Raw genomic sequence first — 57671 nt, 5'->3', positions numbered from 1 at the left:
CTTTATCCGAAAATCGGTATTCGTCCCACCATCGACGGCCGCTGGGGCGGCGTGCGGGAAAGCCTGGAAGTTCAAACCATGACCATGGCGAAGAATGCCAAGGCTCTGATCGAAGAGAACCTGCGTTACCCGGACGGCACTCCCGTCCAGTGCGTGATCGCGGACTCCACCATCGGCGGCGGCGCCGAAGCAGCCGCCTGCGCCGATAAATTCACCACCGAAAACGTGGTGGCCACCCTCACTGTGACCCCCTGCTGGTGCTACGGCAGCGAGACCTTTGATATGGACCCCCGCACCATCAAGGCGGTCTGGGGTTTCAATGGCACCGAGCGCCCCGGCGCGGTGTATTTGGCCGCGGTGCTGGCCGCTCATGCCCAGAAGGGTCTGCCTGCCTTCTCCATCTACGGCCATGATGTACAGGATGCCACCGATACCAGTGTTCCTGCCGATGTGGCCGAGAAGATCCTGCGGTTTGCCCGCTGTGCGGTGGCCGTGGGCTGGATGAAGAACAAGGCTTACGTGAACCTGGGCGGCGTGGCCATGGGCATCGCCGGCAGCTACTGCGACGCTTCCATGTTCCAGAAGTATCTGGGCATCCGGGCCGAGTGGGTGGATATGACCGAGATCATCCGCCGCATCACTCTGGAGATCTACGATCACGAGGAATACGACCGGGCGCTGGCCTGGGTGAAGGCCAACTGCAAGGAAGGCTTTGACTGCAACGCGGGCAAGAACCTGCCCGAGGTCATCACCAAATCCAAGGTGGTTCCCGCCGACAAGGACTGGGAGTTCGTGACCAAGATGACCATGGTCATGCGGGACATTCTGTACGGCAATCCCAAGCTGGCCGAGATGGGCTGGCATGAAGAAGCGCTGGGCAAGAATGCGGTGGCCGGCGGCTTCCAGGGCCAGCGCAACTGGACCGACTGGCTGCCCAATGCGGACTTCTCCGAGGCAATCATGGCCTCCACCTTCGACTGGAACGGTCCCAAGCAGCCCACTCCCTTTGCCACCGAGAACGACACCCTGAACGGCGTGGCCATGATGCTGGGCACTCTGGTCACCGGCACCGCCCCCTGCTTCCATGACGTGCGCACCTACTGGAGCCCGGAGGCCTGCGAGAGGGTCACCGGCCACAAGCCCGAGGGTGTGGCCAAGGATGGTTTTATCCACCTGATTAACTCCGGTGCCACCGCACTGGACGGCTCCGGCGCTGCCACCAACGAAAAGGGCGAGCATGTGATGAAGCCCTTCTGGCAGATGACTGAGCAGGATATGACCGCCTGCCTGGAGGCCACCGACTGGTGCCGTGCCAACTATGAGTACTTCCGGGGCGGCGGATTCTCCAGCCACTTCCGCTGTGCTGCCGAGATGCCCGTCACCCTGCTGCGGGTCAATATCGTGGAGGGCGTGGGCCCTGTGCTGCAGCTGGCCGAGGGCTGGACCGCCAACCTGCCGGACGATGTGCACACCCCCATCGACCTGCGCACCGACCGCACCTGGCCCACCACCTGGTTCGTGCCCCGTCTCACCGGCAAGGGCGCGTTCACCGATGTGTACAGTGTGATGGCCAACTGGGGTGCAAACCACGGCGTGACCGTTTACGGTCACGTGGGCGCGGACCTGATCACCCTGGCCTCCATGCTGCGCATTCCCGTGGCGCTGCACAACCTGCCGGAGGAGAAGGTCTACCGGCCCCATTCCTGGGCCGCCTTTGGCACCAAGGACACCGAGGCCGCGGACTTCGCCGCCTGCAAGCACTACGGCCCGCTGTACCGATAATCCATATATACATATATATAATAGTAAAAAAGCCGGGGCAGACTCTGCCCCGGCTCCTTGTGCCGGTACGGCCGCATTGAATAAAAAAAGGAGGAATCCTATGAAACACCGCCATGAATTTGAAGACTGGGCACGCCCTCACGAAGGCGTTATGCCCAATCGGGCGTACTATATTCCCTTTGCTCCGAATCAGGACCCGGTGCAGGCGATGCGAGAAACCTCGGAGCGTTTCGTTCTGCTGAACGGCACCTGGCAGATGCAGCTGTACGACAAGATCAGCGCTGTGCCGGAGGAGTTCTGCCAGCCGGATTTTGATGCCAGCGGTTATCCGCAGATGCCGGTGCCTTCCTGCTGGCAGACCCAGGGCCTGGACCAGAACCAGTACAGCAATGTGCGCTACCCCATTCCGTTCGACCCTCCCTTTGTGCCCCATCAGAATCCCTGCGGGGCTTACCGTACCCATTTCACGGTGGATGCGGCCATGCTCAGCCAGCAGGTCTGCCTGAACTTTGAAGGCGTGGACAGCTTCTTTTATGTGTGGGTGAATGGCCACCGGGTCGGTTACAGCCAGGTGAGCCACTCCACCAGTGAGTTTGATGTGACCCCCTATCTGGTGGAGGGCGAAAATCTGCTGGCGGTGCTGGTGATGAAATGGAGCCTGGGCACCTATCTGGAATGCCAGGACAAGTTCCGCATGTCCGGCATCTTCCGGGATGTGTACCTGCTGGTGCGTCCCCGGCAGCATATCCGGGACTTCGGCGTGCGTACCTGGGGCCGGGAGAATTACACCCGTGCGGTGATCCAGGTGGGCGTGGAATGGAACGGAGGCGAAGGGGAGCTGGAGTGGGAGCTGTATGACCCGCAGGGCAGCCTCGTCTGCCGGGGCGAAGCGGCCACCGAGTTCACCATCCATCTGGAAGAGCCCCACTTCTGGACGGCCGAAACGCCGGAGCTGTATCAGCTGCTGCTGCGCACCGAAGAGGAGGTCATCTGCCAGCCGGTGGGCGTGCGGGACATCACCACAAAGGGCCGACAGGTGCTGCTGAACGGCAAGCCGCTGCGCTTGAAGGGTGTAAACCGGCACGATTCCGACCCGGTGACCGGCTTCACCATCAGCTACGAGCAGGCCCTCAGGGATCTGGCTCTGATGAAGCAGCATAACGTGAACGCCATCCGCAGCAGCCATTACCCCAATGCGCCCTGGTTCGTGCAGATGTGCGACCGCTATGGCTTTTACATGATCGACGAAGCGGACATCGAGTGCCATGGCGTAACCGAGCTGTTCGGCGGCGGCGACGAGACCACCTTTGGCCTGATCGCTCAGTGGAAGGAGTTCGAGCCGCTGATTCTGGACCGGGTACAGCGCTGCATCATCCGGGATAAAAACAGCCCGGCGGTGATCATCTGGTCGCTGGGCAACGAGTCCGGCCACGGGCCCGGATTCGAGAAGGCAGGCATCTGGGGCAGGGATTATGACCCCACCCGCCTGATGCATTACGAGGGCTCCTGGCATCAGACCGGCGGCCATATCAACGACACCAGCATGTTCGACCTTTACAGCCGGATGTACAATGAGCCCGCCTTTGTGCGCGAATGGCTGGCAAACCCGGCCAACACCAAACCCTTCCTGCTGGTGGAGTACTGCCATGCCATGGGCAACGGCCCCGGCGATCTGGAGGACTATGAGAAGCTGTTCCTGGAAGAGTCCGGTGTGCTGGGCGGCTTCGTGTGGGAATGGTGTGACCATGCGGTGGACGGCGGTGTCACGGCAGATGGCCGCCGTAAATTCCTCTATGGCGGCGACAGCGGCGAATTCCCCCACGACATCAACTTCTGCGTGGACGGCCTGGTCTCGCCGGATCGGATTCCCCATACCGGCCTGAAAGAGATGAAAAACGTCTGGCGGCCGGTGCGTGCTTGCCTGTGCGATGGCGAGATCCAGCTGCGAAGCACCCTGGATTTTGCCGATGTGAGCCAGCTGGCGGAATATTGCTGGGAGCTGCAGCTGGACGGCGTGGTAGTGGAGCAGGGCAGAGGAGAGCTGCCTGCCATTCCCGCCCGTCAGACCGCCTGCATGCCGTTGCCCTGCGCGCTGCCTCAGCAGCCCGGCCGGGTGGATCTGCGGCTGGTGTACCTGGCCCGCATCAATGCGGATTTCGTGAAGGCGGGCGATGAGCTGGGCTTCGATCAGATCACCCTGCGTCAGGCCGAGAAGCAGGAGCTTTGCTTGCAGCCTGCCGCGCTGGCTGTGGAGGAGAACGACGAGGAGATTCGGGTGAGCGGCAAAAACTTTGCCTATGTGCTGGACCGCTTCACCGGCTGCTTCAAGAGCCTTGTGTGGAACGGAACCGAACGACTGGCCGGACCCATGGGCTTCAATGTATGGCGCGCCCCCACCGATAACGACCGCAAGATTCGCCGGGTTTGGGAACAGGCTGGCTATGATCGTACGCAGGTACGGGTCGCCAGCTGCCAGGTTCTTGCGGAAGAGGGTACGGCCATTCGCTGCGAACTGGTGCTCGCCGCCTCCATCCGTCAGGCCTTCCTGCGCTGCACTGCCCTTTGGCGGATCGGGGCCGACGGAACCATTGCCCTGGAGCTGGAAGGTAAACGGGATGAAGTATTCCCCTTCCTGCCCCGGTTTGGCCTGCGCATGATGTTGCCGGCCGGTTTCGAGCAGCTGGACTACACTGGCTACGGCCCGCAGGAAAGCTATCTGGACAAAAAGAATGCCTGCTGGTTCGGCCATTTTGCGGGCACAGTCAGCGACGAGTATGTGGACTATATCAAGCCCCAGGAACATGGTAGCCACATGGGCTGTGAGCAGATGCGGCTGCGCTGCGCTGACGCGGCGCTGTGGGCTGCCGGGAATCAGCCCTTCAGCTTCCGGGCGTCCCATTATCCCCAGGAGCTGCTGACCTCCACCGCCCATAACTTTGAACTGAAAAAGAGCGATGAAGTGGAGCTGTGCCTGGACTACAAGAACAGCGGTATCGGCTCCAACAGCTGCGGCCCGGTGCTGGCCGACGAATATGCCCTGAAGGAAACCGAATTCCGTATGCGGCTGTTCTTTGGATTTGCACCTGTGACCGCTGAATAAAATGCAAAGGGCTGTTGCAGAACGAAAATATGGTAACAGCCTCTTTCCTTCCTCCTAATACAAAGCCGCCCTCCGGACCAATGATCCGGAGGGCGGCTTTGTTATAAGAAAATGGTAGGTATGAGGTATGCTTGTTACTTGCTCCGGGGATTACCCGGGCCGCAGAACGGCACAGGCAGCGTCTGAGGGGCAGAGCGTTGCCTGTGCGCGGATTCTGCGGCCGGGAAAACCAGCGCTCGTTTCTGCGGGAGCAGGACTCAGCTGAGGAAGTCCTCGTTCAGCTTCACGCCGAAGTCCCGGGCGATGGCGCGCAGGTTGTCGTCCTCGATGGTCTGACGAATCAGACCGCCGCCCATGGACAGCACCTTCACATAGATCTCGGCACTCTTCTCGATGGTGTGAGCCAGGCCGAAGGTGGTGTCGTAGTCCGGGCCGGAGGCGAACAGGCCGTGCTGTGCCCAAACGGCGGCCTGATAGCTCTTCATCTTCTCGCTGGTGGCCATGGCGATGTCAGCGCCGCCGGGAACCATCCAGGGGCAGACGCCCACGCCCTCGGGGAAGACCACGGGGCACTCGGTGGCGGACTGCCACAGAGCACGGCTGAAATCCCGGTCGGTCAGGGGCAGGATGTAGGTCAGAGCGATCACGTTGGTGGCATGGCAGTGGTAGATGACACGGTTGGCGCCATCGGTGGCAGCCTTGCGCACGCTGTGATTCATAAAATGGCTGGGGAACTCACTGGTGGGCTTGGCACCCTCGGCCAGACCCCAAACGATGCGCCAGCTGTCGCCGGTTTCGTTGATCTCCACGATGCCGATGCTGTGGATGGGGTCGGGCTCCACGTTCCGGAAGTATTTGCCGGAGCCGGTGGTGATGAAGTATTCGCCGGCCAGGTTTTCGGCCTGAACGCCCATGTTCACCCACTCACGGGGAGTCTCGTCAAAGAAGGGACGGCAGGCGGCCACGTCCTCTTCGGTCATGCGGTAGGTCAGGTTGCCGCCGTTGCGCTCGTGCCAGCCCTGCAGCCAGCCGTCGTTGCACATACGGATAAAGCCTTTTACACAGCTGATCTCATAAATATCCACTTAAAATCTTCCTTTCTTTTCTTAACACCGCTTTTGCGGAATGACTCAACGGGTGATAACATCCACCGGCACGTTGAAGATCTCGGCGACCTTCAGGATGGTGTCGATGTGACGGCCGGAGGCGGCAGCCATGTGATGGGTGGGGCCGGCCTCGCTCCAGCGGTTCACGAACTCGCGGGCGCCGCAGGTGAAGCGGGTGCGCATGTTGGTGTCGCCGAAGGTGAAGATGGGGCCTTCCTCGTTCACGCCCTCAGCCACAACGAACTTGAAGTGGCCGTCCTTGTCCTGGGTGATGCCCAGATAGGTCACGGGGCCCAGATGGGGGTAGAACTGGGTCAGGTAGCCGCCGCCGGTCTTGCCGTGGAAGACGGGAACGATCTTCATGGTGGGCTTCTTGACGGAGATGGCCGCGTCGCCGGAGCCGGAATGACCGATGATGCAGATGTCCTTGTCGAAGTCGATGGAGTACATCTCGGACAGCTGGCCCTGGCCGGAAATGGTCTTCAGGATGGACATGGCCATGGAAACCTTGATATCGCCCTCAACGGCGCAGGCAACGCCCTGCTTGATGAGCATGGAGAAGGCGGGGATCAGCATGGAGTCCAGCACGCCAGCCTTGCCCTGGGCAAAGCCGTCGTAGTGGGAGGCGATGAAGGCGATCTTCTCGTCCTTGACCCACTGCTCGAAGGCCACCACGTAGCGAGCCATCTCCCAAACCTTTTCCACAGTGCCGCCGCCCTCGATGTCGAAGGTGTCCAGAATCTCCTGGGCCTTGGCGCGGATGACGGCCTCGTCGGTGATGTTGTCGGCAATGGCCCACATCTTCTCCCAGTCGAACTGCTTGGTGTACAGCCACATCCGATGGTAGAGGTTGGTCTCGTCGATGTACAGGTCCATCATGCCGGGGTAGGGACGGCCGATCTGGGCCAGGTTGGTGTCCCGGAAGCGGCGGCGTACCTGGGCAGCCTTGCACCAGTCGTTGATCTCAGCCTCAACAACCGGGTCGCCGCCCTCCACAACGCCGGTGATGACCGCATGGCGCTTGCCGGCACGCTCCAGGTCGGCAACCATCTCGCCCACAGCGCCGCAGGCGTACAGCTCGCCCAGCCACTTGGCGGTGTCGGTGTTCTCGTAGTCGGGAGCGCGCAGCTTCTGCACGTTCACCAGAACCACCGGAACATCCAGATCCCGCACGGCGGGCAGCATGTTGTAGGAGGTGGCGTAGGTCAGCAGCTGCAGGATCACCAGATCCACATCGGCGGCGCGGAACTTGTCGCCGGCGGCCTGGCTCAGCTCCTTGGTGGTGACGATGCCGCCGTCCACCAGCTCCACTGTGTCGGGGATCATGGTTTTGAACTGCTCATACTGAGCCTGGAACTCGGGCACCAGGCTGGGGAACTGGGGCAGGTAAGCACCCAGGGCGATGGCGAACACGCCAACGCGGGCTTTGGTTTCCACTAACATGCTCATTGGGGAAGAACCTCCTTGATATCAAAACTTTCACGGATACAACTGCGGGCCGCGGCCAAATCGGCGAATTCGCCGCCGCGGATCATCTGAATCACCAGGTTGCCGATGGCTGTGCCTTCCACGGGACCGGCCCACACCGGCAGACCGGTCACAGAGGCGGTCATGCGGTTGAGGTAATTGTCCTGGCAGCCGCCGCCCACAATGTGGATGGTGGTGTATTCCTTGCCGGTCAGGCGGGAAAGCCCGGCAATGGCGTTTTTGTAGCACAGCGTCAGGCTGCGGTAGACGCACTGCATCAGCTGGCCCACGGTGGTGGGAACCGGCTGACCGCTGCATTCGCAGGCCTTCTGCACGGCGGCGATCATGCTGTCCGGTGCCAGGAAGGCGTCGTCGTTGGCATCCACGATGCTCTCAAAATCGGCCGCGCCCTCCGCGCTGGCGATCAGATCGGGGAAGGTCCACTGGCGCTCCCCTGCGGCAACGTCCAGCGTCCACTCGGCCCGGGTTTTGCCTTCCACATAGTCCACGCCGTTCAGCTCCCGGCGGATGGACTGGATCATCCACAGACCCATGATGTTTTTCAGGTAACGGTAACGGTACCAGGCGCCGCCCTCGTTGGTGAAGTTCTGCAGGCGGCTGGCTTCACTGGTGATGGGCTCGGGGTTTTCCACGCCCAGCAGGCTCCAGGTGCCGCTGGACAGGTACACTGCGTTGTCATCCTCGGCGGGTACCGCCAGGAAGGCGGAGCCGGTGTCGTGGGTGGCAGGCAGTACCACGGTGGTCTGGAAGCCGACGGCCTCGGCAATGTCCGGCCGCAGCTGGCCCACCGTTTCGCCCGGCATGGAAAGCGGGCCGAACAGGTGGTCGGGCAGACCAAGCCGCTCCAGCAGCTCCCGGTCCCATTCCTTCGCGGCGGCGTTGACCAGGCCGGTGCTGGTGGCGTTGGTGTACTCCTGCTTCTTCACGCCGGTCAGCAGGTAGTTGAAGTAGTCGGGAATCATCAGCAGACTCTGTGCAGCCTGCAGCTGCTCAGGATGCTCCTGTTGGAGGGCCACAAGCTGATAGATGGTGTTGAAACTCTGCTTCTGAATTCCGGTGTGGGCATACAGTTCTCCGGCGGGGATTTTGGCCTCCACCAGCCGGTCCATGCCGTCGGTGCGGCTGTCCCGATAGGCGACTGCGTCGCTGATGCGGTCGCCGCTTTCGCCCAGCAGCACAAAATCCACCGCCCAGGTGTCGATGCCTACGGAAGCGGGGATTTTGCCCAGAGCTTTGCAGACCTTCAGGCCGTCCAGAATGCCCTGCCAAAGATGCTGAACATCCCAGCAGTCGTGACCGTCGCGGCGAACCTGGCGGTTTTCAAAGCGGTGGATCTCCTCCAGGAGCATCCGTCCGTTTTCCACATGTCCCAGGATGTGCCGGCCGCTGGATGCGCCGATGTCGATGGCCAGATAATAGGGTGCCATGGGAAGTCTCCTTTCTGTGTTTCTTTGCTTTTATTTTATTCGTTCTGCCGGGCGGAAAAAAGGACCGCTTTTGAATAAAACAGGGACCTTATTTGCAGCTTTCGACCGGTTGTGATATGCTAGAGAAAAAGAGGAGGGATCGCCATGGACGAGCGCCTTTTGCGCCAGCTGAAAGAGATCACCGAGGAGGAGCGGGCTATCCTGGCCGGGCAGCAGGGCATTCAGCGGGAACGCTATACCTCGGGCCGGGATTTTGTGGTGGACAGCGAGAAGATGCTGGAGAAGGGCAAGCTGATCGAGATCCGCCCGCATACCCGGTTTGTGCATTTTCCCCGCCACCGGCACAATTACGTGGAGGTGCTGTATATGTGCAGCGGCTCCACCACCCATATCCTGAACGGCACCCAGCGAATGGAGCTTCACACCGGCGATCTGCTGTTTCTGAACCAGGCGGTCTACCACGAGATCCTTCCGGCCTCGGAGGAGGATGTGGGGGTGAACTTCATCATCCTGCCCCAGTTTTTTGACCGAAGCTTCCGGATGCTGGAGCAGGAAAACGTGCTGCGGGATTTTTTGGTTTCCACACTGTCTGAGACATCCACCTTTGCGGGCTGGCTGCACATTGCGGCGGGGGATATCCTGCCGGTGGAAAACCTGCTGGAAAATATGATCTGGACCCTGCTGGAAAAAAAGCCCGGGGCGAATCTGCTGAATCAGACCACCATGGGGCTGCTGCTTCAGAACTTGACGCTGTTTGCGGAAAACATCAACCGTATTTTGCCGGAAAGCCGGGATGAAAACGCGATTTTTTCCACCCTGCAATACATCGAGACCTCCTATCGGGACGGCACGCTGGAGGAGATCGCCGCCCGCCTCCACATGCCGGATTATGCGCTGAGCCGGCTGCTGAAGCATCACACCGGTGCCAATTTCAAGCAGCTGCTCCAGCAGCGCAAGCTGCAGCAGGCCGCCTATCTGCTGTCCAATACCGGCATGTCCACCGATGCGGTGATGGCGGCGGTTGGGTATGAAAACAGCAGCTATTTCTACCGGAAGTTCCGGGAAAAATACACCTGCTCCCCGGCACAGTTCCGTGACCGGCCACCCCAGGCATGAAAAGTGAGTGAGCCCCGTTTTTTTGGCAAGTTTGCTGAAAAAACGGGGCTTATTGTATTGGGCGTGAAATTTTTTACACAATATAAAGTGGAAACTTCGCAAATTCCCCAATCTTGCAAATCCTCAAAATTTTGGCTATGATAAAAAATGGCATAACACGGAAAGAAAGGATGGCACAAGGTGGTACGAATTGCATTAGTGGAAGACGATCTGCAATACCGCACACAGCTCCATGAATACATCATGCAGTATGCCTCGCGCACAGGGGAACCGATCAGCGTAACGGAATTTTCGGACGGCGATGAAATCGCATTGCATTACAAGGCGGACTACGACATCATCCTGATGGACATCGAAATGACATTTATGGATGGCATGACGGCCGCGGAGGAGATCCGGCAAAAGGACCGGGATGTGGTGATTATCTTCATCACCAATTCGCCGCAATACGCCATTAAGGGGTATGCGGTGGATGCGTTGGATTACATACTGAAGCCGGTGAGTTATTTTGCTTTTTCGCAGCGGCTGGAACGCGCGCTTTCCCGTATGCGCCGCCGGGAGGAAAAGTATTTTACGGTTACCACCCGGGACGGAACGCATCGTGTTGCATTTTCGCATTTGTACTATGTGGAATCCAGCGGTCACAATCTGCTGTACCACACTGCGGAGGGCGTCCTTCAAAGCAGCGGGTCCATGCGCGAGGCTGAAAGTCAGTTCGCCGGTGAACACTTTGCCCGCTGCAATCAGTGCTATCTGGTCAATTTGCAGCACACGGAGGCTGTGGTGGAGGACGAGGTGATCGTTCACGGGGAACGGCTTCGGTTCAGCCGTTCCCGCAAGAAGGCCTTTCTCAGCGAGCTGAATGCTTATTTTGCGGGGGAGAGCAAATGATCTGGACAGACGAAATCCTTTCCTGGGACATTCCCCGCATCTGCACCGCCTCGGCCGACTGGCTTGCCTGCATGATTTATCTGGCGCATATGCGGCATCGCTTTTCCGGCATGCGCTTCTGGTTTGCAGGTGCCGCCGGTCTGGCGGTTTTATCGGGTTATATGGTGCTCACCGATGGCTTTGACGGAGCGCTTTTCAACCTGTTTTATGCAGGCTCGGCAGCGCTGATGCTGCTGCTTTTTCTGCTTTTGTGCCGGGAACCTTTCTGGAAGCTGGTTTACTATTGCGCCCGAGCGTTTTTGTGCGCGGGCTTTGCCAGCTCGCTGATGTGGCAGTTGTACATCTGGTCCGCGTTTGAGTGTCCGGTTATGCGCAATATCCCTGCAATGATTCTGTTCTGGGCGCTGCTCTATGCCCTGACCTTCGGCCTTGTGTGGCGGCTGGAGATGCACGGCCAGCAGGATAACGGCCTGGACCCGGGGGCGCGGGTGAGCCTGACGGTGGCATTTATGACCTTTGTGTTCTATGTGCTCAGCAGCATCAGCTATGCCCCCTTTGACACTCCCTTCGGCGGCGGCAATCGAATGGATGTGTATAATTTTAGAACCCTGATTTACTTTTCCGGCATGGCGCTGCTGTACGGCTACCACCGGCAGCTGTGGGACCTGCAGGAAAAGCGGGAGATGGACGCTTTGCAGGATCTTTTGCATCTGCAATATGAAACCTACAAGCGTAGCCAGGAGAGCATTGATCTGGTCAACCGGAAGTACCATGACCTGAAGCACCAGATCGCCCTGCTGCGCAGTCAGGGCAACGAGGGACGCAACAGCGTGCTGGACCAGATGGAAAGCGAGATTCAGTCCTATGAGGCACTCAACATCACCGGAAACAAGGTGCTGGACACCGTGCTCACCAGCAAAAGCCTGCATTGCCAGTCTCAGGGCATTCAGATGACCTGTGTGGCAGACGGAGGCGCTCTGAATTTTATGAGCGCCATGGACATCAGCTCGCTGTTCGGCAATGCGCTGGATAACGCCATTGAGAGCGTCAGCAAGATCAGCAGCCCGGAAAAGCGGCTCATCCATGTGGTAATATCGCAGAAAAAGAGCTTTCTCTGTATCAAGATCGAAAACTGTTACGAGGGGCAGCTGCATTTTTCCGGCGGAAGGCCGCAAACCACCAAGCGGGACACCCGATATCATGGCTTTGGCCTGAAAAGCATTGAGGCTACTGCCGCAAAATACGGCGGTACGGTTCACATAAACGCAGAAAACGGCTGGTTCGAGCTGCAGGTAATGATTCCATTGACCGGCAAAAACAGCGGTTCTTGATTTTGAAATTCCATAAAAGCAAAGGCGCGTGGTCGAAACCACGCGCTTTTTCTTTGCCGTTTGTGCGACTCTCACAAACAATCTTTACATTGTGCAGGGAATTTGCACAATTCAATTTGCAAACTTTGCGTAAAATCGCGCCAATTTTGAAAAAAACATGCACAGAAACTGCTTTTGCGGTAGAGTATCTATCGTCAACAGAAGAACACCGCCTGATCCCATCGCTCCGCCTGCCGCGAACAGGCTCGGGCTGCCGTACACGCTTTTTGCGGACGAAAGCTATGGCAGACCGTCCGGCGGAGCAGTTCATCCCCGCACAAAGCTGGGGGCCGTGCATCAGCGTTCCGGTGTTTCAAAAAGGAGGAGGTAAAACGCTATGCTGGAAATTCGGCACTTCACGGTAGAAAATCTGCCGGATGGATGTGTAACCGACGCCGAACAGCCCCGTTTTGCCTGGGCGCTGGAGAGCGACGGGCAGGACGTATCCATGGAGCAGGCAACACTGAAGGTGAACGGCTGGAGCACCACCACCAAAGAGCAGGTGGCGGTGCCCTACAAGGGCAAACGGCTCAAACCCTTTACCTGCTACAGCGCCTGCCTGACCGTAACGGATAATCGTGGCCAGCAGGCCAATGCGGAGGCTGCATTTGAGACCGGCCGCATGGACACCCCCTGGGATGCGGACTGGATCACCGATGGCAGCTACAAATTTACCGAAAAAAAGGTTTCTCCCCGGCCCATGACCTTCCGCAAGTGTATCGCACTGGAAAAGAAGGTGGCAAAGGCCCGGATCTATGCCACCGCCATGGGCATTTACGAACTGACCCTGAACGGGGAAAAGGTGGGCGCCGATTACTTCGCGCCCGGCTTCACCTCCTATAAAACCCACCTTCAATATCAAACCTACGATGTGACGGACAAGCTGCAAAGCAGCAACGAGCTGCTGGCAGAGGTGGCCGGCGGCTGGGCGGTTGGCTCCTTCGTGTTCACCCGGCAGAATCGGGTGACCGCCGACCGGCAGGCGCTTCTTTTGGAACTGCGGGTCTGGTACGAGGACGGCACCAGTCAGGTGTTCGGCACCGACGAAAGCTGGCAGGTGGCCATGGACGGCCCGGTTCAGATGGCCGACTTCTACGATGGCGAAACCTACGACGCCACCGTGAAGCCTGAGCAGATGAACTGGCACAATGCCGCCCGGGAAAATCTCCGCTGCCATCCCCGCATCCGCGCCGCCTACGGTGCGATGGTGACCGCCCATGAATACATGGAGCCGGTCAGCTGCACCAAGCTTGCGGACGGCACGCTGGTTTACGACTTCGGCCAGAACTTTGCCGGTGTGATCGATCTGCATATCCAGGGCAAAAAGGGCCAGACCATCACCGTGCGCCACGCCGAGATCCTGAACCCGGACGGCACACTGAACACCGCCTTCCTGCGTACCGCAAAGGCTACTGCTACCTACATCTGTACCGAGGGTGATCAGTACTATTCGCCTCGCTTCACCTACATGGGCTTCCGCTATGCGGCAATCACCGGTGCAGAGGAGAGCGAGATCCGGGTAGGCGCCTGGGCACTGTATTCCGAGCTGGAGCAGACCGGCAGCTTTGCCTGCTCCAACGGCATGCTGAACCGGCTGCAGCAGAACATCGTCTGGTCCGCCAAGTCCAACCTGATGGACATCCCCACCGACTGCCCCCAGCGGGACGAGCGGATGGGCTGGACCGGTGACATCGCGGTGTTTGCTCCTACCGCCTGCTACAACTTCGATATGAGCCGCTTCCTGGAAAAGTGGCTGGAGGATGTGAAGGCCGAGCAGCTGCCCACCGGCGGCATTCCCAACACCGTGCCGGTGCAGGGCTACGGCTTCCCGGCCACCATGCCGGTGATGGCCATCGACTTCTGGGGCGATGCCTGCGTGCTGGTGCCCTGGGCAGAATATCAGGCCCGGGGCGATGTGGAGATCCTGCGTAAAATGTACCCGGCGATGAAAAAGTATGTGAACGCCTGCCGCTTCTGGGCAGGATTCGGCTTCGGCAAGAATCGTTACATCTGGCACACCCCCGCCACCCTGCATTTCGGCGACTGGGTTGCACCGGATGTACCCAAGATGCAGCAGTGGCAGGCTCGCAGCAAGTGGACCGCCACCGCCAGCCTGAAAAATACCAGCGGCCTGCTGGCCCGCATCGCCCGTATCCTGGGCGAGAACGGCGACGCCGAGCATTACCAGGTCTTGAGCGACAAGGTGGCGGATGCCTATGTGTCGGTGTTCACCGACGGAAACGGCAAAATGAAGGAGGAATTCCAGACCGCCTATGTGCTGCCCCTTTACTTCGGCATGTTCCCGGAGAAGGTACGCAGGCAGGCGGCGGATAACCTGGCCCGTCTGGTGGAGGCGGGGGACTGGTGCATCGGCACCGGCTTCCCGGGCACACCCTACATCCTGTTCGCTCTGGCGGACAACGGCCATCTGGAGGAGGCCTACCGGATGCTGCTGAACATCAAGTGCCCCAGCTGGCTGTATGAGGTGCGCATGGGCGCCACCACCATCTGGGAACGGTGGGACGGCCTGGACGAAAACGGCGTCTGCCCCATCGGCGACGACGGCACCGACCTGATGATCTCCTACAACCATTATGCTTCCGGTGCGGTGGGGGCCTTCTTCTACCAGCGCATTCTGGGTCTGGAGCCCGAGCAGCCCGGCTACAAAACCTTCCGTCTGTGCCCCAAACCGGGCGGCGGCCTCACCTGGGCAAAGGGAAGTCTGCGCACTCCCTATGGTGTGATCCATACCCAGTGGGCCATTCGAAACGGCGAATTTGCCCTGGAGGTACAGGTGCCGGTGGGCACGCGCTGCACCCTCACACTGCCGGATGGCTCCACCCGGACCTGCGACAGCGGGCAGTATGCGTATAGCTGCAAAATTTGACGAAAGGTGAGTGAACCCAATGAGTGAGAAAAAACAAGATTTCTGGAATACGCCATTGACCCGTTCCCTGGCAAAGCCCGGGGATGTGAAGCTGCCCGAGATGCTGCTGGGCTATTTCATCGGTCCCTTCGGTGCCCTGCTTTCCTCCGGCATCTTCACCAGCATCCTGCAGAACTACTTCACCGATGTTTTAAAGCTGAACCTGACCTTTTTGACTACCCTGCAGCTGTTCTCCACCATCCTGATCGTGGCGGCAAACCTGATTGTGGGCCAGCTCATTGAGCGTACCCGGGCTATGGCCGGCAAGGCCCGTCCCTGGATTCTGCTCTCCGCGCTGACTCTGTCGGTGGCCAGTGTGCTCATGTTCATCGTGCCCTTTGAGGGCGCGGCCAAGATGATCTGGGTGGCTGTGGCCTACAACTTGTACTACGCAGTGGCCTACCCCATCTACAACACCGCAAACTCCACCCTGATCCCGGTTTCCACCCGCAACAGCCAGCAGCGCGGCGCGCTGGCTTCCTTTACCAACGTGGCGGGCCTGGGCGTGATGGGCTTCGGCTCCATGATCTTCCCCATGCTGGTTTCCTTTGCGCTGAAAGAGAACCAGGGCCTATGGTTCATGGCCATGCTGGCGGTTGCCATCTTCACTGCGCTGACCATCTTCCTGCAGTTTAAATTTACCCGTGAGCGCGTGACCGAGGAAAGCTTCGGCCAGGCAGGCGAGAGCGCCGCCCAGCGGCAGACCGTTTCCCTGGGCGAGCAGCTGAAGGCTGTTACCAGCGAAAAATGGTGGTGGATCATCATGCTGTTCTACCTGGCCTTCCAGTGGAGCGGCGCCATGAAGAACGGCTCCATGGCCTTCTTCTGCAAATGGGTGCTGGACAACACCTTCTTTGGCTCCGCCGATGCCTGGGGTGCTTCCCAGTCGCTGCTGAGCCTGCTGGGCGCCATCCCCATGGCGGTTGCCGCGGTGTTCGTGGTGCCCCTGTGCAACAAGTTCTCCAAGCGCACCGTTGTGTGTGCCGGTATGGTCGTGGGCGCTCTGGGCGGCGTGATCGCCGGTCTGGGCAACGGCAGCATCGTTCCGGTGGCTGTGGGCGTGGCCCTCAAGTGCTTTGGCTCCTCTCCCGCCTGCTATGTGATTCTGGCCATGCTGGCCGATGTGATCGATCACATCGAATACAAGAGCGGCATCCGTACCGATGGTCTGACTATGTCCATCTACAGCTCGGTCATGGTGGCTGCCACTCCCATCTGCAACTCCATCTTCAGTGCAATGCTCAGCGCCAGCGGTTACGATCAGGCCGCGGACGTGGCCCTGGGCACCGCGGCCCAGAGCGCTGCGGTCAAGAGCACCATCTCCATCAGCTATATCTGGATCGAGACTGTGGCTTACGCTGTTTGCGCGGCGTTGATCTTCCTGTTCACGGTAGAAAAGAATCTTCCTCAGGAGCAGGAAGCTATTGCCAAGCGAAAAAAGACAGCCTGAGCGGCAAAGACTTGTAAATGCAGCGGCTTTTCACGGGCCGCTGTGCAGATAAGGCAATACCGCGCAATTCCAGGTGGTGGAGCGCGCCGGAAAATTTTTTGTGAGATGAACCAAAAAGCGCCGCCAATCCTTGGTGGATTGGCGAGCATTTCTGGAAAATATCACGGAAAATTTTGGCGTGATACGCCGCCTGAGCCGGCAGGCGTGAATTGTGGGGTGTTGCCACAAAAAAGGAGGATACCAATGAAGAACACAAGTGCAAAACGCGCGCTGTGGCGTGGACTCACATCCACCACAGCATCCCTGCTGGCACTGACCATCGCGGCAACACCGCTGGTCAATGGCTTCCGCACCGACATCGACAAGTTTCTGGGAACCAAGAGCCAGATGATCGTGACGAGCGCGGAAGAGGACCCCAGCAGCCTGTACACCTATACCTCGGATTACGCCAATACCACCGAGCTGGTTCAGGCCATTGCGGACCTGGGCGAGCGGATGAACGAGGAGGGCACCGTTCTGCTGAAAAATAATGGTGCGCTGCCTCTGAGCCAGGAGGAGACCCAGAAAATCTCGCTGTTGGGCTTCTCCAGCTACTACCCGGTCATGGGCGGCGATATGGGCAGCAGCCTGACCGCCAATGAAGGCACCGACGCAGACACTGTGGACTTTGTGGAAGCGCTTGCGGCAAAGGGCTTTGCCATCAATCCCACACTTCAGAGCCTGTACACCAGCCTGGAGCCCATGTTCAAGACTGAGGTCAATATGTGGGGCAATATTGTTGAATACTACAATATCACTACCCCCAGCACCACCGGTTACTTTACAAGCAAAGAGCCTTCCCAGAGTGCCATGAATGAAGCCCAGGCTGACTGGAAGGACAGTCTGAATGAGTACAATGTGATGGTTGTTACTCTGGCCCGTTCCGCTTCCGAGAATGGTACCTATCTGCCTGGTGAGGCCGGCGTGGACCCCAGCCAGGATCTGAATCAGGCCGACGCACTGGGCCTGTCTGACGATGAGCGGGATCTGGTGCAGGCTGCCGTCGACGCCAAGGCAGCCAACGGCGGCAAGGTGATCGTGCTGCTGAACAACGCCAGCCCCATGGAAGTGGAGGAGCTGGATGCCAACGAGGGCATCGATGCCATTCTGGAGATCGGTCTGCCCGGCGGCTACGGCTTCTACGGCGTGGCGGATGTGCTGTCCGGTGCATCCAATCCCTCCGGTCATCTGTCCGATACCTACGCGGTGGACAACTCTGCCGCGCCCTCCGCACAGAACTTCGGCAACTTTGCCTGGACCAATGCGGACTCTTCCATCAGCGCCAACTCGGTTCAGGTGGAAGCAGAGAACATCTACATCGGCTATAAATATTATGAGACTCGTTACATGGACAGCGTGCTGGGTCAGGGCAATGCCACCAGCACCGTGGGCAGCTCCAACGGCAGCGCCTGGAACTATGACAGCGAGGTTACCTATCCCTTCGGCTACGGCCTGAGCTACACCACCTTCAGCCAGACTCTGGACAGCCTGAACGTGGATCTGGCTGCCGGCACCGTGACCGCGCAGGTTACCGTCACCAACACCGGCAGTGTGGCCGGCAAGGACGTGGTGCAGCTGTACACCAGCCTGCCCTACACCGATTACGACAAGCAGAACGGCGTGGAAAAGGCCGGCGTTCAGCTGCTGGACTACGCCAAGACCGAGGGGCTGGCCCCCGGTGAATCCGAGACCGTGACCATTACCGCCGATACCCAGTACATGGCCAGCTGGGATTCCAGCCGCGACAACATCGCCGGCACCAAGGGCACCTACATCCTGGATGCGGGCACCTACTACTTCACCATCGGCAACGGCTCTCATGAGGCTGCCAACAACGTGCTGGCCGCTCAGGGCAAGACCGTGGCCGACGGCATGACCGCCGAGGGCAATGCCGCCAACGTGCAGACCTGGGAGCTGGCCGAGCTGGATGATGAGACCTTCGCCCGCTCCAAGAATGGCACCGTGGTGGAGAACCAGCTGGAAGACATGGATCTGAACTACTGGATGCCCGGCACCGCCACCTACATGACCCGCAGCGACTGGGAAGGCACCTTCCCCAAGACCTATGAAGGTCTGACCGCCACCGACGAGATGATGGAATATCTGGACTGCGACGTCTACGAGATTTCCGCCGATAACGGCGATCCCAATTCCGTCACCTTCGGGGCCAACAACGGCCTGACCCTGGCTGATCTGAAGGGCGTTACCGATCTGGAAGACCCCCGCTGGGAGGCTCTGATGGATCAGATCACCCTGGAAGACTGCATGATCCGCACCGCTTTCGGCGGCACCTCCACCAAGGCCATCGAGTCCATCATGAGCCCTGAGGTGATCCAGAACGATGGCCCCAACGGCATCTACTCCTACACGCTGGGCCAGTATGCCAATACCGATACCTCCAGCGGCGATCCCTGCGCCATTGGGGCCGACGATCCCAACGCGAATTACAAGGCTGGCGTTATGCCCTCTCCCGTGGTCATCGGCCAGACCTTCAGCAAGCAGCTGGCCCGTGAATACGGCGAGCTGATGGGCAACTACTCTCTGTGGAGCAACCTGACCATCTACTGGGGCTGCGGCAACAACATCCACCGCTCTCCCTACAATGCCCGTAACCACGAGTACTACTCTGAGGACGCCATGCTCACCGCCTACCAGGGTGCTGCCTTTGTGGAAGGCGGCCTGGAGTACGGCCTGATCATCGCTCCCAAGCACTTTGCCTTCAACGACATCGAAATCAACCGTACCGGCATCAGCGTATTCATGACCGAGCAGCAGGCCCGTGAAAACGAGCTGCGCGGCACCCAGCCCATCATCGAGGATGCGGGCGCTCTGGGCATCATGACCGCTTACAACCGTGTAGGTGTTACCACCTCCAATGCGCACACCGGCCTGCTGCAGAACATTCTGCGCGGCGAGTGGGGCTTCAAGGGTCTGGCCACCGAGGACTTCATTCAGGATGCTCTGTATACCTCTCTGAAGGAGGCCGTGATGAATGGCATCACCATGAGCTGCAACACCGGCGACAGCACCCTGGAAGCCGTGGCCGAGAAGTTCAACTACTGGACCGTGGAGAACGTGAGCCAGGACGCTCAGCTGATGGCTGCCCTGAAGCAGGCCATGACCTGGCAGAACTACGCCATTGCCAACTCCAACGCGCTGGACGGCATGAGCAGCAGCAGTGAACTGGTAAGCGTCCGCACCTGGTACGACAACGCACTGACCGGCGCTACCGTGGCCTTTGGTGTGCTCACTGTTCTGTGCGCCGTGATGTATGTGCGCGCCGCCAAGAAGAAGGAACAGTAAGGAGGTCCCTTTTATGAAACAGAACGGAATCGGTTTTTATACCACGGGCCTGTCCTTTGTGGCCGGCGTTGTCGCTCTGGTCTTTTACATGATCAATGCAAAGACCGATTATTTCGCCAACCTGGGCGTGAGCCCGGTGGTGGTAGGCTGCACGGTGGTTGCCGTTGTGGCCCAGCTGGTCCTGCTGGTGCTTTCCAAGCAGGAGCAGCCCATCTGGATGGATCTGGCAACTGTGGCTGCTCCGGTGCTTTTGATGGTTGCGTTCATCAATCTGACCGGCTCCCGCGTCAATGGTATCGCGTCGATCATGACCTTCGAGAACAATGCGCAGACCATGTCGGATCTGACCAGTGCTATTGTCAGCATGGCGGCTTTGCTGATCGCTTGCTTGATCGGCATCGTTTCCTCCTATTTCAATATTCGTAAGGCCTGAGCCATGCAAACTCGAACCCCGGGAGTCCCATCTCTACTCCCGGGGTTTGGGTCTATTCAGAAGTACGCTGGGAAAGGGGAGAGAACATGAAAGCCACCCGTCTGCTGCCGCTTGCCGCGGCGCTGCTGCTCACGGCCTGCGGTGCTGTGCCAGTCGGCGAAGAACCGGTTTGCCGCCTGGTGCTGGAACAAAGCGAGAGCTACACCACACAGCAAAGCCAGGTCGAAACAACGGTGGGCGGCCAGGTGGAATTTCTTCTAAGCCCACAGGATGGATATACCCTTACCGGAACGGATTATCCCGGCGCACAGCTTACCCGCAGTGCTGAGGGCTGGCTGCTCACTCTGGATGACGTGCGCTATTCCGCCGTGATCCGAATCGAAGCCAGCAAAAGCGACTGGAGCCTGCCCTATTATGCCAACGGAGGGCAGCGGCTGGACGGTGCCGACGCGAACGAGCCCGTCCGATTGCCGGTGACGCAAAGCCACCTGAGGGTAAATACTGCCCTGGGCAGCGAGCTGTTCAGCCGCCCGGGATACACGTTGGAAAGCTGGAACACCCGACCGGACGGAAGCGGCCAGCGGGTGGGTCTGGGCAGCCGGACCGAGCCCGATACTACGCTCTATGCCCAGTGGGCCGCCTGGACCCCGGAGGAGCAGTTCCAGTGGACCGAACAGAACGGGGAAGCGGTGATCACCGGCTATACCGGCAGTGAGGAATGTCTGGTGGTTCCCAGGCAGCTGGGCGGCATGCCGGTGGTGAGCATTAAAGGCGAAGCCTTCCGGAACGCAAATTGCACCCGGGTGATCCTGCCGGACAGCCTGCGCACCGTGGAGGTGGATGCCTTTGCAGACTGTGCCGTGGAGCAGCTGACCCTGTTTGACAACATCCAGACCATCACCGACCACAGCTTTTCTGGCTGCACGGCATTGACCACCCTCTACGTGAACGCCCGGGAGGCCCCGGTATACAGCGGCAGCTATTACGATACCTTTGCGGATAAATTTGACCGGCTGCTGTCTTTGAAGGACAGCAAAAAGCTTGTGCTCTTCTCCGGTTCCTCCACCCGCTTTGGTTACGACAGCGCTCTGCTGGACCGGGAGCTGGAAGATTACGATGTGGTGAATATGGGCGTGTTTGCCTATACCAACGCCTATCCCCAGCTGATGCTGATTCAAAGCTGTATGCAGGAAGGGGACATCCTGCTGGTGGCGCCGGAATTCGACGCGGCCAAACGGCAGTTCTGTACCACCAACGAGCTGGACGAAGACTTTTTCTGCATGGTGGAATCCAATTATGATCTGGCTGCCGGGCTGGATCTGCGCCGGTGCAGCGGGACGCTGTCGGCGCTGCAGAGCTATCTGCAAACCAAGGCCGGGCTGACGCCCCGGTCCTACAGCATCAGCCCCTCCGATTACGACGAGGATGGCCAGCCGGTGGATACCCCCAGCTACAGCGAGTACGGGGATTATATCCTTTACCGCCCTAACGCCGAGACCGACGACCCGGTCTACGGTCTGAAGGTGGGCTACACGGTGGAGGATTTCCCCCAGTGGCTTTACATCGACCCGGCAAATCAGGTTTACCGGCAGTTTCAGCAGGCGGGCATTTATGTTTACATGACCTACAGCCCCCGCAACCGGCTGTGCATCTCGGACGAAAGCACTCCCGAAGCAAGGCAGGAGCTGGATGCCTATTTCCGCCGGACGCTGGTGATTCCGATCATTTCTCAGCTGGAGGATTCACTGGTGCCGGGTCAGTATCTCTACGGCACCGACAACCATCTGTCCACCGAAGGGGTGGAGCTGCGTACCCGCCAGGTGCTGGAAGAGCTGAAGACCCAGATGAGCAGGGACGGGCTGCTGCAGTCATAACAGAAACAATCAAACGAAAGGGGAGAGGGAGGATGCTGTGCTGTGCACTGGCTCTGGCGGCAGGATTGCTGGGCTTTTTCAGCCGCCGCAGGGCAGGTCTTGTGCTGGCTGCCATGCTGCTGGCCGCACTGGCTGTGCTGGCAGGTCTTGCGCAAGGACTTGACTATGGAAATCTAACACTGATTCTGGCCGCAGCCGCCGTTCCCACTCTCTGGGGGAGAAGCAGGTCATGAACTTTACCGCAATGGAATTTGTGTGCTTCTTCCCGGTGGTACTGGCACTTTACCGGCTGCTGCCGCCCCGCTGGCGCTGGGTGGAGCTGCTGGCTGCAAGCTACTTTTTCTACGGTATCTTCAATCCCTGGACGGTCCCGTTACTGGCGGGCACCACCCTGATCACCTGGCTGTGTGCAAAGCGCATTGAGCAGTCGAAACGCCCGGCGGCGCGAAAGGCCTGGCTGCTTCTGGCGGGGGCGGTGTGCCTGGGCTGTCTGGGGCTGTTCAAGTACGGCTCCTTTGTTGTCGGCTCGGTGAGCTGGCTGTTCATCGGTACCCCGGTCAGCCTTTCGTTGCTGCTGCCGGTGGGTATCTCTTTTTACACCTTCCAGACCCTTTCTTATGTGATCGATGTGTACCGGGGCAGCTTCCCCTGCGAACACCATCTGGGCTACTATGCGCTGTTCATCAGCTTCTTTCCCCAGCTGGTGGCCGGACCCATCGAGCGGCCGGGGAATCTGCTGTCTCAGCTGCACCGGCTGAGCCTTCCCACAGGGGAAGACCTGCGGCAGGGTGGCTGGCGGCTGGCGCGGGGCTATTTCAAAAAGGTGGTTCTGGCGGACCAGCTGGCCCCGGTTGTGGATCAGGTCTATGCACTGGCGCAGCCGGGCGGCCCGGCCATTGTGCTGGCTACCGCCTGCTTTGCGCTGCAGATCTATTTTGATTTTTCCGCCTATTCCGAAATTGCCATTGGTGCGGCCCGCCTGCTGGGCGTCCGGCTGATGGAAAACTTCGATCATCCATACAGCGCCGCCTCACTGCGGGAATTCTGGCGGCGCTGGCACATCAGCCTCACCGGCTGGTTCACCGATTATCTCTACATTCCTCTGGGGGGAAGCCGCTGTTCCGCATTGCGCCGCTGGCGGAATCTGCTGCTGGTGTTTCTGGCCAGCGGCCTGTGGCATGGCGCGGCCTGGCATTTTGTGCTGTGGGGTACGTTTCACGGCGTGTGCATGGTGGTTGAGGACATTGCCCGCCGGCGCGGTCTGCGGCTGCCCCACCCGCTGGCCCGGGCCGCAACACTGGCGGTGGTCGGTGTTGGCTGGGTACTTTTCCGGGCGCAGGATATGACCCAGGCGTCAGAGCTTCTGAGCGGCCTGTTCTCTGCATGGACTCCGGCCGGAATGAGTGTGGCCCTGCAAACAGTGGGCGCAGCGGGTCTGGCACAGCTGGTGCTGACCCTGCTGGTTTACCGGCTGCTGCCGGAGCAATGGCCGGAAGGCCGCTCCGAGCGTACCGCGCCGGTGCTGTTTTACACCCTGCTGCTCACCGGCATTGCCTGGCTGGGTCTTGCGGCCAGCGGCCAGCAGAGTGCATTTTTGTATTTTCAGTTTTGAGGAACGCCATGAAACGATACGTGATTGCGGCCCTTGTCAGCCTGGCCCTGATTCCGCTGACGCTGCTGGCCTGGGGCTTCGGGCTGCCCAGCCAGTATGGGGAGTCCTTTCTGGGCGAGCTGCGGGAAAAATACGCGCTTCTCTGTCAACCATCGGAAAAGCCCCGGCTGATTCTGTTGGGCGGCAGCGCCGTCACCTTTGGGGTGGACGGCACCCTGCTGGAGGAGCTGCTGCCCCAATATGAGGTGGTCAATTTCGGCATGTATGCCGCGCTGGGCACCCGCCCCATGCTGGACCTTTCCCGGGAACAGCTGCGTCCGGGGGATCTGGTGCTCCTGATGCCCGAGCAGCAGGCGCAGAGCCTTTCCGGTTATCTGGGAACCGAAGCGCTGTGGCAGGCGGCGGACGGCGCATTTGAGCTGCTGTCCTGCGCCCGGTGGGAGGATCTGGGTGCGATGATCGGCCAGTTCCCGTGCTTTGCGGCAGGCAAGGCGGCCTACTTCGTGCAGGGCGGACCTCAGTTGCCAGAAGTATACCGGAAGGCATCTTTTGACGAAACGGGAAACCTGCGTGCCGGGCTTTGCGAGGCAAACACCATGCCCGGCGGGGTGGACCCCACCATGCCTATCTCCTTTGAACCGGATTTGCTGAGCGAGGAGTTTTGCACCCTGGTAAACGAATACACCCGCCAGGCAGAGCTGGCGGGTGCGACGGTGTGGTATCATTTTTCGCCCATGAATCAGGCGGCGGTGGAGCCGGGCAGCGACCCGGACGCCTTCTGTGATCGGCTGCGGGAAACGCTGGACTGTGAACTGGCGGGCAGCCCCCATACCAGCATGATGGAAGCGGGCTGGTTTTACGACACCAACTTCCATTTAAACGAAAAAGGCAGGCAGGTGTTCACCTGCCTGCTGGCGCGGGATATCAAGGCCATGCTGGGGGATTCCAGCCCCACTCCAGAAGCTGCAGTGGAGATGCCTGCGCTGGAGCAGCCTCAGAGTATACAGGGCGATGACCGAGACGCGGACTGCTTTGTTTATGAGCAGGTTTCCGACGGCTGGCAGATCACCGGCCTCAGCGAATCGGCTGGGGAGCGGAAGCAGCTGATCCTCCCGGCCTCCTGGCAGGGGCAGCCGGTCACCGGGCTTTCGGCGGACGCACTGAACGGGGCGCAGGCGCTGAAAACTCTGGTGATCCAGCAAAACATCACCGCTTTGCCGGACGGCGCGTTTGCAGGCTGTCCGGCGCTGGAAACAGTGGTGCTGCTCCAGACCGACCCAGCCGCCCTGCTGGTGGGCCAGAATCTGCTGGCGGGCTCGTCTTGCACCATCGCGGTGCCGTCCGAGTCTTACGACCGCTACTGCCTGAGCTATAGCTGGTCCCCCTATGCGGACTGGCTTACTCGTTGGGAAGGCAGCCCGTTGTGAGCAGCTGCTCCAGAACCTGGGGCACGCTTGCGCACTGCCGGGGCAGCTTTTCCGCCAGCCGGGGGTCGGCGCTGGACATCAGGTAAGGATGCCCGGCTGCTTCCAGCATGGGCAAATCGTTCCAGTTGTCGCCGAAGGCCATCACGTTTTCCAACGGGATGATCAGTGCGCTGCACAGCTGCCGCAGACCGATGCCCTTGTTGGCCAGCGTGAAGTCCAGCCACTCGGCGCCGGCCACGGCCATATTGAATTTGCCGGACCATGTTTCGCCCAGGGCCTTTTCCGGCACAGCCGCGCCCTCCGGGCAGTAAGCGGAAATCTTGATGATGTCCTCTTTGATCTCCTCCGGGTCGCGCACCACCTGCACATGGTTGCCGGTGTCGTCCCGCATGCGGGTCACGAAGGAGTCGTCACACTGGCACAGGTAGCTGCAGTTCGCGCCGGAAATCAGCACCTCACAGCTTTCCAGCGCCAGAATATCCCGAATCAGGGCCATGGCGGCAGTGCGCTCCATTACGGTTTTGCCCAGAACCGGGGCGGACTCCTCGGTGCCGGAGCCATATAGAATCGCACCGTTTTCACACACATAGCACAGCTCGTCCTGCACCGGGCCGAACAGCTTGCGCAGCGAGTGGAACTGCCGCCCGGAAGCGGGGCAGAAGCGGATGCCCTGCTGAGAAAGACGGTGAATGAGCGAAAAAACCGACGGGTCCAGCTGTTTGGTACCATAAGGCAGCAGCGTGCCGTCAATATCGCTTACGATTAATTGAATCATACGAAATACCCCTCCTCATACATGCGCCTGCCATTGGGCGCTCCTCAATGGTTATACCACATTTGATGCGGCCCGTAAATGCCAAAAGCGGCGCCCAAGGAAAGGACAATACAGATGAAAGCATTGAACTTTAACACCGGCTGGACCTGGCGCCGGCTGACCGAAGACGGCCCCGGCACCCCTGTGACCCTTCCCCATGATGCTATGCTGAGCGAAGCCCGCAGCGAGATCTCGGCCGGCGGCATCAATACCGGCTGGTATGAGGGCCATGACTATATTTACAGCAAGAACTTTCACGTGCCTGCTGAATGGAAAGACCGCGCGCTGGTGCTGGAATTCGAGGGCGTTTATCACAATGCGGAGGTCTGGGTCAACGGGGTCAAGCAGATGTTCCGCCCCTATGGCTATACCAATTTCTATCTGGACCTTTCCGGTCTGCTGAACTACGGCGAGGAGAACCGGCTGGATGTGATCGCCCACAATGCGGACCAGCCAAACAGCCGGTGGTACTCCGGTGCGGGCATCTACCGACCGGTTACCCTGTGGACTGCGCCCTGCCGCCATATCCCGCAGAACGGAGTGAAGCTGCGCACGGTGTCGCTGGACCCGCCCACGGTGGAGGCGCAGGTGCGCACGGTGGGCACCGGACCGGTGACCATTGCACTGCTGAACGCCGATGGTACCGCTGCCGCACAGACCACGGTGCACAGCGACGGTACGGCCAGCGCAACCCTGACTGTGCCCGATGCCCGGCTGTGGAGTCTGGAGGAACCCAATCTGTATACCTGTCGGGTGACCTTCGGGGAGGATGAAGAGGAGTTCTTCTTTGGTCTCCGCACCCTGGAATGGGGCGAGCAGGGAATGCTGCTCAATGGCAAGCGGGTGATTTTGAAGGGAGCCTGCATCCATCACGATCACGGCATCCTGGGCGCCTGCTGTTATCCGGACGCGGAGGAGCGCCGGGTGCGGCTGCTGAAGGAAAACGGCTACAATGCCCTGCGCAGTGCCCACAACCCCTGCTCCAAGGCGCTTCTGGATGCCTGCGACCGGCAGGGCGTGCTGATGATGGATGAGTACATCGACCACTGGTACATCCACAAAACCGAGCACGATTATGTGGATTATTTCAAGGACTGGTGGAAGCAGGACCTGGCGGACATGGTGGACAAGGACTACAACCACCCCTGTGTGGTGCTCTATTCCACCGGCAATGAGGTGTCTGAAACTGCCCAGCCCAAGGGCATTGCTCTTACCGGCGAGATGACCGAATACCTGCACAGCCTGGATTCCGGCCGCCCGGTCACCTGCGGTGTGAACATCTTCTTCAACTTCCTCAGCTCCATCGGCTTTGGCGTGTACAGCGATGAAAAAGCCAAAAAGGAAGCGGCCGAGGCGGAAAAGCGCCGTCAGGCCGGTGAGAAGGCGAAAAAGAAAGCCTCGGTGGGCAGCAAGTTCTTCAACGATCTGGCCGGTTTGATGGGTGCGGGCTTCATGAAGCGGGGCGCAACGCTGCATGGCTGTGACGTAAAGACCCGGGATGCCTTCGCCAATATGGATGTGGCGGGCTATAACTATGGCATTCTGCGCTACCGGCACGATCTGAAAAAATATCCCCAGCGTCTGATTCTGGGCAGCGAGACCTTCTGCAGTGATGCCTATCAGTTCATGGAGCTGGCCAAACAGGAGCCCCGTATTCTGGGCGACTTTGTGTGGGCCGGTATGGACTATCTGGGTGAAGTGGCCATCGGCTCCTGGGAGTACAGCGACTATGCACCCCGGTTCGACGGCGGTGTGGGCTGGGTGTCGGCCGGTTCCGGCCGCATCGATCTGACTGGCAAGCCGCTGGGCGAAGCGCTCTATACCCGGGTAGCGCTGGAGCAGGAGTCCGGTCCCTACATTGCGGTGCGTCCGGTAAACCATACCGGCGACAAGCACTCGCCCTCGGCCTGGAAGATGAGCAACGCCACCGACAGCTGGAGCTGGCGGGGCTGCGCGGGCAATAAGGCGGATGTGGAGGTCTACGCCCGTGCCGCCCGGGTGGAGCTGCAGATCAACGGCAAAACCGTGGGCGAGAAACGGCTGAAAAACGATTGTCTGGCCCGTTTTACCTGCCGGTATGAGGACGGCACCATCACTGCGGTGGCCTATGATGAGGCAGGCCGGGAGCTGGGCCGCCGCAGCTTGACTACAGCGGGAGCAGATACCGAGCTTCGTCTGGAGGCAGAGCAGATGCAGGTGCAGCCCGGCGGGCTGTGCTACCTGCGGCTGCGTTACACCGACAAGGCAGGCATCACAAAGCCGCTGGAGCGGGGGGTGGTTCGCCTTTCGGTGGAAGGCGGCAGACTGCTGGGCACCGGCAGCGGCTGCCCCTATCAGGAGCGAAGCTTTCTGGGTGCAGAGACCGACACCTATTACGGCGAGGCGCTGGCAGTGGTACAGGCAGGCGAGGACGGCGTTCTGACCATTTGCGCCGAGGACGGCCGCTTTCGAGTACAGACAAGCGTGCAGATTATTCAAAAATAACAATAAGCGCGCGGCAGTGTGAAGCAGTGTGAACACATTGCCGCGCGCTTATTTGCTGACACATATCCAGGTCAGGAGCTGCTTCATACAAAATATCCAGAAAATGCCAAGCCAAACCCACAAAAGAACCGCCGTATTTTTGTGACTTCTCTCAAAAATATGCTCCGGCATGTGCAAATGCTTGCAAATGTACAGGTGATTTGTTATAAAGTGAATGGGCAATTCTGCGACGAGATACACCAAAAGACACAAAATATCGGAGGGGTCTTGCAAGTGTTTCAAATCACGGAATTTATGAAAAAATTGGATGAACTGTATCAGAAAAAGCAGTTCTCTGACATAGAATCCTATTTACGCAATGGGATTAATGAAGCGTTGGGTCGGCACGATGAGGGCACGGCCCTGATTTTGTTAAATGAATTAATGGGCTACTACCGTTCTGTCAGCCGCCATGCGGACTGTGCCAAAGCTGCCGAACAGGCGCTGGCACTGATCGCATCCATGGGGCTGGAGGGAACGGTAAACCATGGCACCACCCTGCTGAATGCTGCCACCGGTCTGCGGGCGGCAGGGGAAAACGAGCAGGCGGAGAAGGCATACCGGCAGGCACAGACCATTCTGGAAGCCCAGCTTCCGGCGGAAGATTACCGTCTGGCTTCTCTTTATAATAATATGAGTCTGCTCTATGCATCCACCGGCCGGCTGGAGCAGGCTGCGGAATATGCACAGAAAGCTGTGAGCCGGATCGAACAAAACCCGGATGCGCGGGCAGAGCTGGCGATTTCGCTCTCCAATCTGGGCGGCATGTATACCCGGCTGGGCCAGTCTGAGCGGGCGCACCGGTGTCTGGAACGAGCAGTGCGTCTGTTTGAGCAGCTGCCCGGCGGAGATGACCCCCATTATCCGGCGGCACTTTGCGCGCTGGCGGAGCTGCATTTCCATCAGGGAGAGCCAGAAAAGTCGGCGGAGCTGTTTCGCCGTGCACTGGGCCTGATCGAGCGAGTCTATGGCCGGAACGATGACTGGCAGACCACCCGGCGGAATCTGGCCGCGGCTGAGGACCTGATCGCCCGGCGGAATGCGGTGAAAAACAAAACTGGAATGGAGCTGGCCCGGGAGTTTTACGAACAGGCGGGCAGGCCCATGCTGCAGCAGAAGTATCCGGAATATGTAGGCCGTATTGCGGCAGGATTGGCGGGCGAAGGCTCCGAGTGCCTTGGCTTTGATGATGCCTTTTCGGTGGATCACGACTTTGGCCCGGGCTTCTGCCTGTGGCTGACCAAGGAGGATTATCAGGCCATCGGCAGTCAGCTGCAGGCGGATTATCAGGCGCTGGCGGCCCAGTGGTCGGGCGCACCCACCCGAAACATTACCCCGGAGGGTACAAACCGGGTAGGTGTTATGGAAATCGACGAATTCTTCCGCCGGTTTACCGGCCACAACCATGCGCCAAAAGCGGATTCTTTGCGGGATGTGATGGTTTGGAACACCATTCCTCAGGAGAGGCTTGCAGCGGCAGTGAGCGGCCAGGTGTTTGAGGACTCGCTGGGGGAGTTTACCCGGCGGCGAGCAGAGTTTTCCAAATATCCCGAGCCGGTGCGTCTTTACCGTCTGGGGCAGGCACTGGGCCGGATGGCACAGGCGGGGCAGTACAATTACCCCCGAGCGAAAAAACGGCAGGATACGGACATGATGTATGCCTGTCTGGCGGAGTTTGTGTCCGCCGCGCAGGAGACGGCTTATCTGCTGGACGAAACATATATGCCTTTTTATAAGTGGCGCGCCCGTGGAATGGAACAGCTGGAGCATGCAGGCAGCCTGATTCAGCTGCTGCATTGGCTGATGGAGCGCCCCGCTGCCGACGGACAGGCAGAGGAGACCATCGAGGTAGTGTGCGCCTGCGTGGCCGCTGAGCTGAAGCGGCAGGGCCTTGCCAGTTCGGAAGATACATTTTTGGAATGTCATAAGCGGGAAATTTTACAGCGTATGCAGCAGCTGCTGCAAAACGACGGAACCGAGAAGGCGGAACCCCGGGAACCAGAGCGAAAGGCTGCCCGAATTAAAGCCATTGTGGACGAAGAATGGCGCCAGTTCCAGCAGGTGCAGAACGAGGGCGGACGGGCCTCCTGCCAGGATGACCGCAGCACCTTTGTGCTCATGCGCACCAGCCAGTTTACGCCCTGGAATGAAGAGGTGCTGGCCAGCTACCAACAGGACTTGAACCGGGCAGGGGACCAGGGCTGGAACCTGCTCACGGAAAAATATGCCCGCATGATGGAGCACACTGCGCCGCAGCAGTATGCCCGATTGGCGGACCGGCTGCCCAAACGGGGACCAGAGCGGCTGCAGCTGCAGGAGCTGTTGATTTCCATTATGATGCAGTGGACCCGTGAGGTGGAGCAGCGCTGCCCCCATCTGATGGGCCGGGGCCGGAATCTCTCCTCTGTGCAGGATGGGCCCTGGAATGTTTCCAGCGAGACCTATCTGCGGGGGGAACTGGGCACCTATTCCGATGAGACGCTGGGACTCTACGCCCAAATGGTGCTGGACCTTCTGGCGCAGGGGGAAAACCTGGTGGAACAGAATATGACCTGCATGGCCCGGGGGTATGGCTACCGGAGCCTGAAGGATGCCGAAAACGCCTGCGCTGCCCAGTCGCACACAGGCAGACCCTGAGCATAATGCTCCCGTCCGAACAAGAAAGGAGACGGACATATGGCGAAAGAACAGTTGTACACCATTGGCGAAGTGAGCAAGCTTTGCAACGTTTCCGCAAAGGCCCTGCGTTTTTACGATAAAATTGGAATGATCTCTCCGGATAAGATCAGCGAAAGCGGCTACCGTTACTACAGCCTGGACACGATTCTGTCCATCCCCATTGTGAAGTACTATAAGCAGATGGGCTTCCGGCTGGAAGAGATGCAGGGCCTGGTGAACGGCGAAAACTACTATGTTGTGGAGGGCAGCTTCCACAACAAAATCAACGAACTGTGGGAGCAGGAACACGCCATTCACAACAGCTACATTGCGGTGAAGGAATGGTATGAGCTGATCCAGGAGGCCAAAGCAGTGCGCCTGAACAAGGCCCAGGAGGTGGGCATGCGCTATGTGGCTGCCGAGGATATGTGCTGTTTGGACCAGGATTTTGAATACCATTACATGGATTCCATCATCAACATTCCATGGGTCAACTATCTGGACTCGGTGAAAAACGAGATTTCCGGCCCGGTGATTCTGGAATTTGACTCCTGGAAGGACAAGATGGAGGGTCATGCCACCCGGGCACGGATCATGCAAAAACCCATCCATCGCTGTGCCTGCGGTACCAACGAGATCCGATTTGGCGGATTTATGGCGGCCACACTGTATCACGTGGGCCCGCTGGAGCGCATTGAGGAAAGCTACACAAAGCTGGTGGAATGGGCCAAAGCCAAAGGCGTCAAGCTGGGGCAGCGGGTTTTTGAGCGGTATGTGGTGGATTACTGGACCACCCGCAACCGGGAGGAATTCGTCACCGAGCTGATCATTCCTCTGGAAGAAGGCTGATCCCGGGAGCATGCGCCGGACAAAAAGAAAAGGATAACCTTTCCCTAAGGGGGAAAACTGAGCGGACCGTTTTTCGGCCCGCTTTTTTTGTTGCAAAAAGGCAATCGCGCAGGTTGCACGAAAGGGAAAAGATGGTTTGTGATAAATTGCACAAAGCTCCATGACAAAATACCCAAAAATGAGCGGTTAAATATTTACTCAATTCCCCCTTGACCTTCCACCAATGGGCAAGCGGTATACTGAATTCACAGAAAGGCTGCGGCCGGTCCTAAAAAACTATGCAGATTGCCCCGCGGACGGCCGAAGCCAAATACCACGAAAGCAAAAGGAGATCCAAACATGAAGTACGACGCACTGGGTATGATCGAGACCAAAGGTCTCATCGCATCGATTGAAGCAGCCGACGCCATGGTAAAGGCGGCTAACGTTACCCTGATCGGCAAGGAGCGAGTAGGCGGCGGCCTGATCACTGTTCTGGTCCGCGGTGATGTGGGCGCGGTAAAAGCCGCCACCGACGCGGGCGCCACAGCTGCCCAGCGGGTAGGTGAGCTGGTATCCGTGCATGTGATCCCCCGCCCCCATGGTGAGGTCGAGACCATTCTGCCCACCTCGGGAAAGGCCAGCGAATGATCAAAGGAGAGAACCACTATGAACCATAGCGCCAACACGGCAAGAGCATCCCTGGCAGATGCGAAAATGAAACAGGTGAACAAAAAGTTCCGGATCACCGGCCTGACCACCGGCGCGCTGTCCGGCCTGACCTACGGCATCTACACCACTCTGGTGCTGGTAGCTGGTTACTATGAACCTCTGGTCAGCGCAGTGGGCATCCTGGCAGCACCCTATGTCTGCTCCGGTCTGAACGACCTCTTCGCCGGAATCTGGCTCACCATCTACAATGCCAAGAAGGGCCGTCTGGCTGAGATCGGCCGCACCATCAACACCTTCCCCGGCAAGATGATGGTTCTGGGCGCGCTGCTGGGCGGTCCCATTGCCAACGGTGCCTATCTGGTAGGTCTGGCGCTGGCCGGTGCCTACGCCATTCCCATCTCCGCCACCTGCGGCCTGTTCGGTGCCCTGTTCGCCTGGATCTTCCTGAAGCAGCGGCCCACCAAGCGCGTGGTCGCCGGCATGATCATCTGCGTGAGCGGCGCGATCATCATCAACTGGGTCAAGCCGGAAGGCAGCCCCAACTTCACTCTGGGCATCATCTGCGCGCTGATCGCGGCCATTTGCTGGGGCCTGGAAGGCATGCTCTCCAGCTACGGCGGTGCCATGATCGACACCGACGTTGCCACCAACATCCGCGAGCTGTTCTCCGGCCTTGTTGACCTGATCATCATAGTGCCTCTGGTTGGCGGCCTGGGTCTGCTGGGCGGCACCCTGAGCGCCGGTATGCCGGTTCTGTGGCTGGCCATCGCTGGCCTGAGCGCGGGCGCTTCCTTCCTGCTGTGGTACAAATCCAACGCCACCGTGGGCTGCGCCATCGGCATGAGCCTGAATGTGACTTATGCGTTCTGGGGCGTTCTGTTCTGCATCCTGTTCCTGAACCAGCCCGTCACTCTGACCATTGTTGTGGGTTCTGTTGTGATCATCTTCGGTGCAATCCTGGTGACCATGAACCCGCTGGACTTTTTCAAGAAAGGGGAGGCGTAACATGCTGTTGCCTGCACGAATGGCGGTGCTCAACTACCTGAGCAGCGTGGAAAACGCGGACGTGAACGAGATCATGGAGGCCATGCGCCCCCTTTACGGCAAGGAGCGCCAGTTCACCAAGGACGCTTATCTGGACCATGTGATGTCGCTGGAAGCGAACGGGCTGTGCAGCCTGATCCGCTATGAGCTGGACGATAAGGACGAGCTTTCGCTTCGATTCGCCATCAATGATGATGGCCGTTCCGCAGTGGAAAAATATGTTCCCGCAAAATACCGCAACAAGTAAAACAGGAGGAACCCTGCATGAGATATTACGGTGAAGAAGCATTGGGCCTGGTGGAGACCCTGGGCCTGGTTCCCGCTCTGGAAGCTGCCGACAAGATGCTGAAGGCGGCAGATGTGGAGCTGATTTCTTACGAGAACGTGGGCTCCACCCTGGTGACCATCATGGTCAAGGGCGATGTGGCTGCGGTTCGTTCTGCGGTGGAGGCCGGCGCTGAGGCGGCTGCCGCCATCGGCAAGCTGACCGCGAAGAACGTGATGCCCCGGCCCATCAAGGCAGTGGGCGCGATCGTGTCGGCTCACGACATCGACGCCTGACCGACCATCAACGATTGCACGAGAGGAACGACTATGGAAAGATACGAAGCCATTGGATTGATCGAGACCTTCGGCCTGGTCTTCGCCCTGGAGGCGGCAGATGCCATGTGCAAGGCCGCGGATGTGGACCTGATCGGCTATGAGAATGTGGCCTCCGGCTACATCTCCGTGGTGGTACAGGGCGATGTGGGTGCCTGCCGCACCGCGGTGGACGCGGGCGTGAAGGCAGTAAAGGCCATGGATGCCGACGTTTACAGCTCGGTGGTCATCCCCCGTCCCCACCCGGATCTGAGCAAGATCGTGGCCCGCTACAGCCTGCCCGATGACCTGCTGCCGCAGGAATAAATCGAAAAGGTACGAAGGAGCAGTGAAATGAGATCCATCGACAAAGATCTGAAAGCGGTCCAGGAAGCACGCGTCCTGATGGAGGAGGCGGCACAGGCGAAAAAAACACTGGCTCTTTTTGAACAACACCAGCTGGACCGGATCACAGAACAGATGCTGCGGGGCATCCAGCCCCGCCTGGAAGCCCTTGTACGGCAGTCGGTGCAGGAGACGGGCCGCGGCTGTGAAGCCGATGAGCTGCGTTTGTGCCGGATGCTGGCAGAGGGAATGGAACACAGCCTCGCCGGTATGAAGTGCGTGGGCGTTCTGGAGCAGGATGAGGAAAACGGCCTGTTGGAAATCGGCGTGCCCATGGGCGTGATCGCGGCAGCGGTGCCGTCCATCAGCCCGGTGGCCGCGGTGCTCTGCGCAGCGGTGACGGCGGTCAAGGCCGGGAACGCGGTGGTGTTCGCCCCGCATCCCGCAGCGGCCGGAGTCACGGCCGAGATCGCAGCCGTTCTGGCCCAGAGTGCAGAGGAGGCAGGCCTGCCCAAAGGGGCGCTGGCCTGTGCGGAAACCGCCGCCCGGGAGGGCGCGCTGGCCATGTTCCGCCACCCCCACGCGGCACTGATCCTGAATATGGGACGGTGCAGCCTGCTGGAGGAGGCTGCAGCCACCGGCAAACCGGTGCTGTACGGCGGCATCGCCCCCGGCCCCGCCTTCATCGAGAAAACCGCCGACCTGGAAAAGGCGGCGGCGGACATCGTGGCCAGCCGAAGCTTCAACAACGGCATGGGCCCGGGCGGAGAACAGTATGTGGTGGCGGACCGGCAGATCGCCGAAGCTGCCACAGCGCAGTTGAAACGCCAGGGCGCCTACTTTATGACCGCAGAGGAGCAGAAACTGCTCACCGCTCTGCTGGGGCTGCATCCCCATAACGCAGCCGGAGCCGACAAAGCCTACATCGGCAAGTCGGCCTGCTGGCTGGCGGCCAAGGCGGGCTTCACGGTGCCGGAGGGCACCCGGGTACTGGTTTCACAGCAGGCCTACATCACCGATTACAACCCCTACGCCAATGGGCTGCTTTGCCCGGTGATGGCCTTCTACATTGAAGCGGACTGGCCCCACGCCTGCGAAAAGTGCATCGAGCTTCTGGTGAACGGCAGCAAGGGCAACACCCTCGCCATTCACTCCCGCGACCCGGAGGTGATCCGGCAGTTCGCACTGAAAAAGCCGGTGGGCCGGGTGCTCATCAACACCCCGGCCGTGATGGGCGCAGCGGGCGTTACCACCCGGCTGTTCCCCACGGTGATCCTGGGCAGCGTGAGCGCAGGCCAGGGCATCACGGCGGATAATATTTCCCCCATGAATCTGATTTATCGCCGAAAGGCAGCGTTCGGAATGCGCGGCTTTTCCTCGAACCAGTAACTCCACAAGAAAGAGAGGACACTGATTTTGGATATTCGAGAATTTTCCAACAAGCTTGCAGAAGCTGCAAAGAATATGACGCCGGAGGAAAAGGCGTCGCTGATGAAGATGTTTGAGTCCGTTTCCCAGGAAATCACCCGGGAAGAGGCTCCCGCCGAGAGCTGCGGCTGTGCGGCGGAATACCCCGCTGAGGGCACCGGCATTCCCGACGGCATGACCCGCCGCCTGAAGCTGCTGAAGGAGAACTACCTGAAGCAGAAGCCCTCCATCACCACCTACCGGGCCCGCGCAATCACCAAGATCGCGGCCGAGAATCCCGGCATGCCCAAGATCGAGCTGCGCGCCAAGTGCTTCCGCTACTGCTGCGAAACCGCTCCTCTGGTCATTCAGGACAACGAGCTGATTGTTGGCGCTCCCTGCGGCGCCCCCCGCGCCGGCGCCTTCTCTCCGGATATCGCCTGGCGCTGGATGGTGGACGAGATCGACACCATCGGCACCCGTCCCCAGGACCCCTTCTACATTTCCGAAGAGGACAAGCGCATCATGCGCGAAGAGCTGTTCCCCTTCTGGAAGGGCAAATCCGTGGACGAGTACTGTGAAGACCAGTACCGTGAGGCTGGTGTTTGGGAGATGTCCGGCGAGTCCTTCGTGTCCGACTGCTCCTACCACGCTCTGAACGGCGGCGGTGACTCCAACCCCGGCTACGACGTGATCCTGATGAAGAAGGGCATGCTGGACATCCAGAACGAGGCCAAGGAGCATCTGAGCCAGCTGCACTACGAGAACCCCGACGACATCGAGAAGATCTACTTCTACAAGTCCATCATCGACACCACCGAGGGCGTCATGATCTACGCCCGCAGAATGTCTGAGTACGCCCGCGAGCTGGCCGAGAAGGAGACCGATCCCAAGCGCAAAGCGGAGCTGTACAAGATTTCTGAGGTGAACGCCCGCGTTCCCGCCCACAAGCCCGAGACCTTCTGGGAAGCCATCCAGGCCGTGTGGACCATCGAGTCCCTGCTGGTGGTGGAGGAGAACCAGACCGGTATGTCCATCGGCCGCGTGGACCAGTACATGTACCCCTTCTACAAGGCAGACATCGAGTCCGGCCGCATGAACGACTTCGAGGCCTTCGAGCTGGCCGGCTGCATGCTGATCAAGATGTCCGAGATGATGTGGATTACCAGCGAGGGCGGTTCCAAGTTCTTCGCCGGTTACCAGCCCTTCGTGAACATGTGCGTGGGCGGTGTGACCCGTGAGGGCCGCGACGCCACCAACGACCTGACCTACCTGCTGATGGACGCTGTTCGCCATGTGAAGATCTACCAGCCTTCTCTGGCCTGCCGCATCCACAACAAGTCCCCCCGCAAGTACCTGAAAAAGATCGTGGACGTGGTTCGTTCCGGCATGGGCTTCCCCGCCTGCCACTTCGACGACACCCACATCAAGATGATGCTGGCCAAGGGCGTTTCCATCGAGGATGCCCGTGACTACTGCCTGATGGGCTGCGTGGAGCCCCAGAAGGCTGGCCGCCTGTACCAGTGGACCTCCACTGCCTACACCCAGTGGCCCATCTGCATCGAGCTGGTGCTCAACCACGGCGTGCCCCTGTGGTACGGCAAGCAGGTCTGCCCCGATATGGGCGATCTGAGCCGCTTCAAGACCTACGAGGAGTTCGAGGCCGCCGTCAAGGAAGAGATCAAGTACATCACCAAGTGGACCAGCGTGGCCACCGTCATTTCCCAGCGCGTACACCGCGAGCTGGCTCCCAAGCCCCTCATGTCCATCATGTACGAGGGCTGCATGGAGAAGGGCAAGGACGTATCCTCCGGCGGCGCCATGTACAACTTCGGCCCCGGTGTGGTATGGTCCGGCCTGGCTACCTACGCCGATTCCATGGCCGCCATCAAGAAGCTGGTCTTTGACGAGAAGAAGTATACCCTGGAGCAGCTGAACGAGGCTCTGAAGGCGGACTTCCAGGGCTACGAGCAGATCCGCACCGACTGCCTGAACGCTCCCAAGTACGGCAACGACGACGACTACGCCGACGATATTGCCGCCGATCTGGTGAACTTCACCGAGCATGAGCACAGAAAGTACAAGACCCTGTACTCCATCCTGAGCCACGGCACCCTGTCCATCTCCAACAACACTCCCTTCGGTCAGATGACCGGCGCGTCTGCTAACGGCCGTCACGCCTGGATGCCTCTGTCCGATGGCATCAGCCCCAGCCAGGGCGCGGACTTCAAGGGCCCCACCGCCATCATCAAGTCGGTGTCCAAGATGTCCAACGACAGCATGAACATCGGTATGGTTCACAACTTCAAGATCATGGCCGGTCTGCTGGATACCCCGGAAGGCGAGGAGAGCCTGATCACCCTGCTGCGTACCGCCTGCATGTTCGGCAACGGCGAAATGCAGTTCAACTATCTGGACAACGAGACTCTGATCGAGGCCCAGAAGCATCCCGAACAGTACCGCGACCTAATCGTTCGCGTGGCCGGCTACAGCGCCTTCTTCGTGGAGCTGTGCAAGGACGTGCAGGACGAGATCATCAGTCGCACCATGCTGAATCATTTCTAATTCATTAAAACAGGGCCGGGGCCCGGCGGGCCCCGGCTACTACAACGGATCAAACCGGACCGTGGTTAGGAGAACGAAGCCAAATGGAACGAAAAGCTCTGATCTTCAATGTGCAGAAATATAATATGTACGATGGCCCCGGCATCCGGACGATCGTCTTTTTCAAGGGCTGCCCGCTGCGCTGCAAGTGGTGCGCGAACCCCGAGGGCCTGGAGCGCAAGGTGCAGGTCATGTTCAAGAAAAAATCCTGCGTGGACTGCGGCCTCTGCGTGCAGGCCTGCCCGGTGGGCATCCACACCATCTCGAAAGAGACGGGCAAGCATGAAGTCCGGCGAGACATCGACTGCACCGGCTGCCGCAAGTGCATCCAGGTCTGCCCCCAGGCGGCGCTGGAGATCACCGGCCAGGTGAAGACGGTGTCCGAGCTGCTGGAGATCGTGCAGGAGGACGCAGCGTTTTACAGCATGTCCGGCGGCGGCGTGACGCTGGGCGGCGGCGAATGCACCGCTCAGACCGAGGCCGCTCGAGACCTGCTGATGGAATGCAAGGCCGAAGGCATCAACACCGCCATCGAGACCTGCGGTCACATCAAAACCGACAAGCTGCTGCAGATTGCCGAATATGTGGACCTGTTCCTGTTCGACATTAAGCACATGGACCCCAAACGGCACAACGAGCTCACCGGCATCGGCAACGAGCAGATTCTGCAGAACCTGAAAGAACTGCTCAAGCGCCGCTACAACGTGAAGGTTCGCATGCCCATGCTGAAGGGCATCAACGACAGCAAGGAAGAGATCGATCAGGTGATCCAGTTCCTGCTGCCCTTCCGGGACGACCCCAACTTCAAGGGTGTGGACCTGCTGCCCTACCACAAAATGGGCGTGGGCAAATACGCCCAGCTGGACAAGCCCTATCCCATCGAGGGCGACCCCAGCCTGAGCAAGGAGGATCTGGACCGGATTGAGGGCTGGATGAAGGAATGGAACTTCCCGGTCACCGTGGTCCGGCACTGAGGAGGCGAAACCATGAACGAAACGCCCATCCCGGCCAGCCGGGTGATCGAGGAATCGGTTCCCGGCAAGCAGGTGACCATCGCCCATGTGATCGCATCCCCTGTGCCGGAAATCTATGAATGTCTGGGCATTGAGGGCAAGGGAGCCATCGGCATCCTGACCCTGTCGCCCTTCGAGACCGCTATGATCGCCGCCGACATCGCCGCGAAAGCGTCGGATGTGGAGATCGGTTTTCTGGACCGGTTCACCGGTTCGGTGGTAATCACCGGCGACGTGGAAAGCGTGGACACGGCGCTGGCCGCTGTGACCGACACGCTGGAGCGTGTGCTGGGCTTTGCCGCTGCGAAGGTGACCCGGACGTGAGAAGAAAACGGATCATGCTCATCGGGCCGCAGAAAAGCGGCAAGACCACACTGGCCGCCCTGCTGGAAGGCAGGGAGATGGCAATACGCCGGGTGCCCAACATGGTGTATCGGGAGAAAACGCTGGATACACCGGGCGCTTATCTGGAAAGCCCCTGGATGCACAAGCACCTCATCGCCGCCGCGCAGGACGCCTGCTGTGTGGTGATGGCGGCGGATGCAGCCGGAAAAAAGCGGGCCTACCCGCCCGCCTTTGCAAAGGCCTTCCGGGTGCCGGTGATCGGCGTGGTGACTCGCTGTGATCTGCCCGATGCAAACCCGGAAAGCGCACGGCGGCAGCTGCTGGAAGCGGGCGTGAAGGAGCCGGTGCTGCTCCTGAGCATCCGCGAGGCGGAAAGCGTGCAGGCGTTTTTGCAAACCCTCGCGCCTCACATGCCGCCAAGCAATGAAACCCAACGCCCCGAAGAATGAACCGGGGCAAACACAACAAGGAAAGGAGGGGAAAGAGGATGGCACATTTTCTCATGAGTACCCGCATTCACATGGGCCAGTCCTCGCTGGAGGAGATCAAGGGCCTTGGCATGAAGCGGGCCTACATCATCTGCGACCCCTTTATGAAAAAATGCGGCCGGGCAGAGGAGCTTGCCTCGATTCTGCACGAAGCGGGCACCGAGACCGAGATCTTCTCGGATGTGGTGCCGGACCCGTCCATTGAGGTGGTCACTGCCGCCATTCAGGGCATGAAGAAGTTCGGGCCCGACGGCATCGTGGCACTGGGCGGCGGTTCGGCCATCGATACCGCCAAGGCTGCCGGTCAGCTGTACGGAGCCATGAACGGCGGCGCGCGGCCCATGCTGGCCGCAGTGCCCACCACCAGCGGCACCGGCAGCGAGGTGACCTCCTTCGCGGTCATCTCGGACACCCAGGCCCAGGTGAAATACGCGCTGCGGGATCAGGCCATGGTGCCGGACGCAGCCTTCCTGGACCCGGCGCTCACCGCATCGGTGCCCCCGGCCATCACCGCCGACACCGGCATGGACGTGCTTACCCACGCGCTGGAAGCCTATGTGTCCACCAAAGCGGATGACTTCACCGACGCCTGCGCCGAAAAGGCGATCCGGCTGGTGTGGCAGTATCTGGAACGGGCCGTGGCCGACGGATCGGACATGGAAGCCCGGGAACACATGCACAATGCCTCCTGTCTGGCAGGCATCGCCTTCAGCAACGCATCGCTGGGCATCTGCCACAGCATGGCCCACGCGCTGGGCGCGGCGTTCCACATCCCCCACGGCAGAAGCAACGCATTGCTGCTGCCCCATGTGGTCGCCTACAACGCGGCGCTGGATTATAAAGACGAAAGCCGGGCGCTGCTGCGGTACGCTCAGATCGCCCAGATGCTGGGCATCGGCGGCGCGACCCCCAAAGCGGCGGTACACAACCTGATCCGGCAGATCCGGAACCTGATGAAGCGCATCAATGAGCCCTTCTACGTGACCGATTGCCGGGTGGAAAAGGAAGTGTTTCTGGAGCAGGTGCCGGTCATGGCCCAAAAAGCCATGCAGGACGGCTGCACCGAGACCAATCCCCGGGTACCGGAACCCTGTGAACTGAAAGGCCTTTACAGGGAACTCTGTAAAGGGGGTTCGGTATGAAATTCATCACCGAGCAGGACCTGCGCAGCCACTATCGTGCGGAACCCTTTACCAGCTACACACCGGAACCGGGCACCCGCCTTACCCCCGGAGCCCGGCAGTTTCTGACCGACCGGGGCATCCGGCTGGAGGCGGACGGCCCCAAAAAGCCGGCCGCTCCCACCATGGAACAGCCCGCCGCCCAAAGCGCGGAAAACAGCGATGCGCCCAAAGCGGACTGGCAGCTGGACCTGAAAGAATTACAGGCGGAATTTTTGCAGGCGGGCCTGGACCTGATGGACCGGGACGTGCTTGCAGCGGGTGAGGTCTTTGATCTGGAACGCAGGCTGGCCCGGCTGGCCGGGGAAGAACCGGTCGAGCAGGCCGAGTGGCTGGCCCTCTGTCCCCGGTGCACCGGCATCGGCCCGGAAAACTGCGGCCAGTGGATGGAGGACTGCTTTGAGGTCACCGGCTTCCACGCCCAGACACCCGGCGGAAAAACGCTGGTCAGACTGCATCTGCTTCGCTGCGGCCTGCGCCGTCTGGAAGCTCGCCTGCCAGAGGAAAAGAAGCTGCCGGCCCATTGTATTATTAACCGATTGTCTCAGATGATCTGCCATTCATTTGGAGGAACCGTATGCCAGAAGAAGTAACATTTGCAGAATGCGACCGCCTGGTCAAAGAATTTGAACAGGTGATCAAAAAGCCGGTGAAAACGCCCTCTTCCGTTTACTATACCGGCGTGGATCTGGGAACTGCCTGCGTGGTGCTGGCGGTTCTGGATGAAAACCGCCGGCCGGTGGCAGGCGCATACCGGTATGCAGATGTTGTTCGGGACGGCATGGTGGTGGACTACATCGGAGCCATCCGGCTGGTGCGGGAGATGAAGGAGGAGCTGGAGGAAAAGCTGGGCACCGAGCTCATCTACGCCGCAGCCGCCATCCCTCCCGGTACCGACAGTCTGGACGGCGGCGCCATCAAGAACGTGGTGCAGGGCGCGGGCTTTGAAATCACCGCCCTGCTGGACGAGCCCACCGCCGCAAACCAGGTGCTGAAGATCAAAAACGGCGCCGTGGTGGACATTGGCGGCGGCACCACCGGTATCTCCATCCTGAAGGATGGCAAGGTGATCCGGGTGGACGACGAGGCCACCGGCGGTACCCACTTTTCGCTGGTGCTGGCAGGCGCCTACAAGATGGAATTCGGCGACGCGGAAAAGTACAAGCGCCAGCCGGAGCACCACAGCGAGATCCTGCCGGTGCTGAAGCCGGTGATCGAGAAGGTGGCAGCCATCATCAGCCGTCAGGCGGAAGGCTACGACGTTCAGGGCCTGTATCTGGTGGGCGGCACCTGCTGCCTCACCGGCATCGAGTCCATCATCGAAAAGAAAACCGGCATTCCCACCTATAAGCCCCGCAACCCCATGTTCGTCACCCCGCTGGGAATCGCCATGAGCTGCACCGATCAGGAAATGGAGTGAGCACCATGGAGTGTCGAATCATCAAATCCCCCAGCCCGGGCACGCTGGAGATCCTCTCCCGCCGCAAGGGCTCGGGGCAGGGGACCAAGCTGGAGCAGGTGGATGCCATCGGCCTGGTACAGGGGCGGCTGATCGAGATGGTCTGCGCCGCCGACGTGGCCGAAAAGGCGGTGGGCGTGACCGTGGAGGACATCCGCGGCAGCTGCCCGCAGAATATGATCTTACTTGCAATCTTCGGCGACACCGCTTCGGTGGAGGCGGCGCTGGAGGAAATCAAACGAAGAGAAAAGGAGGGGCAGATGGAATGGTAACCGCAAGACTCACCGGAAACATCTGGGCCACCCGCAAGGCGGACGGTTTGAACGGCTACAAGCTCCTCCTTGCTCAGGTAATCGGCGGCACACGGGCCGGGGAGCGGATGGTGGTCATCGACACCATCGGTGCCGGAATAGGCGACCGGGTGATCGTGGCCACCGGTTCCTCCGCCCGGCGGATGCTGGGCGACGACGAGATCCCCGCCGACGCGGCGGTGGTCGGAATTATCGACGAGGACTGCGACTTTGAGGAATGACCGAAAGCGCGGTCAAGAGAGGACGTGAAACTATGAAGCAGCTGATTTGCGCGGCGGATGTGGAAGCGCTGAAGCAGGCGGGCAAGACCGTTTGCGTGGTAACGCCGGGGGCCATCGTGACTCCCTCGGCCCGGGATGCCGCCGAGGCACTGGGCGTCACATTCGCGGACAAGGAACCGGAATGCGCCCCGGCTCCGGCCTGCTGCGGCCCCGAGCTGGACAGCGAAAAAATCTATCAGGTGCTGAAGGTGCTCATGGAAAAGGGCATGCTGGAAGGCCTTTTGAATACAAAGCCCTTCCAGGAGCAGCGCCATTCCAACGGCCTGAAGGTCGTCCGCGGCAACACCGTGAAGATGGATGTGTTTGACACCGGCAACCCCAATGCAACTGCTTATTTCCAGGAGCTGGTGAACAAGGACGAGTCCCACATCAGCGCGGGTTTCCTGGTGATCGAGAACTCCAGCTTTGACTGGGAGCTCACCTACGAGGAGATCGACTATGTGATCGAGGGTATCCTCACGGTGACCATCGATGGCACCACCTACACCGCCCATGCGGGCGATGTGCTGTTCGTTCCTTCCGGCTCCAAGGTAACCTGGGGCTCGCCGGACAAGGCCCGGGTGTTCTACGCCACCTACCCGGCGAACTGGGCGGACCTTCTGTAAGGAGGGGTGCGCATGCAGGCACTGGGAATGATCGAAACCAGAGGGCTGCTGGCCTCCATTGAAGCGGCGGACGCCATGCTCAAGGCGGCGGATGTGACCCTTCTGGATCGTACCAAGGTGGGCGGCGGACTGGTGACCATCTTGGTCACCGGCGACGTGGCGGCGGTCAAGGCCGCCGTGGACGCGGGCGCTGCCGCTGCCGAACGGCTGGGCGACGGGCTTCTGGTCACACAACATGTGATCGCCCGCCCCCAGCAGGACGTGGAGCTGCTCTTCCGGCCGCCGGAGGAAAAGGCGGCGAAACTAAAAGAGATTCCGGAAGAGCCGTCTGATGAGGGCGGCGAGGAACCCCAGCCGCAGGAGCCTGAGCCGGCGCAGGAGCCGGAACAGGAACCGGAGCAGCTCGAACATCCCGCACAAAAGCAGGCGGTGGGTCAGATCAGCCGGGAATGGTGCGATGCACTGTTCCGGGAGGAGGGAATCACCCGCCTGATGGAGCTGCTGGGCAGCTGCTCGGTGGTAAAGCTCCGCTATCTGGCAAGGAGCTATCCGGAATTTGAAATTGCGGGCAGAGCGATCTCCAAGGCAAACCGCTCCCGCCTGCTCAAGGAATTTGAACGCTGGTATGACCGGCAGGCCGCGGAACAAACGGCGCAATAAAACGACTGGGCAAAGAACCAGGGAAAGGATAAAACAATGGAACAGTTTGATCTGGATCTGCGCTCCATCCAGGAGGCCAGAGATCTGGCCCGTCAGGGTGCCGCTGCCGCAAAGCAGATGGCCGGCTACACCAGCGAGCAGATCGACCGGATTCTGAAGAGCATGGTGGAGGCTGCGCGGGAGCACGCAGCCTGCCTGGGCAAGATGGCAGTGGAGGAGACCGGCTTCGGCAAAGCGCTGGACAAGGCCTACAAAAACCACGCCGCCTCGGTACTGCTGTACGAGGACATCAAGGACATGAAGACCGTGGGCATCATCTCTGAGGACCCGGAAAAGAAGATTCTGGAGGTGGCGGCTCCGGCTGGTCTGATCATGGGCATCGTGCCTTCCACCAACCCCACCTCCACCGTGATCTACAAGTCCATGATCGCCATCAAGGCGGGCAACGCCATCGTGTTCTCGCCCCATCCCTCGGCTGCAAAATGCACTCTGAAGGCCGCCGAGGTCATGCGCGAAGCCGCCATCAAGGCAGGCGCGCCGGAAGGTGTTATCGGCTGTGTGTCCATGCCCACCATGGCAGCCACCAATGAGCTGATGCACTGCAAGGAGGTGGCGCTCATCATCGCCACCGGCGGCCCCGGCATGGTAAAGGCCGCTTACAGCGCAGGCAAGCCCACCATCGGCGTGGGCGCGGGCAACTCTCCCGCCTACATCGAGCGCTCGGCGGATGTGAAGGCCGCTGTGGAAGCCATCATGGCTAGCAAAACCTTCGACAACGGCACCATCTGTGCCTCCGAGCAGTCCATCATCTGTGAGACCTGCAACCGTCAGCAGGTGGTGGATGAGCTGAAGCGCCAGGGCGCTTATTTCATGACCCGCGAGGAGACCGAAAAGGTCTGCCGCCTGCTGTTCAAGAACGGCCACGCCATGAACGCCAAGTTCGTGGGCCGTACCCCGGACATGATCGCACAGGCCGCGGGCATCTCCATCCCAATGGGCACCCGGGTTCTGATCGGCGAGCAGGACGGCGTGGGCGAGGGCTACCCCCTCTCTTACGAGAAGCTGACCACCGTTCTGGCCTTCTACACCGTAGAGGATTGGAAGCAGGCCTGCGAGCTGAGCATTCAGCTGCTGCAGAACGGCATCGGCCACACCATGAGCCTGCACACCCAGAACGAGGACATCGTCCGCAAGTTCGCGGTAAAGCCCGCTTCCCGCATTCTGGTGAACACCGGTGGCAGCATGGGCGGCACCGGCATCAGCACCGGCCTGAACGTGGCCTTCACTCTGGGCTGCGGCACCTGCGGCGGCAGCTCGGTATCCGAGAACGTGAGCCCCCTGAACCTGATCAACGTGAAGAAGGTGGCCTACGGTCTGAAGAACTGCGCCACCCTGCTGCAGGACGACAAGTCCTTCTGCCACCCCGATCTGGGCCGCACCGCTGCTCCCGCTGCGGAATGCTGCAGCCAGCGCCCGCTGGACTTCAGCCCCGCGGACATCGTGGCCTCCTTTGAGCGGCGGCAGGGCTGCCCCAGCTGCGGCGCAGCGGTGCAGGAATCCAGCATCGACACCCCGGAGCAGCTGAAAAACGCTTCTCAGGGCTTCACCGATGACGCCCATCTGGCGGAGCTGGTCCGGAACCTGATCGCTTCCATGAATCACTGATTTGGAAAGGAGCGGCGAACCAATGAGTCAATGCGATGAACTGCTGGCGCTGCTGATGGAAGCAGTGAAGCAGCAGGCGGCTCCCAGCGGAGAGGAGAAACAGATTCCGGTGGGCGTTTCCAACCGGCATGTGCACCTCTCTCAAGGTGACCTGAACCGGCTGTTCGGCCCCGGCCACACGCTGGAGAAGATGAAGGATCTTTCCCAGCCCGGCCAGTACGCCTGCAAGGAGACGGTTACCGTCTGTGGTCCCAAGGGAGTGATCGAAAAGGTGCGCATCCTTGGCCCGGTACGCAGTCAGACCCAGGTGGAAATCCTGGCGGCCGACGGCTTCAAGCTGGGCGTGAAGGCGCCCATCCGCCTGTCCGGTGATCTGGACGGCACCCCGGGCGTCACGCTGGTGGGCCCGAAGGGCTCGGTGCAGACCGAAAAGGGCGTGATGATCGCCCAGCGCCACATCCACATGCACCCGAAGGATGCCGAGAAGTTCGGCGTGCACGACGGTCAGTGGGTGGACCTGCAGGTGGACGGCCTGCGGGGCGGCGTGCTGAAAAACACTGTAATCCGTGTGACCGGCGAATCCGCGCTGGAATGTCATGTGGATACCGAAGAGGCGAATGCTCTGGGCCTTGGCTCCGCGTCGTCTGTTCGGATCGTATAAACAACATTTGCTGAACCAAACATTATAAAATTTTCAGGAGGAAATTATTATGAAGTACGATGCTCTGGGTATGATCGAGACTAAGGGTCTGGTAGGTTCCATCGAAGCGGCCGACGCCATGGTAAAGGCTGCCAACGTCACCCTGATCGGCAAGGAATTTATCGGCGGCGGTCTGGTCACCGTGATGGTTCGCGGTGATGTGGGCGCTGTGAAGGCTGCCACCGACGCCGGTGCTGCCGCTGCTCAGCGCGTGGGCGAGCTGGTATCCGTCCATGTGATTCCCCGTCCCCACGCCGAGGTGGAGACCATCCTGCCTTCCGTGAAGGAAAACTAAATTTATCTTCCCCCATTTCTCTTCTCACAGCACTGATTCCATAGAGCAAAACGGCCCCCGAAGGAAAACCCTTCGGGGGCTGTTTCTGCGTATGTGATTAAGAAAATGTTTAGAGCTGCAGGTGTATCATCTTTACCATGGAGAATCGGTCAGAAAGCTTCATATTGAGCCGTGTGGATAATTTCAGCCCGGTTCTGAGGATATGGCAGTAGAAGGGTTCTTCTGTAAGGACCTGAAGTCGATAACCGGTTTTGATGGCCAACTCTTGGGCGGTATCCACCGCAAAAAACATCTGCACATTGGAGTGGTCGACCTGTTTCATGTATTTTTTCTGCATCATCAGAAGCCCGGTGCTGCTTACGGCGTCGAAAACAAGCTCAATATTTCCGTAAGCAGCCAGCATCCGAAACAGACGCAGAATTTGAGTTTCTTCAAAGTAATGGAATAATCCGCCTGCGGTTACAAGCAAAGGTGTGTGCGGAAGCTCTGTGCGGATCCGATGAATCCATGTTTCAGAAAAAGCATCTCCGGCGATAAGGTGCTCCCGTTCCGGCTCTCCAAGCAGTTCTTTTCGGAAGTCAATCACATGGGGCAGATCCAACGCATACCAGAGGGTCCGCCCGTTGTCGCAGCGGAAATAGGCTGTTTCCAGTCCGCAGCCCAGTTGAACGATTGCACCGTCCGGTTTGCGTGTTAAAAAGTTTCGGACAAAACGGTCCATGTTGGCTGCCCGGCAGGCGGAGGCAAGCAGTGCATATTGGCTCTGATGGGGTTGTTCTGTGAGGGGAAGCTGCAGCTTCAGGTTCAGCGCACTCTTATCGTACAGGATATGCGGGTATCGTTAACTGGCGTATATTCTGCCCAACAGAGGAATAAATAGCGTGTCTTCTATGATTCCGAATTTTGACATGGCGGCTCCTCTTATCTGTTCAAATGACGGATTCTAAGCAGCTTGCGCCGCACGGATATCCGTGCGGCGCAAGCTGCTTTCAAAAGTTCAGCAGTTCCAGAAGCTGCGGAAGGTTCTTTTTACCAAAGAGAATTTGTTCGCCGTCGTTGACTACCAGGCAGGGAACGCTCATTACCTGGTATTTCTCTCGCAGATCGGGGAAATGGTTCAGGTCATATACCTGTGCCGTCACCTGAGGATGAGCCGCGGCCAGACGCTGGGAAGCGGTCACCAGCTCCGGGCACATGGTGCAGGATAGGGAGACCAGCACCTGAAGCTTCACAGGCTTTTGCAGCGCCTGAATGGCCGATTCGGTCTGTGGGTCCAGGCTCTGGCCGGGCCCGGCAGCATTGTACAGGCCCAGAACGAAGGAGGTGAACTCATGCCCGCCGGGTACGCCGTGGAAAGCAAGCCCGGTCCAGCTGCCGTCCTCGCGGCATACCTGCACACAGGGCAGGTGTTCCGCTCCGGACGGAGCGACAATCTCCACTGTCAGCTTGTCGGTGTGGGCGGCCAACTCTTCCATATACCCGCGCAGCTCCCGGGATACGGCGGTCTGATCCAGGTAGAGGCGAAGAATCAGGGAAGAGGACATCCGCTCAAAAAGGGTGCGAAGCTGAGCAGCCATCTCCTCGCTGATAAGCTCACCGCCGCCGGAAACGGGTTCCGGGTCTGCGCCGCGTGCTGCCGGCTGCGTGGGATGAATCCCGGTTTTGGCCTGCATGGCGGCGCAGAGCAGCTCCAGCTGAGTGGCAGCCAGAGCGCCGTCTCCCACGGCAGTGACCACCTGGCGCAGCGGCTTGACGCACACATCTCCGGCGGCATACAGCCCGTCCGCCGAGGTTTTCTGGCTGCGATCTGTGAGGATGTAGCCCTGCTCATCCAGTTCCGCCACACCTCGGGCGAGATCGGTGGAGGGGGAGTAACCGGCAAAGACGAATACGCCGAAGGTCTCACCAGCTGCGGCCCGGTGCTCAGTCTCCTGTCCGTTTTTTGTGTTGCGAATCCGGATGCAGCGGGGAGCGGTGTCTCCGGAAAGCTCCACCACCACAGTGTTGGTCAGAATGCTGATTTTCTCGTGATTCCGGGCAGCATCCGCCACGGCCTGCGCACAGGTGAAGTCGTCCTCCCGGATGAGGATGGTCACATGGCGGGCGTATTTGGTGAGGAAGACGCTTTCCTCCGCGGCAGCAAAGCCGCCGCCCACCACAAAAACGTCCTTGCCGGTAAAGAATTCACCGTCGCAGGTGGCACAGTAGGCCACACCCCGGCCCCGGAACTGTTCCTCTCCGGGGAAGCCGATCATGCGGGGATGCGCGCCGGTGGCCAGCAGTACGCCGAAGCACTGCAAGGGGCCCCGGCTGGTCTGCACGGTTTTGATCTCGCCGGTCATGTCCAGCGCAGTGACCTCTGCCAGCAGAAACTCTGCGCCGAAATGCTCCGCCTGTTTGCGCATAGTTTCGGTAAGCTGGGTGCCGCTGGTGCGCTCCACTCCGGGATAGTTGACCACCTCGGAGGTGATGGTGATCTGTCCGCCGAAATGGTCCTTTTCCACCACGACCACACGGTAACGGGCCCGTGCCAGATAAAGAGCGGCGGTAAGCCCGGCCGGGCCGCCGCCGATAACGATTACATCATAGAAATTGTTCATGCTGAAACCCATTTGCCCATGGCCCGTAAAGGGCCATGGGGCTTTGTCAGGAGTGTGATTGGCAACCGTTTTCAAACGATCACTCGTTACAGCTGGCCCACCAGATCCAGGCTGGGCTTCAGAGTCTCTGCGCCGGGCTGCCATTTGGCGGGACATACCTCGTCACCGTGCTTTGCCACGAACTGGCAGGCCTGAACCTTGCGCAGCAGCTCGTCGGCGTTGCGGCCCACGTTGCCGGCGTTTACCTCATAGGCCACGATCTTGCCTTCCGGGTTTACGATGAAGCTGCCCCGTTCAGCCAGACCATCAGCTTCGATGTACACCTCAAAATCCTTGGCCAGGCAGTGAGTGGGGTCTGCCAGCATAGGGTACCGGATCTTCTGGATGCGCTCGGATGCATCGTGCCAGGCCTTGTGGACAAAGTGGGTGTCGCAGGAAACCGCGTAGATCTCGCAATCCACCGCCTGGAACTTCTCGTAAAGATTCGCCAGATCCTCCAGCTCGGTGGGGCAGACGAAGGTAAAGTCAGCGGGATAGAAGAAGAAAACGCTCCACTTGCCCAGAACGTCCGCCTTGCTCACAGCGCGGAAGGCGTTGTCCTGGTAACACTGGACGGTAAAATCGGCAATTTCTTTCTGAATCAGGGACATAGAAGTGTACCTCCATTTCAATGTGATTTTGATGTTGGTCTGCAAATGCGAACCGTTACTGAAATTATACGCAAACGCAGTAGAAAAGTCTAGTTGTGATTGAAAACAGTTTCTTTCTTTTCTTGCACAAGAGAGATTCCAGTTTGTGATATTGAGGCTCGGAAGTAAAGAGAAGGAGATTGAATACGGTAAAAACGAATGAAAAAGCTCCCTGTTTTTCAATGAACAGAATCTAAAAAAGCTGATAGAAAGAAAGCCCCCCTGACGCAGGAAATCATTGCATCAGGGGGGCTTATCATGTCTGAAAAAAGTGTAGTACTACGGCAAGATGATGGAAAAAAGTTCGCCAAGAAATCACTGCAGAAGAATGAATTCAATCGTAAATACAGAAACAGCCATTACACACTTCAAGGTTGGTTGTGGTCTCAGACCAGGGAAGGTGAAGACATGGGAAATTATGAACTGTGCTTTCTGAAATCCACAGGAAGGGAGAGTAGAAGCAAGGTTTGTAGTAATCTGCTCCATAAAGCAGGCATTTTGTTGGTTACATGGTCGAGTAGGAAGTTTTTTCAGATTCTTCCTCGTTCAAACCACCAATTTGGGGTATGGGGAAAAACAATAGAGGGAACGCCTACTTGGCGGAGATAGCCTCAGCCTTTTGCTGGACAGATTGCAGACAGTGCTGCAGGTTGTTGCTGATCAGGGCGTTTTGAAATTCCTGCTGAAGGATACTTTCAATCCCGTAGGTGTTGCTGCCATAGTTTACAGTGGGAATATCCAGAGCCAGAGAAGTCAGTGTCTGGGTGACGGGCTGCCCGCCGAAGAACGGATCGCCTTGCGCCAGACAAGGCAACTGATCGGTGTCTCGAATGTAGGGAATTACGCCGATTTCATCCACAAGTTTGGACCAGAGGTCTGTGTTGTCGGGAGAAAAACTGGAAACCATAAAGCGGGTGGCTTCTGTGGCGGAGGGGGTGTTTTTCAAAATATACCAGGAGCTCCCTCCGATATTGGAGCATGCGGTACTTTCGGGAAGATCGTCGAATACCGGGATGGGGGCCATCCGCCACAGTCCGCTTTGCTCTTCCACGGCTTTGATGCTGGAAATAATCCACCCGCCGCTGATCACACAGGCCACATTCCCGTTCTGAAAGGCGGAGATGAATTCATTCCAGCCAATGGCACTTTGGGCTACGTTATTTTTCAGCAGCTGCTCGTACAAAGAGAGGGAGTGCAGCAAGGCGATGTTATCTTCCACTGTAATGCGGCCTTCACTGTCGCAGAACCAGGTGCCGCAACTCTGCATGTTCATGCGCATCAGCGGAAGGTCGGTGGGGTCCAGAGTCAGCATGGGGGTGCCGGTTTTTTCGTATACATCCTTGCCGATCTCCATAAAGCGATCCCAGGTCAGATTCTGCATATCGGCTTCCCCGTAACCGGCCTGCTGAAGAATGTCCAAACGGTAGAACAGGGCGGTGACACCGCTGTCAAAGGGAATCCCATACAGGCGGCCATTGCGGGAGCAAAGGCTTGTCTTATAGTCGAAAAACGCCTCTGCATTGATGGAATCGGTCAGGTCTACAAATTCACCGGGGTATTTGCCCAGCATCTCCTGGGCGTCGTAATCCTCGATCATGATGATTTCGGGAAGCCGGTCATACAGTTTGGCGGACAAAAGACTCTTGACATCCGCCAGAATCTGCTCCCGCTCACGAGTCTCCACACGGACCGAAATGTACGGATGGTCTGCCTGGTACCATTGGGCGGCCATTTTGGCCGCTTTTACATTGAAGGTCTCATCCCAAACCCAAATATCTACCGTCTGGGTTTGGAGTGGGGGTGTTGCAGACTGGGTGGACGGAGCACAACCGACCAGGAATATCATGGCTATCAGGCAGAGCAGCTTGGCAAATATGCGGAGAAAAGAAAACATGGCGGCCTCCCTTAGGTGTCTTTTAGGGGCAAGGTGACGATGATGGCGGTACCCTCTTCCGGTTTGCTTTCGATGTGAACGCCGTACTGCTCCCCGAACAACAGTTTCAGACGATCATCCACATTATGAATACCAATGCCCGAGAAATACTCTTTCTTGATGGACTGTTCCACCAGTTGGTCGGCTTTTTGCTGCTTCATACCAATGCCATCGTCAATGATACGGATGACCAATTGTGTGCCGTTGCGTCGCACCACCACCTGGATGGTGCCTTTGCGCCCATCGGGAAAGGCGTGGAACACTGCATTCTCCAGAAAAGGCTGCAGGATCATTTTGGGGATTTTGCAGTGGTAGCAGTTGCTTGAAACATAGTACTCGGCATGAATGCGGTCTCCATACCGGGTACGGATGATAAGCATGTAATTTTTTAGGTTCTCCACTTCCTGCTGGATGGTGATGAATTCGTCAGTATTGGTAATGGTGCTGCGCAGCAGCGCGATAAAGGCATCCAGCGTTTCCACCGCCTGCTCCCGGGCGTTCTGGAATACCAGCATTTTAATGCTGGCCAGCGTGTTGTAGATGTAATGGGGATTGATCTGCATCTGCAGGGCTTTGATCTCATAACGCAGCTGTTTTTCCCGGGTGCTCACCAGCTGCTGGATGTAATCCTGTAGGGCATCCACCATCTTGTTGTAGGTGACGGCAAGCTCCCGGATTTCGGTGGTTCCGGTAACCGGCACATGCTGGGTGAGCAGCCCGTCCTGCACCTGAGACATGGTCTGAATCATCTGGGAAAGCGGGGCCAGTGTTCGACGGGTATAGAACAGGACAATGCCGATCAGCACGGTGCTGATGGCAATCCCGTCCGTAAGCCTCATAATCAAAGTAATCTTTTAGCTCCTCCGGGATCGGCAAGTCCTGCGTAAAGTAGCGGCCTAAATCCTCCTCATTTTCAATATCGGGATAAAATTCAAAGCAATCCAGATTTTGTGTGAGGTTGATGAGATCGGCCACGCTGGAAGTATGCCCGCCGCTGTCAATGACCGCCTCAAACTTTAGCAGCCCGGACAGAGAAATTTTGGATTTCTAAAAACAAGCGCCGGGATTAGAAAGAAGGCCATAGCAAAAAGCAGGTAAACCACAGGTCTACCGAACTAAACTGGTGGTCGCTTGAGTAAATCGTGGAGAAAGTGATATGATGCAGACATCAAAAGAAGGAGCCTAAAGCAAATGGAAAAGAAAACGCTTGGCATGATGATTGCATCATTGAGAAAAGAAAATGGAATGACTCAGCTTGAACTGGCTGATAAAATGGGGGTAACGGATAAGGCCGTATCCAAATGGGAAAGAGATTTATCTTGTCCGGATGTAAATACGATCCCAAAGCTTGCAGAGTGTTTTGACATAAGCGTAGATGAACTGATGCAGATCAAAGCGGATTTGCAGAAAGCAGATAAGAAAAATATCATGCCGATGGTCCATTTGATTATGAAGGCAGTCGCTCTGGCAATGGGTGTTGGAGTGGCTGTGCTGTCCGTGTTAAATGAATTGGACGCAACTTCGGGAATGGGCATGCTCGGAATCGGATTGGCTTGTCTCGCTGTTTCTTCCTTGTCCCAGAAGCGTGGAGAGTAATAATTACGGCTTCAAGTGCCCGTGAAAACGAAATATCGATATCTTACATAGCCCTGTGGTGACTGAACCTCACCACAGGGCTTTTGTCGTTTTCGGACGATGCCGAAAACGGATCAAACCAAGGAGGATATCGAAATGAGCAAAAAGGCAAAGCGCAAAATCATTCTGATTGATGGAATCCGGTACTATGCGGACAGGCCCGATACCTGTCGCAAATGTTTCTTCTGGAAAAACCGCAAGGTCGGCTGCATCCTCGGCAAGCAGAATTGCTACTATCTGGCCGAAGCTGTGATGACCGCGCAGGAAAAGAAGTGCGAAGGCTGCTGCTATGCAAAAGGGCAGCCCTGTGTCAGTGCTGTCTGCTATCAGGAGCTGGACGTTTGGCTGCGGGCCACCAGAATCAACCGGGCACAGAGAGAAGGTGCGGCAAATGGGTAAGCGGGAAGAACTGCTGCGCAGATACGAGAAGCTGTCCAGGGCTGCGATGCAGGATAAGCCCGACAGTTGCAAGCGATGCGTATACTATCGTCCGGATTTCAAATATCGCCGGTGTCAGTTTTCCAGATGCCCGTATGGCAAGCAAACGGACGTGTTCCGCCAAAAGCCCCTGAAGCGGGATAAATTCTCCTGAAAGCAGGTGGTGACGATGCGTGTTTGATTATTTTTATGGGATTCAGTCGGAACAGTTTGCCTTCTACCGAATCCCGAAGGTCCTTTTTACGGATGACCGGTTCCGCGTGCTCTCAGCAGAGGCGAAAACCCTGTACGGAATCTTGCTGGATCGCGTCACACTCTCTGCGAAGAATGGCTGGATCGATCAGCAGGGCCGCGTATATATCATCTACACGATTGAAGAAATTATGGCTGACATGAACTGCGGGAACAAAAAGGCAATCCAGCTGCTGTCCGATCTGGAGAAAAAGGTTGGCCTGATTGAACGCAAGCGTCAAGGGCTCGGAAAGCCAAACCTGATTTATGTGAAAAACTTCATATCGGTGGAAAGCCATGGGGAAGGACATTTCCAGAACTGTCAAAAGCACACTTCAGGAAATGCCAAAAGCACATCTCCGGAAATGGCAGAGGGACACGGAAGAAATACTGATACAAGCAATACGGAGAATAGCGATATCGATTCTTTCTCTTCCGACAGAACTGTCGGGGAAAGAAACGAAGCGATGCGAATGTTCGCCCAGTATCAGGATTATTTCAGAGAATCCCTTGAGATGGACACGCTCGCTCAGGATTCCTCGCTGGATCAGGAGGCACTTTCTGTAATGGTGGATCTTATTGAGCCTTTTGTGGACCCGGTCTTTGCGAACAATGTGATTCTGACCCGAACAGAACGGCTGATGATGAGCAACCGCCCGAAGAATCCCGCCAATGCCAGAAATAAAAATGTTCTGATTGTCGGTGGTTCCGGTTCCGGCAAAACGCGCTTCTGGATCAAGCCCAACCTGCTCCAGCTGCACAGCTCGTATGTGCTGACCGATCCGAAGGGCTATACTTGAAGAGGATAGAGAAAGGATGCGTCACACGAGATAAAAGTACATAACGAAGGGAGGTTAAAACCGTGGCAAAGAAAGAAGAAATTAAAATCACAGCGTTGTATGAGCGACTGTCCAGAGATGATGAACAGGTCGGAGAATCCAACAGCATCCAGAATCATGATGTAATGTATAGAGGGTGGAATACACCAAAAAACATTACATCATGACTGACGGCTCATTTGTGGCGAATGAAAAGACAGTTATGATAAAGGAGTGATGCCCTCAAACCTACCGTAACTGTCAACCACGTTCCCACGAAAGGAGTCTTGTATGGAACTGACTTACACCAAAGGCGGCGATTATCTCATTCCTGACCTTGTGTTATTGGACACCAAAGAGTACCATATCGGGAAATATGGCCGGTTGCGCCGTGCCTACTTAAAAGAACACCGGCCATTCTGTATACCGATCTCATTGTCACTGAAAAACTGTTTCCCCATTTGGAGGAAATCGACACCGCCTGCCGGGAGCGGTTAGAAATCATTGAAAAAGCCATGATGCAGCAGGAGGGCGTCACAGAAGCCCTGAAAGCTGCCGACCAGATGGCATGGGTGCGCTCCATGAACTCCATCCACAACAGGGCCGAGGAAATCGTCCTGGCTGAGCTGGTCTACTGTTGAGGGAGGGAACACCATGATTTTAGAAGCCATGTATAGCGGAGAGTTTTATCCCTGCGAAACCGTTGTACCCACATCCCCGGAATACCGCAAGGCGATCCAAACCTGTGCGGCGTTGATGGAGCAGCTATCCCAGCGGCTCAGCAAAGAGGACTATGCTCTGGTGGAGGAACTCCGAGCGCAGAACGCTATCGCCCAGTGCGAGGAAAGTGAGAGTCATTTCAAGTATGGCTTTTCGGCGGGGCTGATTGTCCAGCAGGAGGCCCATGAACAACTGCAAAACAAGAAATAAGCGATGGCCGAAAAAGCCCACGCAGCCGGAAAGAGAACCGGAGGCGTGGGCTTTCTGTGTATATGGTTATTCTGTCAGGGCATCCGAAGTTTCCGCAACCAGCCGGTCAAAGTCGCTCTGATAGGTCCGATCCTGCAAAACCCGGAACTTTTCAAACTCTTTCTCGGCGAAGGCTTTGGCAATGGCGGCGGTCACCTTGCCCTTATCATGCAGAATATCTTCCTCGTTGAACTGTAAAAATGCGTCAAGCCGCTTGACCCAATCGGCCATATACAGGACATTTCCACGGCGGGCCTGCCGTTCCGCGTAGTCCAGGTACATGGTGACAATCTCGTTCAGGTTACGCATTTCCGTTTCGTTCAGATAGTTTTTAGCAACGGTGACATCCGATTTGCGGATGCGGCCTTTGGGGGCGTTTTTCCATGTGGTCAGCCCCATGTTGGGCTTGGTGCTGTCGGCACGGCCGTATACGATCTCAGCGGCGGTATGATGGGTGACTGCATAGTGGAGCTTATTCTGCACCGTTGCGAAAAACTCCTTTGTGATGGGGCTTTCCACATCGTAGTCAGCGCTGCA

50 protein-coding genes and 4 pseudogenes (1 of these 54 running past the window's edge) are annotated in these 57671 nt (G+C 58.6%); 43 read left to right on the top strand and 11 right to left on the bottom strand.

What is annotated here, in order from left to right; translation table 11 throughout:
- Together B5F28_RS08465 and B5F28_RS08460 are read left to right on the top strand one after the other, a co-directional pair.
- A protein-coding gene (locus tag B5F28_RS08465) for an L-fucose isomerase (protein ID WP_087295210.1) crosses the window boundary here: on the top strand, positions 1-1782 show its 3' portion. It extends 3 nt beyond the left edge of the window; the window shows 1782 of its 1785 coding nt (coding positions 4-1785); the start codon falls outside the window, past its left edge; the stop codon is at positions 1780-1782.
- A gap of 100 nt (positions 1783-1882) precedes the next feature.
- Positions 1883-4882 carry a glycoside hydrolase family 2 TIM barrel-domain containing protein gene (locus tag B5F28_RS08460; protein ID WP_087295208.1) on the top strand — a complete coding sequence of 1000 codons (3000 nt, stop codon included), beginning with the start codon at positions 1883-1885 and terminating at the stop codon, positions 4880-4882.
- A 257-nt stretch (positions 4883-5139) separates the two neighbouring features.
- On the opposite strand, the gene rhaD is transcribed toward B5F28_RS08460, so the two are convergent.
- The 3 genes from rhaD to rhaB all read right to left on the bottom strand — a co-directional run bounded on the left by rhaD (position 5140) and on the right by rhaB (position 8903).
- Positions 5140-5925 (bottom strand): rhamnulose-1-phosphate aldolase, encoded by a 786-nt coding sequence (rhaD, locus tag B5F28_RS08455; RefSeq protein WP_481808391.1) that lies wholly within the window; start codon positions 5923-5925, stop codon positions 5140-5142.
- An 87-nt stretch (positions 5926-6012) separates the two neighbouring features.
- On the bottom strand, positions 6013-7437 hold the full coding sequence (locus B5F28_RS08450) for an arabinose isomerase (protein ID WP_247643440.1): 1425 nt from the start codon (positions 7435-7437) through the stop codon (positions 6013-6015).
- Positions 7434-8903 (bottom strand): rhamnulokinase, encoded by a 1470-nt coding sequence (gene rhaB / locus B5F28_RS08445; RefSeq protein WP_087295204.1) that lies wholly within the window; start codon positions 8901-8903, stop codon positions 7434-7436. Before rhaB ends, B5F28_RS08450 begins: the two co-directional genes overlap by 4 nt.
- A 144-nt stretch (positions 8904-9047) precedes the next feature.
- On the opposite strand from rhaB, the gene B5F28_RS08440 reads away from it, so the two are divergent.
- The 11 genes from B5F28_RS08440 to B5F28_RS08390 all read left to right on the top strand — a co-directional run bounded on the left by B5F28_RS08440 (position 9048) and on the right by B5F28_RS08390 (position 25344).
- On the top strand, positions 9048-10019 hold the full coding sequence (locus B5F28_RS08440) for an AraC family transcriptional regulator (RefSeq protein ID WP_087295202.1): 972 nt from the start codon (positions 9048-9050) through the stop codon (positions 10017-10019).
- A gap of 180 nt (positions 10020-10199) precedes the next feature.
- The gene (locus B5F28_RS08435; RefSeq protein ID WP_087295200.1) at positions 10200-10910 is read left to right on the top strand and encodes a LytR/AlgR family response regulator transcription factor; all 711 of its coding nucleotides are present in this window, start codon (positions 10200-10202) and stop codon (positions 10908-10910) included.
- The gene (locus B5F28_RS08430) at positions 10907-12241 is read left to right on the top strand and encodes an ATP-binding protein (protein WP_087295198.1); all 1335 of its coding nucleotides are present in this window, start codon (positions 10907-10909) and stop codon (positions 12239-12241) included. The genes B5F28_RS08435 and B5F28_RS08430 overlap by 4 nt, the downstream gene beginning before the upstream one ends.
- A gap of 376 nt (positions 12242-12617) precedes the next feature.
- The gene (locus tag B5F28_RS08425) at positions 12618-15167 is read left to right on the top strand and encodes a family 78 glycoside hydrolase catalytic domain (RefSeq protein WP_087295196.1); all 2550 of its coding nucleotides are present in this window, start codon (positions 12618-12620) and stop codon (positions 15165-15167) included.
- 19 nt (positions 15168-15186) lie between these two features.
- Positions 15187-16656, top strand: coding sequence for an MFS transporter (locus B5F28_RS08420; RefSeq protein WP_087295194.1), 1470 nt, complete (start codon positions 15187-15189; stop codon positions 16654-16656).
- A 243-nt stretch (positions 16657-16899) separates the two neighbouring features.
- On the top strand, positions 16900-19998 hold the full coding sequence (locus B5F28_RS08415; RefSeq protein WP_087295192.1) for a glycoside hydrolase family 3 C-terminal domain-containing protein: 3099 nt from the start codon (positions 16900-16902) through the stop codon (positions 19996-19998).
- 13 nt (positions 19999-20011) lie between these two features.
- Positions 20012-20431 carry a hypothetical protein gene (locus B5F28_RS08410; protein WP_087295190.1) on the top strand — a complete coding sequence of 140 codons (420 nt, stop codon included), beginning with the start codon at positions 20012-20014 and terminating at the stop codon, positions 20429-20431.
- An 86-nt stretch (positions 20432-20517) separates the two neighbouring features.
- Positions 20518-22305 carry a leucine-rich repeat protein gene (locus B5F28_RS08405; RefSeq protein WP_087295188.1) on the top strand — a complete coding sequence of 596 codons (1788 nt, stop codon included), beginning with the start codon at positions 20518-20520 and terminating at the stop codon, positions 22303-22305.
- Between the two features lie 32 nt (positions 22306-22337).
- Positions 22338-22538 carry a hypothetical protein gene (locus B5F28_RS08400; RefSeq protein WP_087295186.1) on the top strand — a complete coding sequence of 67 codons (201 nt, stop codon included), beginning with the start codon at positions 22338-22340 and terminating at the stop codon, positions 22536-22538.
- Positions 22535-23917 (top strand): MBOAT family O-acyltransferase, encoded by a 1383-nt coding sequence (locus B5F28_RS08395; RefSeq protein WP_087295184.1) that lies wholly within the window; start codon positions 22535-22537, stop codon positions 23915-23917. Before B5F28_RS08400 ends, B5F28_RS08395 begins: the two co-directional genes overlap by 4 nt.
- A gap of 8 nt (positions 23918-23925) precedes the next feature.
- Positions 23926-25344, top strand: coding sequence for a leucine-rich repeat domain-containing protein (locus B5F28_RS08390; RefSeq protein WP_087295182.1), 1419 nt, complete (start codon positions 23926-23928; stop codon positions 25342-25344).
- Here B5F28_RS08390 and B5F28_RS08385 read toward each other — a convergent pair.
- Positions 25316-26119 carry an HAD family hydrolase gene (locus tag B5F28_RS08385; protein ID WP_087295180.1) on the bottom strand — a complete coding sequence of 268 codons (804 nt, stop codon included), beginning with the start codon at positions 26117-26119 and terminating at the stop codon, positions 25316-25318. The two genes, B5F28_RS08390 and B5F28_RS08385, sit on opposite strands and share 29 nt — an antisense overlap.
- Positions 26120-26233: 114 nt before the next feature.
- Here B5F28_RS08385 and B5F28_RS08380 point away from each other — a divergent pair, with 114 nt between their 5' ends.
- The 23 genes from B5F28_RS08380 (at position 26234) to eutM (B5F28_RS08270) (ending at position 47821) form a co-directional block, all read left to right on the top strand.
- Positions 26234-28642, top strand: a complete 2409-nt coding sequence (locus B5F28_RS08380; protein WP_087295177.1) for a glycoside hydrolase family 2 TIM barrel-domain containing protein — start codon at positions 26234-26236, stop codon at positions 28640-28642.
- 408 nt (positions 28643-29050) lie between these two features.
- Entirely contained in the window at positions 29051-31318 is a 2268-nt protein-coding gene (locus B5F28_RS08375) for a DUF4125 family protein (RefSeq protein WP_158097553.1), read from the top strand.
- A gap of 39 nt (positions 31319-31357) precedes the next feature.
- Complete coding sequence (locus tag B5F28_RS08370; protein ID WP_087295173.1) at positions 31358-32188, top strand: MerR family transcriptional regulator; 831 nt, start codon at positions 31358-31360, stop codon at positions 32186-32188.
- A gap of 339 nt (positions 32189-32527) precedes the next feature.
- Positions 32528-32818, top strand: coding sequence for an ethanolamine utilization microcompartment protein EutM (gene eutM / locus B5F28_RS08365; protein ID WP_087295171.1), 291 nt, complete (start codon positions 32528-32530; stop codon positions 32816-32818).
- 18 nt (positions 32819-32836) lie between these two features.
- Complete coding sequence (locus B5F28_RS08360) at positions 32837-33844, top strand: DMT family transporter (RefSeq protein ID WP_087295169.1); 1008 nt, start codon at positions 32837-32839, stop codon at positions 33842-33844.
- Position 33845: 1 nt separating this feature from the next.
- Positions 33846-34130 (top strand): hypothetical protein, encoded by a 285-nt coding sequence (locus B5F28_RS08355; protein WP_087181266.1) that lies wholly within the window; start codon positions 33846-33848, stop codon positions 34128-34130.
- A gap of 17 nt (positions 34131-34147) precedes the next feature.
- Positions 34148-34444: a BMC domain-containing protein gene (locus B5F28_RS08350; RefSeq protein WP_058965106.1), complete on the top strand. Its 297-nt coding sequence runs from the start codon at positions 34148-34150 to the stop codon at positions 34442-34444.
- A 33-nt stretch (positions 34445-34477) separates the two neighbouring features.
- Positions 34478-34789: a BMC domain-containing protein gene (locus B5F28_RS08345; RefSeq protein WP_058965105.1), complete on the top strand. Its 312-nt coding sequence runs from the start codon at positions 34478-34480 to the stop codon at positions 34787-34789.
- A 27-nt stretch (positions 34790-34816) separates the two neighbouring features.
- The gene (locus B5F28_RS08340; RefSeq protein ID WP_087295166.1) at positions 34817-36196 is read left to right on the top strand and encodes an aldehyde dehydrogenase family protein; all 1380 of its coding nucleotides are present in this window, start codon (positions 34817-34819) and stop codon (positions 36194-36196) included.
- A gap of 27 nt (positions 36197-36223) precedes the next feature.
- The gene (gene cutC, locus B5F28_RS08335; protein WP_087295164.1) at positions 36224-38779 is read left to right on the top strand and encodes a choline trimethylamine-lyase; all 2556 of its coding nucleotides are present in this window, start codon (positions 36224-36226) and stop codon (positions 38777-38779) included.
- Between the two features lie 83 nt (positions 38780-38862).
- On the top strand, positions 38863-39792 hold the full coding sequence (cutD, locus tag B5F28_RS08330) for a choline TMA-lyase-activating enzyme (RefSeq protein WP_087295162.1): 930 nt from the start codon (positions 38863-38865) through the stop codon (positions 39790-39792).
- A 12-nt stretch (positions 39793-39804) separates the two neighbouring features.
- A complete protein-coding gene (locus tag B5F28_RS08325) occupies positions 39805-40155 on the top strand; it encodes a BMC domain-containing protein (RefSeq protein ID WP_058965101.1) in 351 nt (116 codons plus the stop codon).
- Positions 40152-40625, top strand: coding sequence for a EutP/PduV family microcompartment system protein (locus B5F28_RS08320; RefSeq protein WP_087295160.1), 474 nt, complete (start codon positions 40152-40154; stop codon positions 40623-40625). The genes B5F28_RS08325 and B5F28_RS08320 overlap by 4 nt, the downstream gene beginning before the upstream one ends.
- Before the next feature lie 38 nt (positions 40626-40663).
- A complete protein-coding gene (locus tag B5F28_RS08315) occupies positions 40664-41806 on the top strand; it encodes an iron-containing alcohol dehydrogenase (RefSeq protein ID WP_087295158.1) in 1143 nt (380 codons plus the stop codon).
- The gene (locus B5F28_RS08310) at positions 41803-42438 is read left to right on the top strand and encodes a hypothetical protein (protein WP_087295156.1); all 636 of its coding nucleotides are present in this window, start codon (positions 41803-41805) and stop codon (positions 42436-42438) included. The genes B5F28_RS08315 and B5F28_RS08310 overlap by 4 nt, the downstream gene beginning before the upstream one ends.
- A complete protein-coding gene (gene eutJ / locus B5F28_RS08305) occupies positions 42423-43265 on the top strand; it encodes an ethanolamine utilization protein EutJ (RefSeq protein WP_087181257.1) in 843 nt (280 codons plus the stop codon). Before B5F28_RS08310 ends, eutJ begins: the two co-directional genes overlap by 16 nt.
- Positions 43266-43270: 5 nt before the next feature.
- Positions 43271-43576, top strand: coding sequence for a BMC domain-containing protein (locus B5F28_RS08300; protein WP_087295154.1), 306 nt, complete (start codon positions 43271-43273; stop codon positions 43574-43576).
- Positions 43570-43836: a EutN/CcmL family microcompartment protein gene (locus B5F28_RS08295; protein ID WP_058965095.1), complete on the top strand. Its 267-nt coding sequence runs from the start codon at positions 43570-43572 to the stop codon at positions 43834-43836. Before B5F28_RS08300 ends, B5F28_RS08295 begins: the two co-directional genes overlap by 7 nt.
- A 32-nt stretch (positions 43837-43868) precedes the next feature.
- Complete coding sequence (locus tag B5F28_RS08290) at positions 43869-44501, top strand: cupin domain-containing protein (RefSeq protein WP_087295151.1); 633 nt, start codon at positions 43869-43871, stop codon at positions 44499-44501.
- 12 nt (positions 44502-44513) lie between these two features.
- Positions 44514-45161 (top strand): BMC domain-containing protein, encoded by a 648-nt coding sequence (locus tag B5F28_RS15300; RefSeq protein ID WP_087295149.1) that lies wholly within the window; start codon positions 44514-44516, stop codon positions 45159-45161.
- A gap of 36 nt (positions 45162-45197) precedes the next feature.
- Positions 45198-46826 (top strand): acetaldehyde dehydrogenase (acetylating), encoded by a 1629-nt coding sequence (locus tag B5F28_RS08280; RefSeq protein ID WP_087295147.1) that lies wholly within the window; start codon positions 45198-45200, stop codon positions 46824-46826.
- 22 nt (positions 46827-46848) lie between these two features.
- Positions 46849-47487 (top strand): phosphate propanoyltransferase, encoded by a 639-nt coding sequence (locus B5F28_RS08275; protein WP_087295145.1) that lies wholly within the window; start codon positions 46849-46851, stop codon positions 47485-47487.
- A gap of 49 nt (positions 47488-47536) precedes the next feature.
- Positions 47537-47821: an ethanolamine utilization microcompartment protein EutM gene (gene eutM, locus B5F28_RS08270; protein ID WP_058965090.1), complete on the top strand. Its 285-nt coding sequence runs from the start codon at positions 47537-47539 to the stop codon at positions 47819-47821.
- Positions 47822-47930: 109 nt separating this feature from the next.
- Here eutM (B5F28_RS08270) and B5F28_RS08265 read toward each other — a convergent pair whose 3' ends face one another.
- From B5F28_RS08265 to B5F28_RS15420, 6 genes and pseudogenes are all read right to left on the bottom strand, one after another.
- On the bottom strand, positions 47931-48572 hold the full coding sequence (locus B5F28_RS08265; RefSeq protein WP_343212752.1) for a class I SAM-dependent methyltransferase: 642 nt from the start codon (positions 48570-48572) through the stop codon (positions 47931-47933).
- 238 nt (positions 48573-48810) lie between these two features.
- Positions 48811-50421, bottom strand: a complete 1611-nt coding sequence (locus B5F28_RS08260) for an FAD-dependent oxidoreductase (protein WP_247643439.1) — start codon at positions 50419-50421, stop codon at positions 48811-48813.
- Positions 50422-50507: 86 nt separating this feature from the next.
- Positions 50508-51071, bottom strand: coding sequence for an alkyl hydroperoxide reductase subunit C (gene ahpC / locus B5F28_RS08255; RefSeq protein WP_087295140.1), 564 nt, complete (start codon positions 51069-51071; stop codon positions 50508-50510).
- A gap of 631 nt (positions 51072-51702) precedes the next feature.
- Positions 51703-52842: an ABC transporter substrate-binding protein gene (locus B5F28_RS08250; RefSeq protein WP_158097552.1), complete on the bottom strand. Its 1140-nt coding sequence runs from the start codon at positions 52840-52842 to the stop codon at positions 51703-51705.
- 173 nt (positions 52843-53015) lie between these two features.
- Entirely contained in the window at positions 53016-53882 is an 867-nt protein-coding gene (locus B5F28_RS08245; protein ID WP_143424714.1) for a sensor histidine kinase, read from the bottom strand.
- Between the two features lie 34 nt (positions 53883-53916).
- Positions 53917-54018 (bottom strand): annotated as a pseudogene (locus B5F28_RS15420) (antirestriction protein ArdA); the annotation flags it as partial.
- Positions 54019-54234: 216 nt separating this feature from the next.
- Here B5F28_RS15420 and B5F28_RS08235 point away from each other — a divergent pair.
- From B5F28_RS08235 to B5F28_RS08210, 7 genes and pseudogenes are all read left to right on the top strand, one after another.
- Positions 54235-54639 (top strand): helix-turn-helix domain-containing protein, encoded by a 405-nt coding sequence (locus B5F28_RS08235; protein ID WP_087295132.1) that lies wholly within the window; start codon positions 54235-54237, stop codon positions 54637-54639.
- A 135-nt stretch (positions 54640-54774) separates the two neighbouring features.
- Positions 54775-55077: a hypothetical protein gene (locus B5F28_RS08230; RefSeq protein WP_087295130.1), complete on the top strand. Its 303-nt coding sequence runs from the start codon at positions 54775-54777 to the stop codon at positions 55075-55077.
- A gap of 212 nt (positions 55078-55289) precedes the next feature.
- Positions 55290-55541: pseudogene (locus B5F28_RS15415) on the top strand (replication initiator protein A); the annotation flags it as partial.
- Between the two features lie 384 nt (positions 55542-55925).
- Positions 55926-56138: pseudogene (locus B5F28_RS15410) on the top strand (type IV secretory system conjugative DNA transfer family protein); the annotation flags it as partial.
- Between the two features lie 71 nt (positions 56139-56209).
- Entirely contained in the window at positions 56210-56353 is a 144-nt protein-coding gene (locus tag B5F28_RS15405) for a hypothetical protein (RefSeq protein ID WP_164474885.1), read from the top strand.
- Between the two features lie 103 nt (positions 56354-56456).
- A pseudogene (locus B5F28_RS08215) lies at positions 56457-56806 on the top strand (TnpV protein).
- A 13-nt stretch (positions 56807-56819) separates the two neighbouring features.
- Positions 56820-57095 (top strand): DUF6809 family protein, encoded by a 276-nt coding sequence (locus B5F28_RS08210; protein WP_087295126.1) that lies wholly within the window; start codon positions 56820-56822, stop codon positions 57093-57095.
- A 66-nt stretch (positions 57096-57161) separates the two neighbouring features.
- On the opposite strand, the gene rhuM is transcribed toward B5F28_RS08210, so the two are convergent.
- The coding region (gene rhuM, locus B5F28_RS08205; protein ID WP_143424713.1) for a RhuM family protein at positions 57162-57671 on the bottom strand (510 nt) is incomplete at its 5' end.

Origin of the sequence: Gemmiger sp. An194 (assembly GCF_002160145.1) — a bacterium.
Lineage (GTDB): Bacteria > Bacillota > Clostridia > Oscillospirales > Ruminococcaceae > Allofournierella.
Note: the sequence above shows the minus strand (reverse complement) of the source record. Positions and strands in the feature narration are given on the sequence as shown.

Excerpts from the sequence above, each read along its gene's own strand:
- B5F28_RS08460 (WP_087295208.1), top strand. The coding sequence starts at position 1,883 with ATGAAACACCGCCATGAATTTGAAGACTGGGCACGCCCTCACGAAGGC.
- rhaD (WP_481808391.1), bottom strand. The coding sequence starts at position 5,925 with ATGTGCAACGACGGCTGGCTGCAGGGCTGGCACGAGCGCAACGGCGGC.
- B5F28_RS08450 (WP_247643440.1), bottom strand. The coding sequence starts at position 7,437 with ATGAGCATGTTAGTGGAAACCAAAGCCCGCGTTGGCGTGTTCGCCATC.
- rhaB (WP_087295204.1), bottom strand. The coding sequence starts at position 8,903 with ATGGCACCCTATTATCTGGCCATCGACATCGGCGCATCCAGCGGCCGG.
- B5F28_RS08440 (WP_087295202.1), top strand. The coding sequence starts at position 9,048 with ATGGACGAGCGCCTTTTGCGCCAGCTGAAAGAGATCACCGAGGAGGAG.
- B5F28_RS08430 (WP_087295198.1), top strand. The coding sequence starts at position 10,907 with ATGATCTGGACAGACGAAATCCTTTCCTGGGACATTCCCCGCATCTGC.
- B5F28_RS08425 (WP_087295196.1), top strand. The coding sequence starts at position 12,618 with ATGCTGGAAATTCGGCACTTCACGGTAGAAAATCTGCCGGATGGATGT.
- B5F28_RS08420 (WP_087295194.1), top strand. The coding sequence starts at position 15,187 with ATGAGTGAGAAAAAACAAGATTTCTGGAATACGCCATTGACCCGTTCC.
- B5F28_RS08415 (WP_087295192.1), top strand. The coding sequence starts at position 16,900 with ATGAAGAACACAAGTGCAAAACGCGCGCTGTGGCGTGGACTCACATCC.
- B5F28_RS08410 (WP_087295190.1), top strand. The coding sequence starts at position 20,012 with ATGAAACAGAACGGAATCGGTTTTTATACCACGGGCCTGTCCTTTGTG.
- B5F28_RS08405 (WP_087295188.1), top strand. The coding sequence starts at position 20,518 with ATGAAAGCCACCCGTCTGCTGCCGCTTGCCGCGGCGCTGCTGCTCACG.
- B5F28_RS08400 (WP_087295186.1), top strand. The coding sequence starts at position 22,338 with ATGCTGTGCTGTGCACTGGCTCTGGCGGCAGGATTGCTGGGCTTTTTC.
- B5F28_RS08395 (WP_087295184.1), top strand. The coding sequence starts at position 22,535 with ATGAACTTTACCGCAATGGAATTTGTGTGCTTCTTCCCGGTGGTACTG.
- B5F28_RS08390 (WP_087295182.1), top strand. The coding sequence starts at position 23,926 with ATGAAACGATACGTGATTGCGGCCCTTGTCAGCCTGGCCCTGATTCCG.
- B5F28_RS08385 (WP_087295180.1), bottom strand. The coding sequence starts at position 26,119 with ATGATTCAATTAATCGTAAGCGATATTGACGGCACGCTGCTGCCTTAT.
- B5F28_RS08380 (WP_087295177.1), top strand. The coding sequence starts at position 26,234 with ATGAAAGCATTGAACTTTAACACCGGCTGGACCTGGCGCCGGCTGACC.
- B5F28_RS08370 (WP_087295173.1), top strand. The coding sequence starts at position 31,358 with ATGGCGAAAGAACAGTTGTACACCATTGGCGAAGTGAGCAAGCTTTGC.
- eutM (WP_087295171.1), top strand. The coding sequence starts at position 32,528 with ATGAAGTACGACGCACTGGGTATGATCGAGACCAAAGGTCTCATCGCA.
- B5F28_RS08360 (WP_087295169.1), top strand. The coding sequence starts at position 32,837 with ATGAACCATAGCGCCAACACGGCAAGAGCATCCCTGGCAGATGCGAAA.
- B5F28_RS08355 (WP_087181266.1), top strand. The coding sequence starts at position 33,846 with ATGCTGTTGCCTGCACGAATGGCGGTGCTCAACTACCTGAGCAGCGTG.
- B5F28_RS08350 (WP_058965106.1), top strand. The coding sequence starts at position 34,148 with ATGAGATATTACGGTGAAGAAGCATTGGGCCTGGTGGAGACCCTGGGC.
- B5F28_RS08345 (WP_058965105.1), top strand. The coding sequence starts at position 34,478 with ATGGAAAGATACGAAGCCATTGGATTGATCGAGACCTTCGGCCTGGTC.
- B5F28_RS08340 (WP_087295166.1), top strand. The coding sequence starts at position 34,817 with ATGAGATCCATCGACAAAGATCTGAAAGCGGTCCAGGAAGCACGCGTC.
- cutD (WP_087295162.1), top strand. The coding sequence starts at position 38,863 with ATGGAACGAAAAGCTCTGATCTTCAATGTGCAGAAATATAATATGTAC.
- B5F28_RS08325 (WP_058965101.1), top strand. The coding sequence starts at position 39,805 with ATGAACGAAACGCCCATCCCGGCCAGCCGGGTGATCGAGGAATCGGTT.
- B5F28_RS08315 (WP_087295158.1), top strand. The coding sequence starts at position 40,664 with ATGGCACATTTTCTCATGAGTACCCGCATTCACATGGGCCAGTCCTCG.
- B5F28_RS08310 (WP_087295156.1), top strand. The coding sequence starts at position 41,803 with ATGAAATTCATCACCGAGCAGGACCTGCGCAGCCACTATCGTGCGGAA.
- eutJ (WP_087181257.1), top strand. The coding sequence starts at position 42,423 with ATGCCAGAAGAAGTAACATTTGCAGAATGCGACCGCCTGGTCAAAGAA.
- B5F28_RS08300 (WP_087295154.1), top strand. The coding sequence starts at position 43,271 with ATGGAGTGTCGAATCATCAAATCCCCCAGCCCGGGCACGCTGGAGATC.
- B5F28_RS08295 (WP_058965095.1), top strand. The coding sequence starts at position 43,570 with ATGGTAACCGCAAGACTCACCGGAAACATCTGGGCCACCCGCAAGGCG.
- B5F28_RS08290 (WP_087295151.1), top strand. The coding sequence starts at position 43,869 with ATGAAGCAGCTGATTTGCGCGGCGGATGTGGAAGCGCTGAAGCAGGCG.
- B5F28_RS15300 (WP_087295149.1), top strand. The coding sequence starts at position 44,514 with ATGCAGGCACTGGGAATGATCGAAACCAGAGGGCTGCTGGCCTCCATT.
- B5F28_RS08280 (WP_087295147.1), top strand. The coding sequence starts at position 45,198 with ATGGAACAGTTTGATCTGGATCTGCGCTCCATCCAGGAGGCCAGAGAT.
- B5F28_RS08275 (WP_087295145.1), top strand. The coding sequence starts at position 46,849 with ATGAGTCAATGCGATGAACTGCTGGCGCTGCTGATGGAAGCAGTGAAG.
- eutM (WP_058965090.1), top strand. The coding sequence starts at position 47,537 with ATGAAGTACGATGCTCTGGGTATGATCGAGACTAAGGGTCTGGTAGGT.
- B5F28_RS08260 (WP_247643439.1), bottom strand. The coding sequence starts at position 50,421 with ATGAACAATTTCTATGATGTAATCGTTATCGGCGGCGGCCCGGCCGGG.
- ahpC (WP_087295140.1), bottom strand. The coding sequence starts at position 51,071 with ATGTCCCTGATTCAGAAAGAAATTGCCGATTTTACCGTCCAGTGTTAC.
- B5F28_RS08250 (WP_158097552.1), bottom strand. The coding sequence starts at position 52,842 with ATGGCCGCCCAATGGTACCAGGCAGACCATCCGTACATTTCGGTCCGT.
- B5F28_RS08245 (WP_143424714.1), bottom strand. The coding sequence starts at position 53,882 with ATGAGGCTTACGGACGGGATTGCCATCAGCACCGTGCTGATCGGCATT.
- B5F28_RS08235 (WP_087295132.1), top strand. The coding sequence starts at position 54,235 with ATGGAAAAGAAAACGCTTGGCATGATGATTGCATCATTGAGAAAAGAA.
- B5F28_RS08230 (WP_087295130.1), top strand. The coding sequence starts at position 54,775 with ATGAGCAAAAAGGCAAAGCGCAAAATCATTCTGATTGATGGAATCCGG.
- B5F28_RS08210 (WP_087295126.1), top strand. The coding sequence starts at position 56,820 with ATGATTTTAGAAGCCATGTATAGCGGAGAGTTTTATCCCTGCGAAACC.